This window comes from Nocardia sp. NPDC050793 (genome assembly GCF_040654065.1).
Lineage (GTDB): Bacteria > Actinomycetota > Actinomycetes > Mycobacteriales > Mycobacteriaceae > Nocardia.
Map to the genome: position 1 here is coordinate 1 of NZ_JBFAHG010000018.1, position 57,671 is coordinate 57,671.

Consider the following 57,671-nt stretch of genomic DNA (forward strand, 5'->3'; position numbering starts at 1 on the left):
CGCTTCCGAGCGGTCGAGACTCGCGACTTCGTCGCATGCGCTTCGACCGCTCGGAAGCGAGACGGCCGCGAACGGGCTCGTAAGACTCGCCCTGGGGGTGGTCGAGTAATGCGTGAAACGTGCGTTTGGGTTGGGGTTTAACCGTGCCCGTTCTGCTCGGACTGGAGGTTGGCCATGATCTCCGCGACCGATAGGCGGCGGGCGGAGTGGCCGGAGTCGGTGTCGGTGTCGTCGCGGCGGCGACGGCGGGCGCCCGCGGTGCCGACGGTGGGTCCGGGCTGCGGGGTTGGCAGCGGTCCGATGGTCGGGCGCGGGGCGGAGTCGCCGTCCATCGGGGGGAGGCGCGGGGGGACGGACGGTTCGGCGGATGCTTCTTCGTGCTCGGCCGGGTCGGTGAAGGCGTCGGACCAGCCGCCAGGGGCGCTCGTCGGCTCGGGGGCGTCGGCGCGGTCGCCGGTTGGGTCGTGCCGGTACCCGTTCTGGTGCTGGCCATTCGGGTACCGGGTGTTCGAGTACTGGCCGTTTCCGGCGTCCTCGTAGTCGGCGTACTCGTCGTCCGGGTAGTCGTCGTCGGGGTAGTCGCCTTCGAGGTAGTCCTCGGCCGAGACGACCGCGGTCTCGGCGGTGACCGGATCGTCGAACGGGCTGGCGAAGGCGGGCGGCTCCGGGTGGTCGGGTTCGAAGATCGGGGTGACCGCGCTGCGCGATTGCTGCTGCTGCGGGCTGGCCCATCCGTCGGCATTCGCCGAGCTATCGTTCGCCGAAGCGTCGTACGCGCTCGGCAACTCCTGAATCCGGGTGGCATCGGCACGCAGAGCGGGGCGATCCATCGGCAGATCGCCGTCGAAGAGGCGTTGCAGACTCTGCCGCAGCACCGTCAGCTCGGCCCGCAGCGCGGCCAGTTCGGTGGCATCGGCGCCCACTTCCTCCCGCACCCTGGCCTCGACCCCGAGCTCGAATTCGCGGCGCGCCGTGATCTCGCGCTCGAGCTGCAGTTCGTACACCGTCTGCAGGTCACGCACCTTCGCCTTGTCCACATCGGCGTCTTTGCGGTACTTGGTGGCGGCCAGTGCGCCGATCGCGGCCGCCCACAGAGCGGCGATCAGACCGATCCTGATGAACTGCAGGCTGTTGCTGAACACCAGGAAAACGCTGGCAATCAGACCGAGCAGAATCACAGCGCCGACGAACAGTTTTCCCGCTTGATCCCGCCGTTGACGGGAAGTGCTGCTACGGGAGGGTGAAACCATGCACGCCAGGGTAGCGGGGTTGGCGTGCCACGCCCAGAAACTGGTCCATCGCTTCCATTCGGAAGATTTGCTAAGTCGTTGCCGGTTCGTCCGGCGGCTCGTCGGGCGCCCGGCAGCAATACTCGAGCCACAGCGCCGCGGCGACCAGCGCGATACCCGCCAGCATGCCGACGATCGCGCCCGGCGAATCGGCCGCGGCCGCGCGCAGCGTGCCACGCTGTGGGAAGACCCACAGCAGGAATCCGAGCCAGACGCCCGCCGCGATCGAACCCACCTGCAGCGACGCCTTCGCCAACGCCACGGCGCGCGCGGCGGTGATCGGATGCAACTGGTGCCTGCCGTCCCCGATCTGGTGATCGTTGACCCTGGCGCGGATGACGAAGGCGAGCACCACCTCGATGGCGGCCACCGGATACAGCGAGGCGCCCGCGTAGACGGAGATCGGCGGGAAGTTCGCGTAGGCGACCCTGGTGGCGATCCACGCGACGACCGCGGCGATCAGCACGTTGGCCACCAGATCGAGCGCCCGGGTCGGCTTGAGCTTCACGACGCGGCTCCCCCCGCGGTTCGGTGCAGCGACAACTCGGTCCGGCGCACGCCGGCCCGCTCGTCGGCGTCGAGCGCGGCGAGCCATTCCCGGATCGGCCGGTCCACACCCTCGACGGTCAGCCGCGCCTCGGGTTCCACGTCCAGCCACGGGATCAGTACGAAGGCCCGGTTGTGCGCCTGCGGATGCGGCAGCGTCAGCTCCGGATCGGCGCTGACGCACGGCACCGGCCCCGAAGGACCCGGCTCGGCACACCACACCACGTCCACGTCGAGAGTGCGTGCGCCCCAACGCACCTCGCGCACCCGGCGCGCCGCCCGCTCGAAGGCCTGCCCGCCGCGCAGCCAGCCGAGACAGTCCAGCTCTGGATCGTCCACCAGCACAACGGCATTGAGGAAATCGTCCTGATCGACGCCGCCCCACGGCGCGGTCGAGTAGACCGGCGACACCGCGACGACGCGGTCCGCGAGCCCGTCCACCACACTGCGCAGATGCGCGAGGCGGTCCCCCATGTTCGAGCCGATCGACAGGACGGCGCGGCTCATTCGGCGCCCTCGCGGACGCGTGCGGTCACCACGCGGACATCGGCGAAGGTGTGCGGGATCGGGGCAGATGGCTTGTGCACCACCGCCTCCACCGCACGGATGCGCGGATCGGTCATCACGTCGTCGGCGATCTCGGCGACCACCGTCTCGATCAGATTGCGCGGCGGGCCCTGCACAATCCGCACCGCGCGTTCGGCCAGCGCCCCGTAATCCACGGTGGCGGCCAGGTCGTCGGAGGCGGCGGCGGCCGTGAAATCCACCCACACGGTGAGGTCGACGACGAACTCCTGCCCGTCGCGCCGCTCGTGCTCGAAGACCCCGTGGTGCCCGAAAGCGCGCAGCCCGCGTAGTTCGATCCGGTCGGGCCCCGAGGGCAGTGCGCGACGCTCCCCCGGTCGGCCCTCGTGGGTCACCGGTGCGGTGGGCGGATTCATCCGAGAGCTCCTCGCGAGATCGGCCGGGCGGCACGCTGCCAGGCGTCGGTGACGGCGATCGCGTCCAGAGAGGCGCGCACGTCGTGCACGCGAACTCCCCAGGCGCCGTGCAGAGCGGCAAGTGCCGAGACCGTGGCGGTGGCGACCTCCCTGCCGTCCGGCGGCCGCGGGCCGTCGGCGTCGGCCAGCAGGGCGCCGAGGAAACGTTTGCGTGAGGCGCCGATGAGTATCGGCAGGCCGTCGGCGACGAATTCGGGCAGCGCGCCGAGCAGAGCCCAGTTGTGGTCGGCGTTCTTGGCGAAACCGAGACCGGGATCGAGGATCAGCCGCGATCGGTCGACACCCGCGGCGACGGCCAGCTCGACCTGCGCGGTCAGCTCGGCGCGCACCTCGGCCACGACATCGTCGTAGTGATCAGCAGGACCGGTGTGCCGGTAGTCCGCGCCCGCCCGCCAGTGCATGAGGATCCACGGAACATCAGCGGCCGCAACGACTTTCACCATATCGGGATCGGCACGGCCACCGGAGACGTCGTTGACCACCGAGACGCCCGCGTTCAGCGCCGCCTCGGCCACACTCGCGCGCATGGTGTCCACGCTGGTCGGCACGCCTGCCGCCACCAGACCGCGAATGACCGGCGCGACCCTGGCCGCCTCGGTCTCCGGGTCGACGCGGTCCGCGCCCGGCCTGGTCGACTCGCCGCCCACGTCGATGATGTCGGCGCCGGCCCGGTACAGCTCGATGCCGTGCTCGATGGCCAGCCCGCGATCGAGATAGCGGCCGCCGTCGGAAAACGAATCGCTGGTGACGTTCACGACGCCCATCACCACGCAGCGGCGGCCGCCGCGCGCAATGACGTTCGTGCGACCGGACACCGCGGCCTCCCTCACCGGCGCAGGATCAGTTCGAGTGCCTCGGCGCGCGAGGCGGCGTTGGTCTGCAACAAGCCGCGCACCGCCGAGGTGGTGGTGCTCGCGCCCGGCTTGCGGATGCCGCGCATGGCCATGCACAGGTGCTCGGCCTCCACCACGACGATCGCGCCGCGCGGCTCGAGCTTGCGCATGACGGCGTCGGCGATCTGGCTGGTCAGCCGCTCCTGCACCTGCGGGCGCTTGGCGTAGAGGTCGACCAGCCTGGCCAGCTTGGACAGCCCGGTGACCCGGCCGTGCTCGCCGGGGATGTACCCGACGTGGGCGACGCCGTGGAAGGACACCAGGTGATGTTCGCAGGTGGAGTACATCGGAATGTCGCGCACCAGCACGAGCTCCTGGTGTCCCTCGTCGAACGTGGTGTTCAGTACCGCGTCCGGCTCCTGGTAGAGCCCGGCGAAGGTCTCCCGGTAGGCGCGGGCGACGCGGGCGGGCGTTTCGCTCAGGCCCGGACGGTCCGGATCCTCACCGATCGCGATCAGCAATTCCCGGACGGCGGCTTCGGCGCGCTGCTGGTCGAACGGCCGCCCGGTCTCCAGTGCGATCAGCTCGGGTCCGATCGGCGCAGGCACAGATCCGTAGCGCTCGATCTCGTCGCGACCGTCGAGCGCCGAGTCGACGGCATAGTGGTTGGCCGACAATCGAGGACACCTCCAAAATCTCGGGCGCCTGCAATCTCTCGGCACCCCAATGGTCGAGCGTAATCGGCGCCCGCTCAGCGCCGTCCGTTCGGTCCATCCCACTCGTGGTTCTCGCCCTCGCCGTGCTGGCTGGGACGACCCGGCTCCTCGTAGCCGTCGTGGCCGTAGCCTCCGTGCTCTTGGCCGGAAGCGCCCTGCTGCGGATTGCTCCACGGCTGGTAACCGCGCCGGGACTCGCCCGGCCCGCCCCAACCGCCGCCGTAACCCGGCTGCCCGGCGGGCTGCTGCGGTTCCTCCCGCGGCGGCCAGCCCGGCGCCGACCAACCGGCCGGAGCGCCGTAGTCCGGACGCGAGCCGTGCGTGCCGCCCTGGCGCGGGTACGCCTGGGTCGGCGCGTGCGGCGCGGCGTAGCCGCCGGTCACCGGCTGGCCCGGGTAGCCGTACTGCGGCTCGGGCTGGCGGCCGTCCTCCTGCGGATAACCGTTGGCGGGCACCGGCTCCCGCTGCGCGGCGGCGGCCAGCGACGGCTGCACCGGCTCCGGCGGCCAGGACTCGCCGCGTTCGGCGGCCAGCTCGCCCGGCGTCTTCACCGGCGGCTTGTCCGAGGGGACGCGCTCGCCGAAGTCGTTGAACGCGGTGATCCTCGGGCGCTTGTCCACCGCGGCGAGGAGCTCCTCGAGATCCTTGCGGTGCAGGGTCTCGCGCTCCAGCAGCGCGGTGGCCAGCTCATCGAGCACGTCGCGGTACTCGTTCAGGATCGCCCACGCCTCGGTGTGCGCGGCCTCGATGAGGTTGCGCACCTCCTCGTCGATCTCGCGAGCGACCTCGTGCGAGTAGTCCGAACCCATGCCCATGGACCGGCCGAGGAACGGGTCGCCCTGCTCCTGGCCGTAGCGGACCGCGCCGAGGCGCGCGCTCATGCCGTACTCGGTGACCATCGCGCGAGCGATCTTGGTGGCTTGGTCGATGTCGGAGGACGCGCCGGTGGTCGGCTCGTGGAACACCAGCTCCTCGGCGGCGCGGCCGCCCATCGCCATGACCAGGCGGGCGATCATCTCCGAGCGGGTCATCAGGCCCTTGTCGTCCTCGGGCACCGTCATGGCGTGGCCGCCGGTGCGGCCGCGGGCCAGGATGGTGACCTTGTAGACCGGCTCGATGTCGGGCATCGCCCAGGCGGCCAGCGTGTGGCCACCCTCGTGGTAGGCGGTGATCTTCTTCTCGTGCTCGCTGATGATGCGGCTCTTGCGGCGCGGGCCGCCGATCACGCGGTCGACGGATTCCTCCAGCGACTCACCGGTGATGACCGCGCCGTTCTCGCGCGCGGTGAGCAGCGCGGCCTCGTTGATGACGTTCGCCAGGTCCGCGCCGGACATGCCGACGGTCCGCTTGGCCAGACCGTCCAGATCGGCCTCGGTGGAGATCGGCTTACCCTGCGAGTGCACCCGCAGGATCGCGCGGCGACCGGCCAGGTCGGGGTTGCTCACCGGGATCTGCCGGTCGAAGCGGCCGGGGCGCAGCAGCGCGGGGTCGAGGATGTCGGGGCGGTTGGTCGCGGCGATCAGGATGATGCCGGTGCGGTCGCCGAAGCCGTCCATCTCGACGAGCAGCTGGTTCAGCGTCTGCTCGCGCTCGTCGTGACCGCCGCCGAGGCCTGCGCCGCGCTGGCGGCCGACCGCGTCGATCTCGTCGACGAAGATGATGCACGGGCTGTTCTGCTTGGCCTGCTCGAACAGGTCGCGCACGCGGGAGGCGCCGACACCGACGAACATTTCGACGAAGTCCGAGCCGGAGATGGTGAAGAAGGGCACACCCGCCTCGCCTGCGACGGCGCGCGCGAGCAGGGTCTTGCCGGTGCCGGGCGGGCCGTAGAGCAGCACGCCCTTGGGGATCTTCGCGCCCAGCGCCTGGTAGCGCACCGGGTTCTGCAGGAAGTCCTTGATCTCGTAGAGCTCTTCGACGGCTTCGTCGGCGCCCGCCACGTCGGCGAACGTGGTCTTGGGCATGTCCTTGGACAGTTGCTTGGCCTTGGATTTGCCGAAGCCCATCATGCCGCCGCGGCCGCCGCCCTGCATGCGGGCCATCACGAAGATGAACAGTCCGAGCAGGATCACCATCGGCAGCACGAACAACAGGATCTGGGTGAACCAGCTCTCCTGCTTGACCACGGTGTTGTAGGGCGCGCCCGACTTCTGCACGGCGTCGAAGATCTGCGCCGAGGTCTCGCTGCCGCCCGGGTACTTCGCGATGATCTTGTTCTGACCGGCGGTCGCGTCGTTGCCGTTGTTCAGCTCGATGCGCAGCTGCTGTTCGCGGTCGTCGATCTGAACGTTCTTGACGTTGCCCTTGTCGTCCAGCTGGCTCAACGCTACGGAGGTATCGACGCTCTTCCAGCCGCGTGTGTCATTGCCGAAATAGCTGAACGCATAGATCACGAGCAAGATGCCCGAGACTATGGCCAGGGTGCGGAACACTGTCTTGCGGTTCATAGAGCGTAGGCCGGGCGGCCAGTCCTTTCCGGTGTCTCCGGGTTCTGCCTAGCGAAACGTCGGGCGCGTCGTGTTGCATTCCGCCCGGTCCTACCCGATTCCAGGAGGGTTCGGATGCGGACAAGCCACGTTACCGCGTACGGTCTACTCGATACATCGCGCAGTTCGGCAGTTGGTGCAGTTCGACAGGTAAACGCTCGAAGGACGACGGTGGTTCCCGATTCCTCGCTCCGGTTTACCTCGAGTGGTCACAATCATGGCATGTTCGGCCTATCGTGAGCGACGACACAACATCGCGGCGCTAGCGACGGGCACGGAGGTGGACCCCTCGAATGCCCACGCAAGCGCCGCACGACACAACCGCAAACCACGACAGAACACCGCGGCGGAGCCGCACGAAGCAACACTGCGGCGTGAGCCGTACCGGACAACACAGCGGCGTGAGCCGTACCGGACAACACAGCGGCGCGAGCCGTACCGGACAACACAGCGGCGCGAGCCGCACGAAACAGCACAGCGGCGTGAACGACGGGCACGGAGGCGGCAGCTTGTGTAATCCCGAAGGGCAACGGGAAGGCCGCGCGATACAACCGCACGCAAAACCACACAGCGGCGTGAACGACGAGCGCGCGGCGCCGCAGGACAGCGACGACAGCGGCGCGCGAGCGACATATGGACCCGGCGGCTCGTACCACCACGAAGAGCCTCGGGAACGCCGCACCTCGGACCAGAGCGCAGGGGGTATGGACATAGTCGAGCTACGGACACCCACAGCGATTGTGCGCCACGGCCGCGGACGGCTGGTCGTTCTGCGACCGGGCAGCGATGGCGAGCGCGTCTTGGATGTGCCGGTCACCGACCTGCTCAAAGTACGGCTGAGCCGGCGCGCGGACGACGCCGTCGTCATCGAGATCTATCTCCGCTATCCCACGCCGGTGCTCACCGGGGTGCCCGCCGACCGCACCCCGCTTCCGGTGCTGGTCGCCGAGCACGACGTGCCGGCGGCGGCCGAGATCGTGGAGCGGATCAACGACCAGATCATGGCCGCCCAGCGGATCGACGTGGCGGCGCCCGACCTGAGCCCGCCCACGCCGACCTGGTCGAAGACCGGGCCCACCCGCGCGGACGTGGATCGTGCGGTGCGCAGGATGGCGCCGCGACGGGAGGCCAAGCCCGCGATCGCGGCGCTGCACCGCTACGTCACGGCCGACGAGTACGTCCTCGAGACCGCGGTCACCGTGGCGCACCCGCCCGCGGGTACCGGTCCCGGCCTGCTCGTCGCGACCACCGGACGGCTGCTGTTCATCTCGATCGGACCCGGTGACCGCTACGCGCACGAATTACCCATCCCGGCGGTGCTGTGGGCCCGATCCACCGAGGGCGTGCCCGCGACGCCCGGTGAGATCGGCGCGGTACGCGGCGAGACCGGCGTCGACGTGCACGACGGCAACATCACCCTGCACTTCACCGGCACCGATCGCGCCGATACCGAGCGGGTGGCGTGCGCGGTGAACTTCGCGGTGCGCCGCGACTCCGCCGACGGCGCCGCAGGACCCGCGGATCCCGGTGTGGCGCAGCTGTATTCGGAATGGGAACTGCTCGTCGAGCGGCATTCGCTCGGCATGGTCGACGACGGGCAGTTCCAGCGCTACGGCCGGGGAATCCTGCGTTCCCTGCCGGACTCCGTGGCGACTCCCTGACCGTTCAGGCCTGGTCCGGCCCCTTGTCGTTCAGCGCGATGCGGCGCCAGGGGCTGGTCGGGCGGGTCCACAGGCGGAGCAGTTCCATGCGCCGGTCGACGCCGCCGTTCTTGAGTTCGGCGAGGTCCTCGCAGGCCTGCCAGTAGGTCCAGCCTGCGAGGTAGGCGTCGCCGAACTGCCGCCAGTTGCGGTACTTGCGCTGGGCAAGCGGCAGCGCGCGCATGAGGTAGCCCCAGGCGACGTCGGCTTCCAGATAGCCCGCCGTGAACGCCATGCGCGCGACCGCGACGACGCGAGCCAGATCCCAGGCGTGAATGTCGCTGGGCAGCGGGCGGGCGAGGTGGTCGGTGAAGCCGATCTTGATGGCCTGGGACCAGATGTCGTAGTCGCGGACCAGCGCCTCGGGGTTGTCCATACCGCGGAACGAGCCGACCTGGCGCAGGAATGCGCGGTGCCGGTCGGCGCGCTCACCGAAGCGATCGCGTTCGCTTGCGTTGATCGAGGCCATGACGAGCGGGTGCACCATCGCGTAGAGGGGGGCGTGCATCCCGTCCAGCAACTGCTCCATGGAGGCCTGCGCCTCGGTGCCGTCGGTGATGCCCCATGCACCGGTGAGGGTGTCGATGGCCAGTTCCTTGCGATCGCCGAGCGGATGCTCCCGTTCGGGGCCGAGCAGCAGCGCGTCGTGGAAGGCGTCCCAGCGGGCGGAGTAGAAACCGCCGAGCGAGAGCGCGCGCAGCTCGTCGTCGGATATCGCGGCACCGGACCAGTGGTCCTCTTCCCGCTTGTCGAGCTCTTCGTACGGGAAGGTCGTCAGCGTTGGTATACCGCGGGAAGGCATGCCTCCGATTGTTCACCATGGATCCGCTCTCGACCCGTTAATCGAAGACGAGTCCGCATCTTCGCGAACGCCGTCGGCATCTTCGCAAGGGATTTCCGACGCGCCTGTTTCTTGCCCTGACGCAGCGGCGGCGGAGGGCTAATGTGCACGCATGTGTACGAGCATCACCGTCCTGCGTGGCCTGGAACCTGCCGCTACCGAGCAGGAAATCTATGCTGCCGCACTTCAGTACGTGCGCAAGGTCGGTGGGGTTTCCGGCCTCAGCAGCACGACAAAAGCGGCTGTTGACAAAGCGGTGGCGACCATCGCGGCGGCGACCACGACGCTGCTGGCGGAGCTACCGGACACCACGATCGCGCCGTCCACCGAACCACCGATGCGGCGGGCCGAGCTGGGCTACTAGGCCCAGTCTCGAAGTCCGGCCGGATGCATCCGTGTCTCGGATCGCCGCCTGGCAAGGCGGAGGAGGAGCCGATACCGGGGTTGTATCGGGCCTAGACCCCGTAGGCCTCCACGCAGGCGAGCGCGACCTCCAGCGGCAGGCCGCGCTGCTCGATCGGATGGCCGAGCAGTTCCTCGATCCGCTGGATTCGGTAGCGGACGGTGTTCTTGTGCACCCCGAGCAGTTTCGCCGTGGCCTCCGGGCTGCGGTGGCTGGCGAGGTAGGCGTGCAGCGTCCGGCGCAACCGGACGGCATTGGCGTCGGAGTCGGCGAGCTCGCGCAGCTCGCGATGGATCAGGCCGCGCATGGCGGCCTCGTCCGCTCCGGCGAGATAGGCGATCTCCACGTCGCGGTAGGCGGTGACGCGCGGCCCGTCGCCGTGAGCCAGCTCCGCGACGTGCCGCGCGGCGACCGCTTCCCGGTGGCTGGAGCGAAAACCTTCGGCCCGACCGGCGGGCACCCCGAAAGCGATCCGCACCGGCGCGGACACGTGGGCGGCGAGCAGTTTGCCAAGCCTGCCGGGAGCGGCGAGCCCTGCCGCGTGCGCCGCGTCGTCGAGACCGGCCCATGCCCACATCCCGCTGGCTCCGGAGGGCACGGTGAGCAGTAGCGCGGTGCCGAGTTCGGCGGCCACCCGCGCGGCGGCCCGGTCGAGCAGCCCGGTCGACTCGCTGTCGCCGCCGGGTTCGGAGTCGTCGGTCCACAGCACGAAGGCCAGGTGCTGCCTGCCGAGCCGGTAACCGAGCCGAATCGAGGCCTGGTCGGCGTCCATGTCCTCGCCGGACAGCAGCGCGTGGACGGTCTCGGTACGCCGGTTCAGCGCCGCGCGCAGCACCCGCTCGCGCTCCTCCATGTAGGTGTCGGTGAGGAGTTCCACCGACATGCTGACCCATTTGGTGGACCGGTCGAACAGCCGGAGCATGACGGCGCGCTCGATCTCCTGCGGCACGTCACGCTGCTCGATGGCGTCGGTCATGTAGTCGAGCACCGCCTCCATGCCCACGTGATAGGTGCGCAGCAGCAGTCGCAGATCGAAGCCGCGGCGGGCGATGGTGCGCGCGAAGGCGTGCGCCTCCTCCGGTAGCGCGAATTCGAAGGTGTCGCTGGTCAACCCGCTCAGCATGGTCCTGGCGTGCGCACGCGTGCTCGCCGCGAGGTCGCGGCTCATGTCCCGGTCGGCCAGTTCCGGCACGCGCGCGACGATCACGCCGTCGAGCCGGTCGACAACCTGTTCGAGCGTGTCGGTCCGCATCGTCTCGTAGACATAGTCGGCCAGCCAGTCGCGCACCACCGCACTGTTCGGCCCGACGCGGACACCCGGTCCCGAAGTGCCGGACACACCCTCGACGTTTTGTACTTTCGACACAATCGGACCCGTTCCGGTTGACAAAATGGGCCAAGAAAATCGCCCATCATTGTGTCACGATCATAGTTCAGTGAGCTGATTCACAGCGCCGGGTTCACCGCGCCGGTTACTCAGTGCCGGGCGACCGCGGCGCACACAACGTCAGTGGGAGAACAGCAGTGACCAATACCGAGTCCGCGCCGAGCCCGGCGAAGAAGACGTCCGCGCGCAAACCGGCCGCCAAGAAGGAAGCCCCGACCGTCATCGAGGTGCGCAATCCCGGAACCGGCCAGATCGTCGGCACGGTGCAGGCGCGGAGCGCCGAAGAGGTCGCGGCGAAGGTCCGCGAACTGCGGCTCTACCAGCCGGAGTGGGAGGCCATCGGCGCCGATGGCCGCAAGGAGTGGCTGCTGAAACTCCAGGACTGGCTGATCGACAACACCGAGCACCTCGCCGACGTGCTCCAGTCGGAGACCTCCAAGCCGCGCGCCGACGCACTGATCGATCCGTCCTTCGGCGCCGACCTCATCGGCTACTACGCGCGTCGCGCCGGCAAATTCCTCGCCGACGACCACCCGTCGCCGCACAGCCCGCTGGCCCGGGTCAAGAAGCTCACCACCGTCTACCGGCCGTACCCGGTGGTCGGCGTCATCACCCCGTGGAACTTCCCGCTGGCCATGCCGGTGATGGACGTGATCCCGGCGCTCGCCGCCGGCGCCGCGGTGATCCTCAAGCCGTCCGAGGTCACCCCGCTGTCCGCACTCGAATTGGCAAGGGGCTGGGCGGAAATCGGCGCGCCGCCGGTGTTCGCGGTGGTCACCGGCGCGGGCGAGACCGGAGCCGCGGTGGTCGGCAACGCCGATTACATCCAGTTCACCGGCTCCACCGCCACCGGCCGCAAGATCGCTGCGGCGTGCGTGGAGCGGATGATCCCGTACAGCCTCGAGCTCGGCGGCAAGGATCCGGCCATCGTGCTCGCCGACGCCGATCTCGATCGCGCCGCGCATGGCATCGCGTTCGGCGGCATGTTCAACGCGGGCCAGGTGTGCATCTCGGTGGAGCGCGTGTACGTCGAAGCGCCCGTCTACGACGAGTTCGTCGCCAAGCTCACCGCCAATGTGAAGGCGCTGCGCCAGGGCATCGACGGTCGCGAACTGAAGCACGACGTGGGCGCGCTGGCCAACGAGAACCAGGTGAACATCGTCCAGCGCCACGTCGATGAGGCGGTCGCCGCTGGCGCGAAGGTGCTCACCGGCGGCAAGCGCACCGGCCAGGGCACCTTCTTCGAGCCGACGGTGCTCGTCGACGTGGATCACAGCATGTCGTGCGTGGCCGAGGAGACCTTCGGCCCGACGTTGCCGGTGATGAAGGTCGCCGACGAGGCGGAGGCGATCCGGCTGGCCAACGATTCCGTCTACGGCCTGTCGGCCTCGGTGTGGACCGGCGACAAGGAGCGCGGCGAGCGCATCGCGCGCCAGCTCGACGCGGGCGCGGTGAACATCAACGACGTCTTCGCCAACCTGTTCAGCTACGCGCTGCCGATGGGCGGCTGGGGGCTGTCCGGCGTAGGCGCGCGCTGGGGCGGCGCCAACGGCGTGCGCAAGTACTGCCGCCAGCAGGCGATCACCAAGCCGATGCTGCCGACCCTGCAAAAGGAGCTGTTCTGGTACCCGTACCAGAACAGCAAGCTGCTCAGCGCGCTCGGCGCCATGCGTGCCGCGGGCGCACGCGGCCTGCGCCGCATCGACATCCCCGCACTGCTGAAGCTCAAGGGAGACAACAAGTGACCGACCCGGCGAAGATCCGAGGCAAAGTCGTCGTCATCACCGGCGGCGCCCGCGGCATCGGCCTGGCCACCGCCATCGCGTTGCAGGCGCTCGGCGCCAAGATCGCGATCGGCGACGTCGACGAGACCACCGTCAAGGAATCCGGCGTCGCCCGCGGCTTCGAGCTGTACGGCAAGCTCGACGTCACCGAGGCGAGCTCGTTCGAGTCCTTCCTCGACGAGGTCGAGCGCACCCTCGGCCCGATCGACGTGCTGATCAACAACGCGGGCATCATGCCGACCGGCAAGCTGGTCGACGAGCCGGACCAGATCACCCGCCGCATCCTGGACATCAACGTGTACGGCGTGATCCTCGGCTCCAAGCTGGCGCTGGCCAGGATGCTGCCGCGCCGCAGCGGGCACGTCATCAACATCGCCTCGCTCGCGGGCGAGACGCACATTCCCGGCCTGGCCACCTACAACGCCAGCAAGCACGCGGTGCTCGGCTTCACCGACACCCTCCGCGAGGAATACCGCGAATCGGGCGTGCGCTTCTCTTCGGTGCTGCCCACGCTGACCAACACCGAGCTCGGCTCCGGTGTGTCCGCGCCGAAGATGCTGCGGCCTGCCGAGCCGGAGGAGATCGCCGACGCGATCGTCGGGCTGATCGAGACGCCGCGGTCCAAGGTCAGGGTCACCGCGGTGGCCGGGATCATCTCCCAGGTCGTCGGCATGCTGCCGGAAGCCGTTGGGGACGGTATCGCGCGGGCGCTCGGCTCGAGCCACGCGTTCCTGGACGACGTGGACGCCGAGAAGCGCAAGGCCTACGAGGAGCGCGCCAGGGGCGCGTAGCCACCCCGGGCGGGTCGGAAGGCGCTGTGATCGCGGTTTGCCGTCGATCACAGCGCCTTCGGCGTGTGTGCCGGATGTCGCACCACACATAGGCCTGGTGGCAGCCGCCGTCAATCGTTCTATGCGACCAGCTGGTCAAATTGTGAGCAATATCACTCAATCCGGGCGTAACAAGATCCACCCGGTCAGCGACGGGTTTCTGTTCGGTCACTGAGTTCGCCGATCGCATGGCGCCGCCGACAGCGCAGATCACGGAGCTGTAACATAAGCGCTGGTCAAGTGACCAAAGAATGCGGGCGGCAGCAAAGCCGAGGCGGGTGCCGGAAATTCGCCGAGCCGGTGGTGCAGATGACTACGTCAGGCAATATGCTGTCCCTAACAAACCTGCCGACTGTTTCGGTGCCCGTATCCAAACTTTTCGGCCTGATAAGGCTGGAAATTGAGGACTGATTCTGATAGCAAGGGGCTATGGACCCGCATTTGCGCGACCTGCGGTATTTCGTCGCCGTCGCTGAGGAACTGCATTTCACCAACGCCGCTCAGCGGCTGCATATCGCCCAACCCACCCTGTCGCGTCAGATCCGTCAGCTGGAACGCCAGCTCGACGTGGTCCTGTTCGACCGCAACCAGCGCAGCGTCGCGCTGACCGTCGCAGGCAAGGAACTGCTCGAAGGCGCTCGCAAGATCCTCGAGCTCTGGGAGGTCACCAACGTCTCGCTGCAAGAGGCGGGCGAGGTGCTGCGCGTCGGTATCCAGTCCGCGCTCGGCCGCGGACTCCTCAACGACCTGGAGAGCGCCAGCGGCCACCGGCTGGCACTGCACGCCGCCTCCTGGACCGACCCGTCCAGCGGTCTTGCCGGCAGGCAAGCCGACCTGTCCCTGGTCTGGCTGCCGCTGCCCGATCCGAACCGGTACCGCTGGGAAGTCCTGCGCACCGAGCCGCGCTGGGTGCTGCTACCGGAGAACCACCCGCTGGCCGACCAGGAGACCATCGACTTCGCCGACCTGCTCGACGAGCCGTTCATCGCACTGCCCTCCGAGGCAGGCGCGGTGCGCGACTTCTGGCTCGGCAACGACGCGCGCAACGGCCGCCAGCCCAAGATCGGCGCCGAGGCGGCGACGCCGGAGGACAAGCTCGAGGCCGTGAGCCTCGGCCTCGGCGTCTGCCTGCTCGCCGAGAACAACGTGCCGATGTACCGCTGGCCTGGCCTCACCGCGCGTCCGCTGACCGGACTCGCCCCGTGCGAGCTCGCGGTCGCGTGGCGGGCCGACGACACCCGCCCGACCATCCTGGAATTCGCGACGCGCGCCGTCGAAGGTGGCTTCTCCACCCAGCAGCAGCAGCCGCTGGCCAGCTGACGTTTCCCGGCGCACCGTCAGCGCACGGTGCGCCGCCAGGGGTGCAGTTGTTCGAGTTGCGCGGAAAGGCGCAGCACGGTGGCTTCGCTGCCGGGCGGACCGGCCAGCTGCGCGGCGACCGGCGTGCCGGAGTAGGGGTGCGTGCCCATCGGCACGGAGGCGGCGGGCCAGCCGACCAGATTCCAGATCGGCGTGAACGGCGAGAAGCGGAAGCCGGTGAGCACGTTGGCGAGCCAGCCTCTGCGGTGCCAGGCGCGCGCTCGCGGGGGCGCGGCGGCCAGCGTGGGAGTGATCACCACGTCGTAGTCTTCGAAGAATTCGAGCAACCTGGCTTCGATGCGGTCGACCTGGGCCGCGCGCACCAGCCCGAGTCGCTGGACGATCCGGCCGATCGCCAGGTGACGGCGGGTACGCGGTTGCAGACGTTCGGGATGGGCGAGGGTGGCGGCCTCGGGCAGCGCCACCGTCAGCCAGCGGAGCAGCAGTGCGAGCACGGCGTCGCCGTAGGGCAGCGCGGTCGTCTCCACCCGGTGTCCCGCGGCCGCTGCGACGGCCGCGGCTTTGCGCGCGGCGGCGGCCCAGTGCGGGTCGACGCGGGCCAGCCGGGATGGCGGTGTGACGGCCAGCGCGATGCGTAGTCGGCCGGGCGGTTCCAAGTCGGCTAGGTCCGGACGGGCGGCCATGACCGAGAGGGCGAGCGCGGCGTCGCCGACGGTCGTCGCGAGCACGCCGTTCTCCACCATGCCGCCCCATGAGTCGACCCCGACCTCGGCGGGCACGGTGTGCCTGCCCGGCTTGATTCCGTAGACGCCGCAGCAGGCCGCGGGGATGCGCACCGAGCCGAGGCCGTCGTTGCCGTGCGCCACCGGAACGAATCCCGCCGCGACCGCCGCGGCCGCGCCGCCAGAGGATCCGCCCGGGCTGCGCGTGCTGTCCCACGGATTCCTGGTGATCCGACGCTGGTCGTCGGTAGTCGCCCAGAGACCGAGCTCCGGCATCGTGGTGAGGCCGACGACGACCGCGCCCGCGTCGCGCAGCCTGCGCACCACAGGGTGGTCGGCCGTGGCCTGCCCGGTGTCGGTCGCGGCCGAACCGCACAGCACCGTTTCGCCAGTCACCGGGATGTTGTGCTTGATCGCCACCGGCACGCCCGCCAGCGGCAGCACGTCCAGATCCCCGCGCCGCTCCAGCGCGATGGCCTCGGCGACGGCGCGCTCGGCCCGGACCACGCCGAACGCACCGGTCGTGACGTCCTCCGCGGCGATGAGCTCGATGGCCGCGTCGATAACCTCGGTCGGTGTCAGCGAGCCATCGCGCACGCTCGCGGCAATGACCGCAGCGGGACCCCGAGGAGTCTCCGCTTCCCCACCCGCATGCGGCCCCCCTCGCTCGCTCTCGCCCATGCGTACCTCCTGGGCGGACGGTTTTTCCGTGCTAGCGGTTTCGGTGATTGCAGCCAAGCCATCCGCTACCGCCGTAGCCTTGTTGTGCATGTGCTGATTCGCCCCCGTCGCATCGTTGTCGATATCGGGTGATCCGCTGTTGAGGCGCAAGTTATCATTCCCGATACCGCTCGGGGGACGATGACGTCGGGTGTGGCGGATTTTATCCGGTACAACCACCGATCGACAGTGCGGATTTCCCGATCATCCGCCACAGCTAGTAGGTCCGAGAATGAGTGCCGACTCCGATAGAAATTTCCGTCCGGACACGGCTTCCGACACCGAGGCCGGCGGCCAGCTGCTCAGATCCGAGCTCGTCGCGGTGGAGGCATTCGCCGCGGCGTGGGCCGCCGTGCTCGGCATCGCCCCTGATGAGGGGCCCGGACCGCTCCCCGAGATCAACGCGTTCCTACCCGACGCACATACCCTGCGCCGTCAGGCGCTGATCGAGCTGATACGGGTCGATATGCGGTACCGGTGGCTGCGCAAGGCCGCGGCCGGACCGCCTCGCCCGGAAACACCGCCGCCCACGCCGCGGCGCAAACGATTGGCCGAATACTGCGCCGAATTCCCCGAGCTCGAACCTCAGAACATACCGGCCGGTTTGGTGTATGAGGAATTCGTCGTCCGCCGTCAGAGCGGTGAGCGCGTCGACCCGCGGGAATGCCTGCGCGAATATCCGTCCCAAGCGGCCGAGTTAGCGGATCTGCTTAACGCCGACGACGTCGAACAGAGCACCCGCAGGGCCCCGCTCGATGACTCCTTGCGGACACAGCGCGACGACTCCGGCAGCGCCGACGACGCGACACGCGCCGCGCTCGACGACGTCACCCGCACCGCGCTCGCGGACACCGGGCCGGATCGCCCCGGCGCGCTGAACCAAACGACCGCATCCGCTCGTGGTAGAGAGGTGAACCCCACGGCGGAGGCGACCAGTACCGCCGATCTGACCGGAACCGCAACCGCGATCGGCACCACGATGGGTACCGGGCCGGGTCGTCTCGACCCCCTGGACCGCATCCAGGTCGGCCAGCGCGTCGACGACTTCGACCTGCTGACCGGTCTGGGCAGCGGCGCGTTCGCCCGGGTGTTCCTCGCCAGGCAGCGCTCCATGCAACGGCTCGTCGCGGTGAAGATCTCCGCCGACCGCGGCACCGAGCCGCAGACCTTGGCCCAGCTCGACCACGACTACATCGTGCGGGTCTTCGACCAGCGGCTGCTCGACGCGGGCGAAACGAGCGGAACCGCGCGGCGGTTGCGCCTGCTCTACATGCAGTTCCTGCCCGGCGGCACGCTGCTCGGAGTGTTGCGCTGGGTGCGCGCCACCCCGCCGGAGGAACGCAGTGGCCAGCTGCTGCTCGACGCGGTGGACGCGGCGATGGAGGAGAAGGGTGAGATCCGCCCGACCGATTCCAGCGTGCGCGCCGAGATCGCCGCACTGAGCTGGCCGGAGACCGTCGCCTGGCTGGGCCGCAGGCTGGCCGAGGCGCTGGACTACGCCTCCGCGCACGGCGTGCTGCACCGCGACGTGAAGCCGGCCAACGTGCTGCTCACCGCCGAGGCCGTGCCGAAACTCGCCGACTTCAACATCAGCTTCAGCCGCAATGTGGAGGGCACCAGCCCGGTCGCCTACTTCGGCGGCTCGCTGGCCTACATGTCGCCCGAACAGCTGGAGGCATGTCATCCCGGCCGCGAACGTTCCGCCGCCGATCTCGACACCCGCTCGGACATCTTCTCGCTCGGTGTGGTGCTGTGGGAACTGCTCACCGGCGGCAAGCCCTTCGACGACACCACCGCAGGCGCGGGCAGCCGCGGCGACGACACCACACTGGAAGCCATGCTGGAGCGACGCTGCCTCGGGGTGGACGCCGCGGCACTGGAGCGGGTACCGAAGAACTGTCCCGCCGCGCTGCGCCGCGTGCTGCTGACCTGCCTGCGGCCCGAGCGCGGCGAGCGCTGGTCCAATGGCGCGACGCTGGCCAAACAGCTCGACCTGTGCCTGGACGAACGCGCGCGAGACCTGGTCGACCCGAAACCGGGCAGCTGGCGGCAGCGGCTGCAGCCCTACATCATCCCGGTGCTGATCGTGGCGATCGCCCTGCCGAACATGCTGGCCTCGCTCTACAACATCCAGCACAACCAGAACCTCATCGTGGACCGAATGCCCGAGGACGCTCAGAGCACCTTCCTGATCATCACCAGTGTGGTGAACGCGGTGTTCTTCCCGATCGGGTTCTTCACCATCATCTACTCGGCGCGCTATGTGCTATCGGTGAGCAAGGGACTGCGCAAAGGCAAACGCTACGACCCGGACACATTGCGCCGCGCCAGAGCCGACACGCTGCGGCTCGGCGAGATAGCGGTGCTCATCCCGTTCCTGCTGTGGCTGCTCGCCGCGTTCACCTTCCCGCTCACGATGCAGCTGTCCACCGGCGGGATTCCCGCCCGCGCCGTGGTGCACTTCATGGCCTCGCTGGTGGTCTGCGGCGCGATCGCGGCGTCGTATCCCTTCTTCCTCGCGACCTTCTACCTGATCCGCAGCATCTATCCGATCTTCCTTCGGCACGGTGACATCAGCGCCGAGGACGCGGACCGGCTGCGCGGACTCGACCGGCGGGCCAACGGCTACTTGGCGATCGCCGCCTCGGTGCCGCTGCTCGCGGTGGCCGGGGTGACCTTCCTGCCACCCGGCGACATCCCGATGGTGATCTTCGCGGTGCGCGTGCTGTGCGCTGGCGCCATCGTCGCCTTCGTCGGGTCGTATCTGCTGTTCCGCGCCCTCGAGGCGGACCTGCGCGCGCTGGAGCGGGTGGTCGCCAGCAGCGAGACCGGCCCGCAGCAGGGTGCGCGACGCCACGCGCGCCGGTTCGACACTCGGCCGCGCGCCGCCGCGGAGCGGCCGTGACCATCGCCAACGTCGACCCGGTAGCCCGCTTCACCGCCGATTGGCAGCACTGCCTGAGCGGTGCGGGCGCGAATCCGCCGCGCCTGGCCGACTACGTGCCCGACGGTACCGAGGTGAGGGTCGCGGTGCTCGCCGATCTGGTCCGCATCGACCTGCGGCAGCGCTGGGCCGGCCGCGGCCCCGCGAAGCGCATCGCGGAGTACCGCAGCGAGTTTCCCGAGGTCGACGAGAGCCCGGAGCTGGTCGACCTGGTGTGCGAGGAATTCATCGCCCGACGCGGCCGAGGCCCGCTCCCGCTGGAAGAGTTCTTAGCCGAGTACCCCGAACTGGCCGACGCGGTGCGCGACCGGCTCACCGGCGACCACGGTCACCCGGCAGTGGTGCGCGTGGATCACGACCCCGCCGCACTCGCACCGGGACAGCGAATCGACGATTTCGACCTGCGGACCGAACTCGGCCGCGGACGCGCCGGACGGGTGTTCCTGGCCAGGCAGCTGTCCATGCAGCGGGTTGTCGCGGTGCGGGTCGCCACGGCGGGCGGCGTGGACCCGCAACCGATGGTCCAGCTCGATCACCCCCATATCGTCCGGGTCTTCGACGAGCGGGTGCTCACCTCCGGCGGCGAGATCAGCACCCTCGTCTACATGCAGTATCTGCCCGGCGGCACCGCGGCGGAGTTGCTGCGACGCCGCCGCGCGGCAGGCGCGGAGGCGGGCGGCGCGCTGCTGCTCGGCGCGCTGGACGCCGCGATCGAGGCGAAGGGCGAGATCCGACCCTCGGACTCCCTGGTGCGCGCCGAGCTGGCCACGCTCAGCTGGCCGGAGACGGTGGCTTGGATCGGCCGCCGCCTCGCCGACGCAGTGGGCTATGCCGATCGCCACGGTATAGCCCACCACGCCATCGACCCGGCCAACGTGCTGTTCACCAGCGAGGGCATCCCCAAGCTCGCCGACTTCGCGCCCGGCGACGGCACCGCCGCACCGCCCGATTCCCCTGCGGCGCTGCGTGATTGGCTGGCCTACCGCTCCCCGGAACAACTCGCCGCCGCGTTCGATCCCGACGCCCCCACTCCCGACACCCGCAGCGACCTCTACTCGCTCGGCATTCTGCTGTGGGAATTGCTGACCGGCACAAGACCTTTCGCCGACGAACAGGCCACCGTCGAGGCCGCCCTCCGCGCGCGACGAGCGGGTGTGCCGGCGGCGGCGCTGGCGCAGCTGCCCGCCGACTGCCCGCCCGCGCTGCGCCGCGTCCTGCTGACCTGTCTGGAGCCCGATCCTCGGCGGCGCTGGCCGAACGGCATGGTGCTGGCCGAGCAGCTGGATCTTTGCCTCGACCCACGAGCTCGCGACCTGGTCGACCCGCCCGAGCGCAGCTGGCGAGTCCGGCTGCGGGCCTGGCGGGTGGTGCTGGTCGGCCTGGCCATCGCGGTGCCGAACCTGCTGGCCTCGGCCTACAACATCGACCACAACAACATGCTGATGCACAGCAGGCAGTCCGCGCAGACGCAGCGGCAGTTCGAGATCTACTCGGTGATCGTCAACGGCTTCGGCTTCGCCGTCGGCACCGTACTGCTGGTCTACCTGGCCAGATACCTGATCACGGTGCCGTACGGGTTGCGCAGGGGCGTCCGCTACGACGAAGACGTGCTGCGCAAGGCGCGCGCCTCGGCCGTGCGACTCGGCGATCGGGCCGCGCTGATCATCTTCACGCTGTGGCTGCTCTCCGGCCTCGTCTATCCGCTCGCCCTGCGTGGCACCAGCGACCAGGTATCGGCCAGTGACTACACGCATTTCATGATCCTGCACACGGTCTCGGGCGTCATCGCGATGACGTATCCGTTCCTGCTGACGAACTTCTACATCGTCCGATGCGTGTATCCGATGTTCTTGGGTCAGGGCGGAATCGAACGAGCCGAGGCCGAGGATCTCCGCGCGCTGCGCCGCCGCAGCGGGTTGTATCTGCTGGTCGCCGCGTCGATTCCGCTCATCGCGGTCGCCGGGTCGACCCTGTTGAGCACCTCCGACCTCGCCAAGATCATCGTCACACTGCGGATAATGTGCATCGCGAGCATCGTCACCTTCGTCGCGGTCTACCTGCTGTTCCGCGCCATGGAACGGGATCTGGACGCGCTGGGGCGGGTGACGGCGCCGGGTCTGTAGCCACTCACCCAGGAGCGCGATGAAGCCACCGTTCGGCAGGCTGGTCAGCCTGTCGCATGTGCACGATCCGGCCACGACGCCGATCTTTCCCGGCGATCCGGAATTCCGCGCCGACGTCGTCGCCACCGTGGCCGACGACGGCTACTACCTGCGGTACATCCAGCAGGGTGAGCACACCGGAACCCATTGGGGCGCACCGATCCACTTCCATGCCGACGGGCTCGCCGCCGACGAACTGGAACCGGCCGACCTGCTGCTGCCCGCCGTGCGTGTCGACGTGCGGGAGCAGTGCGCGACGGACCGCGACTATGCCATCACGGTGGACGACCTGCGGCGGTGGGAGTCGCGGCACGGCCGCATCCCGGATGGTGCGGCCGTGATCGCGTGGACCGGATGGGACGCCAAATGGGGCGGCACCGAGTTCGTCGGCACCGGTGAATCGGCCGGTCGCCAGCCGGGTTTCGCGGTCGAGACGGTGGAATGGCTGCTGCGCACCGGGCGGCTCGGCAGACGCGGCGCGCTCGGCATCGACACCTTCGGTCCCGACCTGGGCGCCGACGACACCTACACCGTCTCCAAGCTGCTCTACCGCGAGCACCGGATCAGCCTGGAGTGCCTGGCGAACCTGGCGGAGCTGCCAGCGACGGGCGCGTGGATCCTGGTCGGCGGCCCGCTCTACCGTGGCGGATCGGGCTCGCCCGCAACCATTTTCGCGCTGCTGCCCTGAATCGCTCCGGGGCCTGCCACCTCAGGACCCGCCGTACACCTTCGGGTCGAGGGTGCCGATGTAGGGCAGGTCGCGGTAGCGCTCGGCGTAGTCGAGGCCGTAGCCGACGACGAACTCGTTCGGGATGTCGAAACCGACGTGGGCGACCTCGACGGGGGTGCGCAAGGCGTCGGGCTTGCGCAGCAGGGTGACCACCTCTAGCGAGGCCGGGTTGCGGGTCGACAGGTTGCGCTTGAGCCAGGACAAGGTCAGGCCGGAGTCGATGATGTCCTCGACGATCAGCACGTTGCGACCCGCGATGTCCTTGTCCAGGTCCTTCATGATCCGCACCACGCCCGAGGAGGAGGTGGACGAGCCGTAGGAGGAGACGGCCATGAATTCCATCTGGGTCGGGATGGGCAGCGCCTTGGCCAGATCGGTCATGAAGAAGATCGCGCCCTTGAGCACGCCAACCAGCAGCAAATCGCCTTCGGGTGCGTCGGCCGGATAGCGCTTGGCGATGAGCTCGGCCAGCTCCTGCGTCTTGGCGGCGATCTGTTCCTCGGTGATCAGCACCGACGCGATGTCGTCCCCGTACACGTCAGTTGATTTCCCTTCCTGTGCGCCGCTGGTTTCGATCGATCCCGCTCGGCATCAGTCACTCGCGCGGGCATCGGTCGTGTCCGCGCAATGTCAGCCTGCCATGTTCGCGCGCGGCAACCAACCTCGTGTCCGGTGACCCACCGCCGACGGCGACGCCGCCCTGCCCGCGCCATGCCGTCACCAGGGCGTCCACCGCCCGTAAATGCCTGTCGGTCAGGGCTTTCGCACCGCTGTCCAACAGCCAGGAACGGATCGCCCTGCGGCGCAGCGCGGCGGGTGCAGTGGCGAGGGTCTCGATGGACAGCGCCACCTCATCACCGGCGGTGCCGGGCTCGTCAGCGGCGACGCCGGGCACCCTGGCGGCCTCCAGCAACTCTTCGGCAAGCACGTCGAGCAGCGCGCCGTCCTCGCGCAACTGTTCGGCGGTGCGGGCCAGCGCGGGCGCGACGCCGCCGCCGAGCACGTCCTCGAGCAGAGGCAACACCTCCGTGCGCAGCCGGACCCTGGTGAACTCGGGCGAAAGGTTGTGCGGGTCCTCGTGCGGTGTGCGACCGAGGTCGGCGCACATCTGCCTGGTCGTGGCCCGCCGGACGCCGAGCAGGGGCCTGCCCCACGGTTCCGCGTAGGCCGCCATGCCCTGGATCGAGCGTCCTCCGGAACCGCGCGCGAGTCCGAGCAGCACGGTCTCGGCTTGGTCGTCGAGGGTGTGGCCGAGCAGGACAGGCAATCCAGCCCTTGCCGTGTCCAGTGCCTCGTATCTGGCCTTGCGGGCCGCCGCTTCCACTCCCCCCTCGGTCCCGACATCGACGGCGAACACGCGTGCCGAGCGGCACCCGAGCCCGAGCGCCGCGGCGACGGCCTCGGCGGCCACCTGCCCTGAGCCTGATTGCAGCCGATGGTCGACGATCAGCGCGTCGACCTCCCCGATCTCGACCACCGCCGCAGCCGTCAACGCGAGCGAGTCCGCCCCACCGGACAACCCGACCGCGACCGGCCCGCCGCCCGGCAGATACGCCGTCGCCCAAGCCCGCACCGCGCGCCTGACCTCCAACACCGCCGCGGTCTCGGGGAGTCTGCGCGGTCCCCCGCCCACGGCTGCGTCACGCGCCCCCGCACGGCCCTCGCCAGCCCCGGTCGCCTGGCCTCGCCCGGGCGTCGCTCCTACCGCACGGCCCATGCCGAGGACATTACCGATGCGCGGGCAGCTCCGATGCCATGCCCGCTGTGTCGGTCCTGGACGAACCCCTGATCACTGAAGCCACGCACGACATGCGGGCCTCCCGCCGATCGTGCTCAGCCCAGTACCCGCGCGATCCAGCGGTCCGGGTTCTCGATCTCGTCCGGCAGCGGCAGCGTCTCGGGATTCGTCCACACGACGTTGAACCGTTCCATGCCGACGCGGTCGACGACGTGATCGACGAATGCCTTGCCGCGGACGTACTGGGCGACCTTGGCGTCCACGCCGAGCAGGGCGCGCAGCAGGCGCTGCAGCGGATTGGTCGGGCGCTTGCGGCGCTTGTCGAAGGCCGCGCGAATCTGCTCGACCGACGGAATGACGCTGGGACCGACGGCATCCATCACGTGGTCGGCATGGCCCTCGAGCAGGGTGCCGAGCATGAGCAGCCGGTCGAGTGCCTCGCGTTGCGGCGGCGCCTGGGTGGCGCGCAGCAGGCCGACAACGCCGCGGGTGGCCGGATCGTCGGGCGCGGTGCCGCGGCGGCGGTCGCGCAGTTCGTCGACCAGGCGGGTCAGCATGTCGGTGAGCGGTTCGTCGCCCACCTGGGAGAGGACGTCGACATTGGTGCGCATGTAGCCGGCCAGCCACGGGGCGGAGGAGAACTGCACCCGGTGGGTCACCTCGTGCAGGCACACCCAGAAGCGGAAATCGCTCGGCGGGACGCCCAGCGCGCGCTCGACGGCCATGATGTTCGGCGCGACCAGCAGCAGCGTGCCGTTCGGTCCGGTGAACGGGTCGTACTGGCCGAGGATCGCCGTGGAGAGGAAGGCGAGCATGGCACCCGCCTGGACGCCCGCGGGCTTGCCCGCGAGCAGGCTGCGGCCATGCGGATCGCCGCCGGTGCCGGTGAGCTGGGCCATGGAGTCGGCGGCCGCGCCGATCCAGCCGGGCCGGTCGACGATGCGCGCAGCGGGCACGGGCTGGTCGTCGAGCAGTCCGCTCACGTCGCGGACCGGACGCTCGGCCCGCACGGACGCCTCGGCCAATTCGGCGACGACCTGTTCGGCCGAATACCGCGAGGTGCGCGGCCCTGGCGGAACCAGCGCCGATCCGGTGCGGGCGGCCAGCCGCCAGTCGACGGCGCCGGACAACCCGGAGCGACGCCGCTGCGCCTTGTCGTCCGATACCGAATCGGCGGAAGCGGATTCGCGAGTACTGTCAGCGCCTTCGAACATGGTCAACCACCCGTCACGAGCATCCACAGTTACGCAGCGTGCCTGCGATGGCATCCAACGCGGGCCTGCTCACCTCCGGCGGCCGATCGTTCGACATCAACGCGAAGGTCAGCACCCGGCCTTCTCGGTCGAGCACATATCCGACCAACGTGCTGGCCACCGAGAGAGTTCCGGTCTTGGCACGCACCCACCCCGCGCCGCCCCGGTTCTGGGTGACGTAGCGGCTGGCCAGCGAGCCCGTCGCACCCGCGACCGGCAGATCGTCGAGCATCGGCGCCAACGTGGCAGCGAGCTTCTCGCCGGCGGGACGCGCCTCGGTGCCCACGGGCGTGTCGCCGGCCGACTGGGCCGCGGTGGCGACGATCTCGCCGAGCAGGCGTGCGGGGATGCGGTCGTCCGTCGAGAGTCCGCTGGTGTCGTGCATCACCACCCCGGTCGTGTCGAAGCCTGCCTTCACCAGTGTGGCGGCCACGGCGGCGACCGCGCCCTCGAACGACGGTTCGTACCCGGTCGCCACGGCGATCTCCCGGCCGATGGTCTCGGCGAGCACGTTGTCGGAGTGGACCATCATGTCGCGCAACCGGTCGCGCAGCGGCGCGGACTGCACGCTCGCCACCTCGGCGGCGCCCGGCGCGGCCTTGCCCGCGCGCACCCGGCCGGGGTCGAGCCCGAGTTCGGCGGCCAGCCTGCGACCGGCGTCCAGGGCGGGGGTCGCGGTGCGCGGGGAGTACTCGACGAGGGGGTCCAGGCGGCCGCCGTCGATCATCACCGAATCGATCGGCGCGATGGAGCCGCCGGGGATGTCGGCGTCTTCCCAGCCCTTCGCCATGGTCGCGCCGACCAAGGCGGTGGTGTCGACGACGATGGTGTCCACCGCGCGCCCGGAGAAGCGAATCTGCGCGACCAAGTCCGCCAGACGGGGCCCGTTCGGGTAGTAGCCCTTGCCGTCGGCCTGCGCGGTGAGCGTCGGATCCCCGCCGCCGACCAGCACGAGTTCGCCGGGTGCGGCGCCGTCGACCACCTTGGTGGCGACCCGCTGGTCCTGAGGCAGCGCGAGCAGCGCGGCCGCGATGGTGAGAATCTTGGCGGTGGACGACGGAATCATCGGCGTGCCGGGATCCTGGCTCCACAGCGTGGTGCCGCTGTCGGCGTCGGTGACGATGCCGGCGAACACGCCGAGATCTGGATTGCCGAGCGCGGGCCCGAGCGCGGCGACGACCCCGGCCGGACTCGGCGCGGGAGCGTCGGATGGCGCGGCGGCCACCTGCGGGAACGGCTTGACCGGGACGGGTGGCGCGGCAATGGTCAGCCCGCCGTGCCGGAATTCCGGCGTCCACGGCCGGACGACGACCAGCGCGCCGGCGGCGGCGATCAGCAGCACCGCGAAGCCGGCCCCGAATCCCATCCACATCCTGCGGCGTCGCCGCGCGGCCAAGTCACCTATATTCCTTTTGTTCCCACCGAACACGTGCCCGTCGTCTCCCTGACTCGGCCGCCGCGCACCACTTTGGCGCATGCCCTTGAAACCTCGGCCCCACCGATCACACTATCCTCGTTTCGCTACCGTTCCCCCGAACAACCTGGCGAGTCGGCGGTCGTGCCCGCTCGAGCCACCGGATGCAGCACAGAAGGAGATGGCGTGGAGTTCGACGTCACTATCGAGATCCCCAAGGGTTCCCGCAACAAGTACGAGGTCGATCACGAGACCGGCCGGGTCCGCCTCGACCGCTTCCTCTACACCTCCATGGCCTACCCGGCCGACTACGGCTTCATCGAGAACTCGCTCGGCGAGGACGGCGACCCGCTGGACGCGCTGGTCCTGCTGCCCGACTCGGTGTTCCCCGGCGTGATCGTCGAGGCGCGTCCGGTCGCGATGTACAAGATGGAGGACGAGGCCGGCGGCGACGCCAAGGTGCTGTGCGTGCCCGCGGGCGATCCGCGCTGGGACCACATCCAGGACCTGGCCGACGTGCCGGAGTTCGAGCTCTCCGCGATCAAGCACTTCTTCGAGCGCTACAAGGACCTGGAGCCGGGCAAGTACGTGAAGGGTTCGGAGTGGGTCGGTCGCGCCGAGGCCGAGGCCGAGGTGGAGGCCTCCTTCAAGCGCCTGCAGGAGCAGGGCGGCCACTGAGCCACACGATTAAGGCGGGAGGTCCGTACGGACCTCCCGCCTTTTTCTTTGTCCCGCTCCCCCGAACGCAAAGGGGGACGCCCGGCCGATGCCGGACGTCCCCGGGAATCCGATCACGGTGCGACAGCGCCGTTTACGGGTGGTTTCGCGAGCCGTCAGTAGTAGATGTAGAGGTCCCAGCCGTCCCAGGCCTCGACGCACTCCCAGTAGTAGCCGCCGGTGCTGGGCGAGATGCCGTCGGCGCGGCAGGCTTCGAAGGTGGCGTAGGTGCCGATGTAGCTGGCGCCGTAGCCCGCGGCCTGGTAGGTCGGCGCGGCGTTCGCCGTGGCAGCCGTCGACACCCCGGCGACGGCTGCGGTGGCAAGAAGGCCAGCGGCGAGGAAGGACTTGATTCGCATTTCACTGCTCCTGGAAAGCGAGATTTGAAGTTGACTCTTCAAAGGTAGGCGGGAAAGCACCTGCGAACAGCCACCCCTAGGGTTCGATCACCCCAGCCCTCGGGCGATTCCACCTTCCCTACCCTTCGCGCGTTCTCTCCCGCTTCGCCGGACGCGTCCCGAGGTCGTCGCCAGCCGGTCGAGGTAGTGCTGGCACTACCTCGCGGATCCGGTGCGCACCACCGCGAATAGGGGTGCGTGCGTAATGGGCGGGGCGAGCTCGCGTTCCTAGGCTCGGAAAACACAAGGCGCACAAGCGTTGCGCCGCGCCCGTAAGAGAGGAACGCACAGCTCATGACCATTCTTCGACGCGTCGGCCTGCGCGCGGCCGCGGCCGGGACCTGTCTCGTCGCACTGTTCGGCGCTGCGGCGTGCGGCACCGACACCGCGCCTGCCGGCGCCGACCGCGTCGGGGCGATTCAGGAGGCGCTGGACGCCACGGTACGAGGCGGATTTCCCGGCGCACAGGCGGTGCTCACCACCGATGCGGGCGACCGCACGGTTACCGCGGGCGTCGGCGACATCGCGACGGGCGCGCCGTTCCCCGTCGACGCCCGCGTGCGAATCGGCAGCAACACAAAGACATTCGTCGCGACGGTTGTGCTGCAACTGGTCGCCGAGGGCAAGATCGAGCTCGACGCGCCCATCGAACGCTACCTGCCCGGCGTGGTGCACGGCAGCGGCAACGACGGGAACCGGATCACGGTGCGCCAGTTGCTTCAGCACACCAGCGGCCTGCCCGATTATCTGGCGGGCGGCGATCCCGAACTGCGTGCCGAGCGCGGCACCGCGCAGTTGGAGGTCGACACCGAAGCGGTGCGCTGGCAGCGATACACCCCGGCGGAGCTGGTACGCCTGGCGATGACCATGCCGCCGCGGCATGAACCCGGCACTCGCTCGGTGTACACCAACACCAACTACGTCCTGCTCGGCATGTTGATCCAGCAAACCACCGGACGCACCGCGTCCGCCGAGATCACCGCGCGGATCATCGAGCCACTTGGCTTGCGCGACACCTGGTTTCCCGCGGCGGGCGAGACCGGAATCAGCGGACCGCATCCCATCGGCTACCAAGAAATAGACGGTGAGCGCGTGGCTTTCACCGATCTCGACCCCTCATGGGCCGACGCCGCGGGCGCGATGATCGCCACCGGCTCCGACCTGAACCGCTTCTTCCGCGCGCTGGTGGACGGAAAACTGCTGCCCGCCGCGCAACTCGACGAGGTGCGCCGCACCGTGCCCTTCGACCGAATGCCGGAGGCGGGCTACGGATTGGGACTGATCCACCTGCCGAATTCCTGTGGTAAAGAGGTGTGGGGACACGGCGGCAGCATCCCGGGATTCGAGACCCGCACCGGCGTCACCGACGACGGACTCGCGGTGACCCTCACCGTGAACCAGCTGCCGACCAGTGAGGAGAACGCCGAGTTGGTGCAGCGGGCGTTCGACGCCGCCATATGTTCACAGTGATCCGCGCCCGGCGCCTCTTCCACCCCGCGCCGCTCCCGGCGCGGTCGAACGAAATCGGAGATTCCACAGTGTTTCCCACAAAGGCGATCGCGGCCGCGGCGGCCGTCCTCGCCGGATTCCTTATCGCCGCACCGGCATCGGCCGGCGCGGGGCCTGATCGCTTTTATGACCAGCGGCTGTCCTGGAAGTCCTGTGACGACCCGCGCCTCGACCCGCTGGGCGCGCAGTGCGCCGACGTCACCGTCCCACTGGATTACGCCGCGCCCCAGGGGAAAACCCTCACCGTCGTCATCTCGCGCATACCCGCCTCCGACCCGGCGCAACGACGCGGAGTCATGCTGTCGAACCCCGGCGGTCCCGGCGGCGCGGGCCTGGACACCATGGTCGACGTCCGCGAAGCGATGACCGAGGACGTGCGCGCCCGCTACGACCTCATCGGTATGGATCCGCGCGGCGTCGGCCGCTCCTCCCCGGTGAATTGCGGCTGGCCGCGCGGCTTCGGCCTGCAATCGGCGGGCCTGGACGCCGCGAGCTACGCGGAATCCGTTGCGCAACAGGCCGAACTCGCGGCGCGGTGCGTGGCGACCGAGGGCGAGCGGCTGCGCCACATCACCACCCGCAACACCGCGCGCGACATGGATGTCGTCCGCGCCGTCCTCGGCGAGGACCGGATCAGCTACTTCGGCACCTCCTACGGCACCTACCTCGGCGCGGTCTACACCCAGATGTTCCCCGAACGCGCCGACCGCATCGTGCTGGACAGCGCGGTAGACCCGCAGCGCTACGGCTCGGGCATGATCCAGGACATGGGCCCGGCCAACGAGGCGGCCTTCGACCTATGGGCCGACTGGGCCGCGGTCCACGACAGCGAATACCGCTTCGGCGCCGACCGCGCCGCCGTCCGTGCCACCGTGCTCGACCTGGTCCGCCGCGCGAACGAGCGGCCCGTCCGGCTCGGCGAGTTCGAGCTGGACGACCACAGTATTCCGATGGTGCTGTTCATCGGCCTGGACGATCCGCGCCAGTACGAGCAGGTGGCGAACCAGTTGCGCCGTCTCCTCGACGCGGCCGCGGGTGCGCTGGTGGAGCCGACCCGGGAACTCGCCGCCGTCCTCGCCTTCATGCTCGCCGCGCGGCCGAGCGACGACTCCGCGCAGATGGCGATCATGTGCGGTGATGTGGAAGCCCCGCGCGACCCGGGCTGGTACTGGCGCAATATCGAGGCGAGCAGGGCGAGTGAGCCGTTGTTCGGCGCGTTCGCGGACAACATCACGCCCTGCGCGTTCTGGCCGTCGCCGATCGAAAGCCCCACCTCCATCGGTAATTCCGTGCCGAGCCTGATCGTGCAGTCCACCGGCGACACTCGCACCACCTACGGCGGGGCGCTCGCCATGCACCGCGCGCTGACCGGCTCCCGCATGGTCACCCTGCGGGACGTGCCGATCCACTCGATCTTCGGGCGGTATCCGAACGCCTGCGTCTACGCCGCGGTCAACGGCTACTTCCGCGATGGCACGCTGCCCGCGAGCGACCTCACCTGTCAGGACGATCCGGGGTGGGCATTGAGGTAGGCGAGCACGGCAAGCACCCTGCGGTGCCCGGCCTCGTCGGCGGACAGGCCGAGCTTCGCGAAGATGTTCCGAATATGTTTGTGCACAGCGCCTTCGGTGACGACGAGCCGTTCGGCGATAGCCGGGTTGGCGTGGCCCTCGGCCATCAGCGCGAGCACCTCCCGCTCCCGCGCGGTGAGCGCGGAGAGCGGGTCGTCGGCCCGGCGCCGTACCAGCAGCTGCGAGATCACCTCGGGGTCCATCGCGGTGCCGCCCTCGGCGACGCGTCGCAGCGATTCCAGGAACCGGTCCACTTTGCCGACCCGCTCCTTGAGCAGATATCCGATGCCGCCCGCGCCGTCGCCGAGCAGTTCGGAGGCGTAGCTGTCCTCTACGTAGCTCGAGAGCACCAGCACCGGCAGCCCCGGATGGATCGCGCGGGCGCGCACCGCAGCGCGCAGACCGTCGTCGGTGAAGGTGGGCGGGAGCCGGACGTCGACCACCACCGCGTCGGGCCGGTCGGCGGCGACAGCGGCCAGGAAGTCCTCGGCGTTGTCGACGGCCGCGGCCACCTCGATGCCCGCGGTCTTCAGCAACAACGCCAGACCCTCGCGAAGGAGGGCGTCGTCCTCGGCGATCACGACCCGCACGGCAACTCCACGCGCACCACAGTAGGCCCACCGGGCGGACTGTCCAGCGTCATCCTGCCGTCGAGCGCCTCGGCCCTGCGCCGGATGCCCGCGAGTCCGCCGCCCTCGGTCGGTTCGGCTCCACCGATCCCGTCGTCGCAGATCTCGACTACCAGCAGCGCGGCCGTGCCGCCCATGGTGACCGAAAGATGTTCGGCCCTGGAATGTTTGGTGGCGTTGGTGATGGCCTCGGCGATCACGAAGTAGGCCGCCGCCTCCACCGCCATCGGGCGGCGGCCGCTGGGTTCCACCTCGACGACGCACGGGATCGGGCTGCGCGCGGCCAGCGCCGAGACCGCGCTGGCCAGGCCGCGGTCGGAGAGCACCGGCGGGTAGACGCTGCGCACCACGTCGCGCAGTTCGGCGAGCGCCGCGGCGGCGGTGTCCTGCGCGGTCCGCACCATGCCCGCGGCGGCCTCGGGGTCTCGATCGCGCAGCTGCTCGACCAGACCGAGCTGCATGATCACCGCCGCGATCCTGGCCTGCGCGCCGTCGTGCAGGTCCCGTTCGATGCGGCGCAGCTCGGCCCCGTGCGCGTCGAGCGCGGCGGCCCTCGTCGCGGTCAGCTCGGCGACCCGGTGGGCGAGGACCGCACCCTCGTCGGGGGCGAGCAAAGCTCTGGCCGCACGGGCCTGCGCCTCGGCGAGCACCGGGATGCGCAGCGCCAGCGCGCCGACCGGAATCGCGATCAGCAGGCTCAGCACCGCCGTCGTCCATGAGTCGACCGCGAAGCCGTAATTGGTGATGGCGCCTTCGGGCAGCAGGCGCCAATACGCCGGAATCAGCGCCTGATTCACCGCGTTCAGCGGCAGCACGACCGCGAGCGCGGCCAGCGGGAACCCGGTCATCGCGTGCAGCGCCAGCCAGCCGAGGTCGCGCCGGTTGGCCGGATCGGCGACGAGCGTGGCGAGCCGCTCCCGCAGACCACCGGTGATCGGCCGGTAGACCTGCTCGATCGGTGTACCGAGTCGGGCCGCCGCCCTTCGCCTTTCGAAAGCAGCCAGCGGCCGCAGCACCCGCACCGCCTCGGGCAGCGCGGGTATCCCCACCCCGATCAGGCTCAGCACCGCCACGACGAACAGCCCCATCGCCCCGAACAGCGCGAACAGGCCGGTGACGCCGCCGACCACCAGGTAGCCGACGGCCGCGGGCAATCGCCGCAGCCGTTCCTGGAACCGGCGCCACCAACCGTCGTTCATGAATCGGGGCCGTCGCCGCCGCGCCGCGCGCCCTCGGGCCGCGCGCTCTGCTCCAGCGGCGGCTCCACGACCGCGCCGCCCGGCAGCGGCAGGCCGGTCTGCTCGACCACGCGCGCCTCGACCGCCACCGCCGATTCGGCCTTGTCGTTCGCCGCCTGGATGCCGCCGACCGCGCGCAGCGGCACCTCCTTCCAGAACAACACCAGCACCAGCGCGATCAGCGCGAGGCCGGTGACCGCGAGGAACACCGTCGACATGGAGTCGGCGAAGCCCACCTGGAAGGGCCTGGCCAGCTCCGGGCTCAGCTGCTGGACGATCGAGCTGTCCCGCAGCACCTCCCCCGCCGCCGAAGTGTCCTGGGCGAGTAGGCCTTTCGCCAGCGCCGCGTCGGCGGGGTCGGTGCTCTGCGCACCGGCGAGCACCGCCTGCGCGAACTTCGGGTCGCCTGCGGCGGCGTGCAGTTCGTCGCTGATCTTCGGCGTCAGCTGCGCGAACAAGATGGAGAGGAACACCGCGACGCCGAGCGTGCCGCCGATCTGCCGGAAGAAGGTGGCGGCCGCCGTGGAGACGCCCATGTCCTTGGGCGGCAGCGCGTTCTGCAACGCGAGGGTCAGCGGCTGCATGAGGTTGCCGAGGCCGAAGCCGGTGCAGGCCATGTAGAGCATGGCCAGCCACATCGGGGTGTCCGCGTCGAGGAAGTGCAGCAGGAACAGGCCTAGGGTGAGCGTGCTCGCCCCGATGATCGGGAAGATCCGGTAGCGCCCGGTCCGCGAGATCAACTGGCCGGAGACGATGGAGCCGAGCATCATTCCCAGCACCATCGGCAGCATCTGCAGACCGGCCAGCGTCGGGGTCGCGCCGCGCACCACCTGGAGGTACTGCGGCAGCAGCGAGATACCGCCGAACATGGCCGCGCCGACCACGAACGAGATGACGACGCCCAGCGCGAAGGTCCGGTTGGCGAAGATCCGCAGCGGAATCAGCGCGGCGTCCTTCAGTCCTTTCTCGACCACAACGAATCCGGCGATGCCGAGCGCCCCGATCACGTAGCAGGTGAGCGAAGGGCCGCTGCCCCAACCCCATTCGCGCCCCTGTTCGGCGACGATGAGCAGCGGCACCAGGCCGACGGCCAGCACCAGCACGCCCAGCCAGTCGACCCGGTCGGTCGAGTGCGGCCGCTTCGGCAGGCGCAGCACCCGCGACACCACCGCCAGCGCGAAGAGGCCCAACGGCACGTTGACCAGGAACACCCAGCGCCAGCCGCTGACACCGAGAATCGTGTCCTCGCCCGCGAGCACGCCGCCGAGCACCGGGCCGATCACGCTGGACGTGCCGAACACCGCGAGGAAGTACCCCTGGTAGCGGGCGCGCTCGCGGGGGCTGACGATATCGCCGAGGATGGCCAAGGCCAGCGACATCAAACCGCCCGCGCCCATGCCCTGGACCGCGCGGAAGGCGGCCAGCTGGTACATCGACTGCGCGAGCGTGCACAGCAGCGAACCGACCACGAAGATGCTGATGGCCGCCATGAAGAAGGGCTTGCGGCCGAACATGTCGGACAACTTGCCGTACAGCGGCGTGGTGAGGGTGGCGGTGATCAGGTAGGCGGTGGTGGCCCATGCCTGCAGCGAATAGCCGTCGAGGTCGTCGGCGATGGTGCGGATCGCGGTCGAGACGATGGTCTGGTCCAGCGAGGCGAGCAGCATGCCGAGCATGAGCCCGCTGAGAATGGTGAGGATCTGCCGGTGACTGAAACCAGTGGGCGAAGCCACGGCGGTCGGCGCTGTCACGAATCGCTCCCCGTCCCACCGGCCTTCGCGCCCGCGTGCGGGAGGCTCGCGACCATCGCGGACCTCGCGCGTTCGAAATCGTCGACGAACTGGGACAGCAGGCCCGCGAACAGCACCCGATTCTCCGGCGTCCATTCGGCCATCACACGGGTGAGGTTGTCGTGGCGGCGCCTGCGAATCTGCTCGGCGACCTCGCGGCCGCGCTCGGTCACCTCGAGCACCGTGGCGCGTCCGTCGGCCGGGTCGGCCGTCCTGCGCACCAGCTCCCGCTCGACCAGCTGGGCGACCTGACGGCTGACCGTCGACGCGTCCGAGTACACCGCCTCGGCCAGCGCGCCCGAGCGCATCGGGCCGTCGCAGAGCAGCCGGAACAGCACCGCGAACACGGCCGGGTCGACACCGTCCTTGGTACGGATCTGCAGGGCGGTCCGATCCCGGATGCGTTGGAGCCGGGTGAGTTGCACCGCGATGGTGTCGATCGACAGGTCGTCCGTGTCCACGCACCGCCACCTTTACTTGCGTCAATCAATTAGTTGTTCATCGCAAGTATGTCGGTGCGTGGACGGTCGGGGCAAACGAAATGTCGGAACCGCTTCAGCGACCCTTGAACTGCGGAGCGCGCTTCTCGAAGACGGCCTGGATGGCCTCGGTCAGATCCTCGGAAGGCAGGAAGGCCGCGTTCCACGCCGACACGTAGCGCAGACCCTCGGCCACCTCCGAGGCGCGCTTCTGGTCGAGCACGTCCTTCACGCCCTGCACCACCAGCGGCGGGTTGGTGGCGATCTCGCGCGCCATGGCGTGCGCCGCGTCCAGCACCGCCTCCTGGTCCTGGTACACGTCGTTGACCAGGCCGATCTTCTCGGCGCGCGCGGCGTCGATGTCCTTGCCGGTGTAGGCCAGTTCGCGCAGGTGCCCCTCGCCGATGATGCCGGGCAGCCGGTGCAGCGAACCGATGTCGGCGACGATCGCGACCTTGGCCTCACGCAGGCTGAACTTGGCGTCCGCGCTGGCCAGGCGGATGTCGACGGCCGCGATCAGGTCGAGGCCACCGCCGATGCACCAGCCGGAGATCGCCGCGATGACCGGCTTGGTGCACTCGGCCACAGCGGTGACCGAAGCCTGCATCAGCCGGATCTCCTTCAGGAAGTCGGTGCGCGGGGCGGCCAGCGCCTTGTCGGCCATCAGCGGACCGAAGGTGCCCGCCATGGCGGGCAGGTCCAGTCCGTAGGAGAAGTGCTTGCCCGAGCCGGTGAGCACAACGGCGCGCACCTCCGGATCCGCGTCGAGCCCGCGGAAGATCTCGGGAAGTTCCCGCCAGAAATCCGGGCCCATCGCATTGCCCTTGCCGGGACCGGTCAGCGTCACCTGCGCGACGTGGTCCTTGGTCTCGACGGTGAAAGCCTGCCAATCAGTCATTTGTACAGCGTATACGCTCCGCACCCGGCCGGTCCGGCGGATCCGCGGCGGCAGCGGAACGGGACAGGGCGCGGTCCGTCAGCGGCTCGGCGCGGTCTGTTAATCCTGTGCAAAACATCTGCATCGCACTGGTTCCCACCTCTGGAGGAGGCGGATCATTGTCCCGTCAGCAAACCAACGCACCGGGTTGGGAGGCAATCATGCTGATGCATCACGGAATCGGCCTCGACCGCTTCAACACCCTGTCGCACGGTCGCGCCGTACACGCCATGTTCGAATGCTGCGGCAACGTCACCTGGGCGGTCACCCTCGCGGACGCGCGGCCTTATCCGGATCGGGACGCGCTGCTGGCCAAGGCCGACGTCGAGCTGCTCGCGCTCTCCCCCGCCGATCTGGATCGGGCGCTGGACGCCGTTGTCCACGAAGGGATTTCGTGCGGTGATCCACGATGCGTCAGCGAGCTGGCGCGGATCACGAGGGAGCGGATCACCACGATGCTCGGACCGGCCGAGGGCTATCCGGAGTACTGAGCGACACGCCCGTCCCGCGTACCGCCCGCAATCGTTCGCCGGGCCGAGCCGGGCGAACTCCGCCGAGAATTCGCGCATGGCCGGAACGGACGCGCCGGTCCGCCTACTCTGGATTCATGAGCAGGGCCCAGCTACCTCCGGTCGCCTGCCGAGTCGCGGACACACTGATCGCGCGCGGCCATCACGGCGTCATCCTCAGCCAGCCGACACCCACCCCCACCGCCGCCGACGCGGCGCGCGCCCTCGGAGTCGAGGTGGGCGCGATCATCAAATCGCTGGTGTTCCTGCTCGATGACGACCCGGTGCTGTTGCTGGTCTCCGGCGCGCACCAGGTGGATCTGGCGCAGACCGGCGCGCGGCTGGAAGGCACGCTCACCCGCGCGCCCGCCGACCTGGTGCGCGAGGTGACCGGTCAGCCGCTCGGCGGCGTCGCGCCGGTCGGACATCCCACCAACCTACCGACCTGGGTCGACAACGCGCTGGCCAGACACCCGGAGGTGTGGGCGGCGGGCGGACATCCGAACACGCTGTTCCGCACGTCCTTCCGCGAGCTGGTCCGGATCACGGCCGGGCTGCCCATCGATGTGGACTGAATCTCACATCCTCTCGCGACCTGCGGATTTCCGGGGCGAACGGCAATCGAACAACAATTGCCCGGCCCGGCGCACGCGGATCGGGCGTAGCTTCGTCATGTGACCGAAGCACCGCCCCCGCATACCGGCATCCGGATTCCCGACGATCTGAGCGGAATCACCGCCGAGCAGTACCGCGCGTCCATGCGCCACTATCCGGCGGGCGTCACCGTGGTCACGCTCTGCTCCCCGAAGGGGCCGGTCGGCTTCACCGCCACCTCGTTCGCCTCGCTTTCGCTGGAACCGCCGCTGGTGTCGTTCAACATCGCGCACATCTCGTCCAGCATGGCCGCGATGCTCGACGCCGACTCCGTGGTCATCCACTTCCTCGGCGAACACCAGCAGCACATCGCCAAGCGCTTCGCCCGCACCGCCGAGGAACGCTTCACCGACCGCTCCCTGTGGACAACCCTGGACACCGGCGAACCCGTCCTGCACGGCACCCCGATCTGGATCCGCGCCGTGGTCCAGCAGCTCATCCCCATCGGCGACCACACCTTCGTCGTCGGCCTGGCCACTCGCGTCCACGACAACACCGACGAAAAGCCCGCCGCCGCACCCCTGCTCTACTACAACGGCCGCTACCACCGCCCGTCCTCCTTGGAGGACTGAGCGACTCAAGCGCCGTCCAGCTCCTTGAACGCGACGTCCATGGGGAACGGGCCCGTGAGTCGCAGTGCGTCTTGGTGCGTTTCGGCGAGCCGATAAGTGCGACTCGCCCAGTCCAGCCGATACTCCTGAACGATCTTCACGCGCCCGTCGGCGTCGAGGTGAACCACCAGGTAGAGGGGAATCCCCTCGTGCGCGTACTCGGCCCGCTTGTCGACGGTGTCGGTGTACTCCGAGCCCGGCGACACGACCTCGACGACCAGCAGTGCATCGGCAGTGGTGAGCTTGCGGTCCTCCTCGACGCACCGGTGCAGCACCACATCGGGCCTGCGGAAGGAGAACCCCGGGCTGCCCGGCCTGCCGTTGACGTAGTGCATCTCGAAATCTGTGACGACACCGGTGCACGGCTCGGCCGGACGCGCCTGCTCCAAAGCATTGGCCAGCCGCCGGGCCACATTGTTGTGCTGGAAACTGCCACTGCGGCAGAAGATGACGTGACCGTCGACGACTTCGATCTGCCGCTGCACGTCCTCCGGCAGCGTGTCGTAGTCCGCCTCCGTGATGAGCAACGCACCCGGATCGGTTGCCCACGCAGGCAGAATGCTCATCGGTCCACCTCGGATCGGGAAACGGTCTCGCCGATACTATCCCGCCGAGACCGCTCCGAACGGGCCGCGACGCCCAGCGCCCTAGGCGATCAGGCAGGGGGCGGCGCCGGTGGCGGGGTCGGCGGTGAAGGCCCGGGTTTCGGGGGTGGGGTTCCAGAGGCCGTCGGTCTGGGCGTAGTTCCAGGAGGGGCCGTGGTGGACGAGGGTGGCCACGGCGGCGACGAGGCGGTCGACGTCGGCGGAGGTGGTGGCGACTCCGATGCTGGCGCGCAGCGCGCCGTCGAGGCCGAGGCGGGCGAGCAGCGGGTGCGCGCAGAAGCGGCCGTCACGGACGCCGATGGCGTGTTCCGCCGAGAGGTAGGCGGCGACGTGACCGGGTGCGAAGCCGGCGACGGTGAAGGCCACGATGCCGACCGAGTCGGGGCTGTCGGACCAGATGCGCAGCGTCTCGACGCCGGGGATGGCGCACAGTCCGTCGCGCAGGCGGTCGGCGAGCAGGCGCTCGTGGGCGATCAACGCATCGGGGTCGATCGCGGCGAGCGCGTCGCAGGCGGCGGCGAGCGCGGCCACGCCGAGCACGTTGGGCGAACCCGCCTCATGGCGTTGCGGCGCGGGCGCCCATTCGGTTTCCTCGGCGCTCACCGAGCGAACCGCGCCGCCGCCGGCAAGATAGGGCTCGGCCCGGTCGAGCCAGTCGCGGCGGCCGACGAGCACGCCCGCGCCGAACGGTGCGTACAGCTTGTGACCCGAGAACGCGAGGTAGTCGATCCCCTTCTCACGCAGGCTGATTCGCCGGTGCGGCGCGAGCTGGGCCGCGTCGACCAGAATGCGCGCGCCGCACTGGTGCGCGATCTCGGCGAGCCGCTCCAGCGGCAGCACCTCGCCGGTGACGTTCGAGGCCCCGGTGACCGCGAGCAGCGCGGCGGGCTTGCTGCACAGCTCGGCCACCAGCAACCGGATGGTCTCGGCGACGGTATCGGCGGCGCGCACCACGCGGCGACGACCGTTGCGCGTCCATGGCAGGAAATTGGCGTGATGCTCGATGTCGAGCACCACCGTGTCGCCGGGGACACACGCGGCGAGCAGGTTCAGCGAGTCGGTGGTGTTGCGGGTGAACACCACCACCTGATCGTCGGCGGCATCGAGGAAACGGGCGACCGAACCGCGCGCGGCCTCGTAGCACTCGGTGGAGATGCGCGAGGCATAGCCCGCACCGCGATGCACGCTGGCGTAGTACGGCAGCAGCCGCTGAATCCGGTCGATGACCTCCGCCAGCGCGGGCGCGCTCGCGGCGTAGTCGAAGTTCGCGTAAGTGCGGGTTCCGCCCTGGACGAGCGGCACGGGCAGATCGTCACCCGATACCCGGGCGAGGGCAGCACAGGTCTGGTCCACGACAGCAATCATCACGCAATCCCATCGGCTCAGGGACTCGCAACCGGAGATTCGGCGAGTCCGCGCTTGCCGCGTCCGAACGGACGGCGGCCAGGTCGTCACCCGGAGCACCCCACCGCGGAGGAGGGTTGCCGACCAGCTAGCCGGGGCTTGACGCTGGCACTCATGACCTGTCCCGAGACTGACAGACCGCCCGCCGCTCTGTCAACCGCCGGATTCCGCGGCCCGAAAGCCGGTTGCGCCGCGAGGTGAACTGCGTTCCACTCGACGGGTGACGTCCTCCCTGCTGATCGGCTTCATCGGCCTGTGCGTCCTGCTGTCACTCACGCCGGGGCCGGATTCGTTTCTGGTACTGCGCTTTTCGATCGTGGACGCCCGCCCCGGCATCGCCGCGGCGGTGGGTTCGGCGCTCGGCGGCCTGGTGTGGGCGGTAATGGTGGCCGCGGGTGTCGCCGCGCTGTTGGAGCAGTCCGCGACGGCGTATCGCGCGCTGAAGGTCGTCGGCGGAATCTACTTGGTGTACTTGGGCATTCGCTCGCTGGTTGAGTTGCGCAAGCGACGGACGCACTCCGATGCCGTGCTCGATTCCGGCACGCGGGCAGGCGACGCGAAAGCCGGTGCGCCCACGGTTCGCTCGGCGTTCACGGCCGGCGTCGTCTCGTGTCTTTTCAATCCCAAGGTCGGTCTGTTCTACCTGGCCGTGCTGCCGCAGTTCATGACCGAAGTCACGTTCCTGAACACCCTCGCGCTCGGTGCGGTCGAATGCACCGTCGCCGCCGTCGAAATGATCCTGCTCGCCTTGCTCGCCTCCCGCGCGGTGGCGTTCTTGCGCAGCCCGAAAGTCCGCGATCGGCTCGAGCAAGCCAGCGCAGGGATCCTCACCGCGCTCGGTCTCGGGACCGCGGCGTCGGCGGCCTGACAACGCGCCGATCGAAGTCACACCGCACGCCGCTGCCACGCCAGGAGATTCACCGATACCGCGGGTACCGTGGTCGGTTGGTCACCGTGGCGTTTGCCAATCGGTAACCCTTCTGTGAAACAACGGTCGGGAAACGCAAGGCAGGGCTATGAGAGGTGGGTCGGACGTGATGCTCCAGCCGCAGGTAGAAACCGCGGTGGGCGAGAGCCCGACGACCGGGCAAGCGCTGTCCGACCCCCTGCTGCGCGGCGCGGCGGCACCCCCGCCACGGACTCTCGTCGACATCCTGACGGCGACCGCGCGGGCCCATCCCGACGCGCACGCACTCGATGACGGCGAGATCCTCATCACGTATCGCGAACTGCTCGCCGCGATCGAGGCCCGCGCCGCCGAGCTGGTCGCGGCGGGCGTGCGGGCGGGCGACCGGGTCGGCGTCCGAATGCCGTCGGGCAGCAGCGATCTCTACGTCACGATTCTGGCCGTGCTGTGGGCGGGCGCGGCGTACGTCCCCGTCGACGCCGACGATCCCGACGAGCGGGCCCGGCTGGTCTTCGGCGAGGCGAAAGTCAGCGCCGTCGCCACCGCCGACGGCATTCACCCCCGCACCGAAACATCCACCACCGCAAGCCGATCCGCGCCGCCCGGCCCCGAAGACGACGCGTGGATCATCTTCACATCCGGCTCCACCGGTACCCCGAAGGGCGTCGCGATCACCCACCGCAGCGCCGCCGCCTTCGTCGACGCCGAAGCGCGACTTTTCCTGCGGGACGCGCCGATCGGTCCCGGCGACCGGGTGCTAGCCGGTCTTTCGGTCGCCTTCGACGCCTCCTGCGAGGAGATGTGGCTGGCCTGGCGGCACGGCGCGTGCCTGGTGCCTGCACCGCGCGCGCTGGTGCGCACCGGCGCCGATCTCGGCCCCTGGCTGGTTCGCCGCGAGATCAGCATCGTCTCGACGGTGCCGACGCTGGCCGCCACCTGGCCCGCCGAGGCGCTGGAACCGGTCCGGCTGCTGATCTTCGGCGGCGAGGCGGTGCCGCCGGAGCTCGCCGAACGCCTTGCGGGCAGCGGGGATTCGACGCGCGAGGTGTGGAACACCTACGGCCCCACCGAGGCGACCGTCGTGGCGTGCGCGGCCCTGCTCACCGGCGAGCCGCCGATCCGCATCGGCCTGCCCTTGGACGGCTGGGATCTGGCCGTGGTCGACGCCAAGGGCAACCCCGTCGAAGAGGGCGAATCCGGCGAACTCGTCATCGGCGGCGTCGGTCTCGGCCGCTATCTCGATCCGGCCAAGGACGCCGAGAAATACGCGCCGCTCGCCACCCTCGGCTGGGAACGCGCCTATCGCAGCGGCGATCTGGTCCGCAACGAGAGCGCCGGGCTCGTCTTCCTCGGCCGCGCCGACGACCAGATCAAGCTCGGCGGCCGCCGCATCGAACTCGGTGAGATCGACAACGCGCTCCAGCATCTGCCCGGCGTCACCGGCGCCGCCGCCGCGATCCGAACCACCAAGGCGGGCAACAAGATCCTGGTCGGCTATCTCACCGGACCGGACGCCGATTTCGATGTGCACGCCGCCCGCGAGCTGCTCGCCGACCAGCTACCGGCACCGCTGGTGCCGCGCCTCGCGGTAGTCGGGGAACTGCCGACCCGCACGTCGGGCAAGGTCGATCGCGACGCGCTCCCGTGGCCGCTGCCCAAAGCCGAGTCCACCGACTCCGACGGCGACGGTCTCTCCCCCACCGCGCGCTGGGTCGCCGGACTGTGGGACGCCATCCTCGGCGCCGAGGCCACCGGCCCCGACACCGATTTCTTCGACCTCGGCGGCGGCTCCCTCGCCGCCGCCCAGCTGGTCACCGCGCTGCGCGAGCGGTATCCGCGCATCGCCGTCGCCGATCTCTACGACCACCCACGCCTGGGCGCGCTGGCCGAGCTGCTCGACGCCAGCGCCCCTGCCGCCGCGGTCGAGGAACGCACGGTGCGCCCCACCCCGCGCATCGCGCAGTGGGTGCAGGTGCTCGCCACGGTGCCGCTGACCACTCTGACCGGATTGCAGTGGCTGACCTGGTTGGCCATCGTCGGCAATATCGCGGCGTGGTCGGGATCGCTGCCCTGGCTGCCCCGGCTGTCCTGGTGGTGGGCGCTGATCGCGTTCCTGCTGTTCATCACCCCGCCCGGCCGGATGGCGCTGTGCGTGGCGGGATCGCGCGTCCTGCTGCACGGCATCGTGCCCGGCAGCTATCCGCGCGGCGGCTCGGTGCACCTGCGGCTGTGGGCGGCGGTGCGGCTGTCCGAGGCGAGCGGCGCCGAGAACCTGTCCGGCGCACCGTGGATGGTGCCCTTCGCGCGGGCGCTCGGTGCGCGCATCGGCAACGGCGTCGACCTGCACACGCTGCCGCCGGTGACCGGGATGCTCGAACTCGGCGACGGGTGCAGCGTGGAACCCGAGGTCGACCTCTCCGGCTACTGGATCGACGGCGATCTCGTGCACATCGGTCCGATCGTCATCGGGCCCGGCGCGGTGATCGGCGCACGCTCGATCCTGTTGCCCGGCACGAAAATCGGCAAGAACGCCGAGGTCGCGCCCGGGTCGGCGGTATCCGGCAAAGTCAAGGCCGAACAGGAATGGGCGGGCTCCCCCGCGGTCAAGGTCGGCCGCGCGCGGCACCGCTGGCCCTCGCACACGCCGGCGCGCGCACCGCACTGGGTCGCCATCTTCGGCATCACCTCGATTGCGCTCGCATCCCTCCCGATCCTCGGCCTCGGCGCGGGCGGCGTGTTCCTGGCCTGGTGGGTGCGGGATACCGCCACGCTCACCGACGGTTTGGTGCGCGCCTTCGCGATGCTGCCGGTGGCCGTGCTGGTCACGCTCGGCGTGTACGCCGCGGCGACCATCGTTCTGGTTCGCCTGTTGGCCATCGGGCTGACCGAGGGCTACCACCCGGTGCGCAGCCGCGTCGGCTGGCAGGCCTGGGCCACCGAACGGTTGCTCGACTCGGCCCGCACCTTCCTGTTCCCGCTCTACGCCAGCCTGTTGACGCCGCTCTGGCTGCGGCTGCTCGGCGCGAAGGTCGGCAAGCACGTCGAGGCGTCGACCGTGCTGCTGCTGCCGAAGTTCACCACGGTCGCCGACGGCGCCTTCCTCGCCGACGACACCATGATCGCGAGCTACGAACTCGGCGGCGGCTGGCTGCGCATCGGCGAGGCCAAGGTCGGCAAGCGCGCCTTCCTCGGCAACTCGGGCATGACCGCGCCGGGCCGAAGGGTGCCGAAGAACGGACTTGTCGCCGTGCTCTCGGCCGCGCCGTCCAAAGCCAAGGCGGGCTCCTCGTGGCTCGGAAGTCCGCCGGTGCGGCTGCGCCGCGCCTCCGAAACCGCCGACACCCGCCGCACCTTCGATCCGTCGCGACGGCTGCGCGTCGCCAGGGCCATCGTGGAGACTTGCAGGCTGATCCCGGTGCTGGTCACCTTCGCCATCGGGCTCGGCGTGCTCTTCGCGCTGGCCTGGCTGGCGCAGCGGATCGGTCATCTGCCCACCGCCCTTCTCAGCGGCATCGTGCTGTTGGTCGCGGGCGCGGTGGCCTGCGGCAGCGCCGTGGCCGCGAAGTGGTTGCTGGTCGGTCGGATCCGGGCCGAGGAGCACCCGCTGTGGAGCTCGTTCGTGTGGCGCAACGAGGTCTCGGACACGTTCGTGGAGATGGTCGCCGCGCCGTGGTTCGCCCGCGCCGCGACCGGAACGCCGGTGCTGAATCTCTGGCTTCGCGCACTCGGCGCGCGCATCGGTCGCGGGGTATGGTGCGAGTCCTACTGGTTACCTGAGGCGGATTTGGTGACACTCGGCGACGGCGCCACGGTGGAGCGTGGCTGCGTGGTGCAGACCCATCTGTTCCACGATCGAATCATGGCAATGGACACCGTCACCCTCGGCGCGGGCGCCACCCTCGGGCCGCACTGCGTCGCCCTTCCTGCCGCCGGACTCGGCGCGGGCGCGACGGTCGGCCCCGCCTCGCTCGTCATGCGCGGCGACACGGTGCCGCCGTCGACCAGGTGGTGGGGCAACCCGATCGCACCGTGGACCCAGCGCACCGACGACCCCGGTGAGGAGGGCTGAATGGGGGACAAGTTCTACACGGACCCCATCGACGACTACCTGCCGCAGAACGGTAACCGGGGCTATCGGGTCTCGCGATACGAGCTGGACCTCGTCTACAAGGTGGCGAGCAACCGGCTGACCGGCCGCGCGGAGATCACCGCGGTCACCACCACGGTGCAGCCGCGCTTCGGTCTCGATCTCTCGCAGGCGCTGACGGTCTCGAAGGTGTTCGTGAACGGCGCCAAGTCCGCGAGATACACGCACCAGCACGGCAAGCTCGTCGTCACCCCGCAGCAGCGGATTCCGGCGGGCGGTGTGCTCTCGGTGGTCGTCCAGTACGCGGGCGTGCCGAAGCCGGTGCGCGGGCCGTGGGGCGAGGTCGGCTGGGAAGAGCTGTCCGAGGGCGCGCTGGTGGCCAGCCAGCCCAACGGCGCCGCGTCCTGGTTTCCCTGCGACGACCACCCGAGTTCCAAGGCCAGCTACCGCATTTCGATCACCACCGACAGCCCGTACTACGCGCTCGCCAACGGCACCCTGGTGCGCAAACAAACCAAGGCCAGCCAGACCACCTGGGTGTACGAACAGCCGGAGCCGATGTCGAGCTACCTGGCCACCATCCAGATCGGGCCGTACCGGAAGTACCGTGTCGGCGCGGCGCACGAACCGGTGCCGATGCACGCGGTCGTGCCGCCCCGGCTGCGCGCGGAGTTCGAACACGACTTCGCGCGGCAATCGCGGATGATGGAGGTCTTCAGCGAACGGTTCGGCCCCTACCCGTTCGGCGGGTACACGGTGGTGATCACCGACGACGACCTGGAGATCCCGATCGAAGCCCAGGGCATCTCGGTGTTCGGCGCCAATCACTGCGACGGCCGTCGCGGCTCCGAACGGCTGGTCGCGCACGAACTGGCGCACCAGTGGTTCGGCAACAGCCTGACCTTGCGGCAGTGGCGCGACATCTGGCTGCACGAAGGCTTCGCCTGTTACGCGGAGTGGATCTGGTCGGAGGCATCGGGTGGGCCCTCCGCCGATCAACTCGCCCGCGCCGCCCGGCACAACCTGGCCAGACAACCGCAGGACATCGTCATCGGTGACCCAGGACCAACGCGCATGTTCGACGACCGGGTGTACAAGCGCGGCGCGCTCACCCTGCACGCGCTACGCCTCGAACTCGGCGAGCCCGGCTTCGCCGACCTGCTGCACGAATGGGTGCGGCGCTACCGGCATTCCTCGGTCACCACCGAGGAGTTCACCGATCTGGCCGGGCACTACAGCCTGGTGCCGCTGCGCCCGCTGTGGGACAGCTGGCTGCGCGGCGAACCGCTGCCCCAGTTGCCGCCCTTCGGTGGCCAGGCCAGCGCGCGCTGAGCTCAGAACACGAGGTAGCGGGCGGCGAGCTCCTCGACGAGCGGGTCGTCCTCGGCCACGCTGTCCAGGGCGTCCAGGTCGCTCGCCACCGAAATCTGCCTCGGGTCGTCGTGTTCGTTGTCCGGAGCGTCCTCGGCCAGCTGGCGCAGCAGCTTCGCACGCACCCGGGTCTTGAGTGAATCGGTCATATCGAGAGCTTGCCCGCTCGCGGGCGAGGGAATCGTGCGTGCTCAGACCGGGACGGCGGATGTCGGTCCGCCATTAGGTCCGGTGGTTCCGCTCAGACCGGGGCCAGCCAGCTGCCCCACGGCGTATTGCGCAGCACCGAGTACACGACGAACAGTGCGAGCACCGTCCACATGAGCGGACGCGGCAGGTCGGGGACGCGCGGACCTTCGCCCCGCCACGCGCGCACCGCCCAGTCGCCGACGAACACGGCCAAGGCGAGCAGCAGCGGAATGGCGAGCAGGTTGCTGTGCAGCGAGTCCAGGATCCGGCCGTCGGTGAGGTTGTGCACGGCGCGCATGCCGCCGCACCCCGGGCAGTACAACCCGGTCAGGCCGTAGAGCGGGCAGATGCCGTACGAACCCTCCACGTGCGGGTCGCGGAAGTGCAACAGGACCACCGCTCCGATACCGGCTCCCGCGGCGAGCGCGGGCAGGCCGAGCGCCCGCCACCCCGTGCGCCGCACCCGCTGCTGCGGCGGGAAGGGTGGCTGGGCGGCGAGGTGCGTGGTCTCCACGAGAACCAACGGTAGCCGGGGCGCGCGGCTTCCCGCTACCGGCAACGTGCGGCGCCGAAAGCCGGTGCCACGCCGTGCCGCAACCGGCGACTCCGAGCGTGGCAACACGGCGGCACGGCGGCACGGCGGCACGGCGGCACGGCGGCACGGCGGCACGGCGGCACGGCGGCACGGCGGCACGGCGGCACGGAAGCCAGGGTTGATCGGGTCAATCCGGCTGCGCCAGGCGCAGGACGTTGCCCGAGGGATCGGTCAGGTCGAAGCCGGGACCGCCCGGGCCGTCCTCGGGGCGGCCGGGCTTGGCGTACCGATAGTCCTTGGCGGCGAGTTCGGCGTGTAGAGCATGGATGTCGCCCACCGCGATCCACACCACCGAGCCGGGCGTGCCGTCACCGTGATGTTCGCTGAGATGCAGCGTGGCTTCCGACCGGGACACCTGGGCGTACAGCGGGAAGTCGTCGCCGAACCGGTGCTCCCAGTCGACGATGAAACCCAAATAGTCGCAATAGAATTCGTACGCCTTCGCGGTGTCGAACATGCGCAGCACGGGAATCGGCGGTGCGAACCGGACGTCCTCGGAGGTCATCGGGCGATCATCGCACCGCGCACCGACAGCAAGCGGCGAAACATGGGGCTACGCGAGCACCGCCGGATCGACGAAGGACGAGTCGCGTGGCGCGGCCGTGCTGCGCGAGGAGCCGCCTCTCGGGCTGATAACGATCGGATACCGCCGATAGCAGCGCGCGTCCAAGTGGCGATGTACCGGATGTGACCATTCGAGCCCTGTGCACTCCGGAGAGACTTCGCTCGCGCGCGATGTTTCTCTCCTCGGGCAGAGTTCACCGGACCGAATATTGGGTATCCACAGATATGCGCCAGGATTTCCGCCATGGAGCGCTTGCACTTGCAAGCACTTTTGCTTGCACCGTACTGTGGCGGACGACACAAAGGAGTGCACAATGCTGGTGACGTCGATGAAGACACTGGCGGGGATACGCGGCGCCGAACCGCTCACCGCGGCTTTCCGGGCCGGACTGCGATCCCGTATGTTCGCGACAGCTTCGCTGAACAAGCCGACCGCGCCCTGCGAAACGATCCCGGTCACCACCGTCGACGGCGCTCAGCTCCGAGTGCACGCGTACGGTCCCGCCGACGGCGATGTCATCGTGCTCATCCACGGGTGGAGCTGCTGCATCGAGTACTGGAACCCGCAGATCAACGCGCTCGCCGACCGCTACCGCGTGATCGCCTACGATCAGCGCGGCCATGGCGAGAGCACGCTCGGCCGCACCGCGCCGAGCGGCGAAACCCTCGCCGACGACCTGGCCACCGTCCTCGACGCCACCTTGCCGCGCGGCAAACGCGCCACCTTGGTCGGCCACAGCATGGGCGGCATCACCCTGCAGGCTTGGGCCGCCCGTTACCCGGAGCAGGTGCCCGCACGCGCCAATGCCGTGGTTCTCGCGAACACCGCGTCCCGCGAGATCAGGCACGAGACCGATCTGCTTCCGCTGCTGAACAAGCCGCTGATGCTGGCCCGCCGTCCGGTCACCGTGTTCGGCGCCGGCGTGCGCATGCCGCTGGTGTTCGCCGAGACGCTGCTGAACGCGCCGGTGCCGCTGCCGGGCGGCCCGCTGGTGACCTCGATCATCAAGGCCAGGTTGATGACGAACAAGGCGACCGCCGACGAGGTCGCGTTCGCGCTCGGCATCGTCCGCTCCTGCCGGCCGCTGACCCGCGGCCTGCACGCCGCGGCCCTGGCCGTGCTCGACCTGAACGACGCCGCCAAGCACCTGACGGTTCCCACCACCGTCATCGCGGGCGAGCACGACCGTCTGCTGCCCGCCCGCATGAACCGCCCCATCGTCGACGCTCTCACCGCAGCGGGCTCGCTGGCCGATTATCAGATCTGGTCCACCGGCCACCTCGGCAACATCGAGGCCGCCGACCGCTTCAACGCCGAAATCGACAGAATCGCTCAGGGCGCGGGCGACCACCGCGCCACAGCGGTCTGACCCAAAGGGTTCTCCCGGGCCGGTCAACGGCGCCCGGCCCGGGAGCACCACCCGGTCACGCCTGCTTGTAGCGCAGGCAACTGCGGACGAAGTCCTGGACGGGCGCGTTGTCGTCATCGATCGGATTCCACGCGACACCGACCTGGCTGGGGGCGATGCCGACCACCTGCCGGTAGACCACGCCGGGCCGCTGGTAGAAGCGGGCAGTGGACTCCGGCGCCAGGGCCACGCCGTATCCGTTCGCGATCGCCTCGAGCCAATCGTCCGGATGCTGGGTGACCGCGCCGATGCGCGGCGGAATGCCTTCCCGCTCGTCGACGGCCAGCCAGTAGTCGCGCCACCGCCCGGTCGCCTGCGGTGCGGCGACGAAGGGCTCGTCGAGCAGCTCGCGGAAGGGGATCTCGTCGCGATCGGCCAGCCGGTGGGTACTCGGCAGCACGACGCAGCGAGGCTCGGTGAGCAGCACCTCGACCCGCCACGACTCCTGGCCGGGAATCGGCAGCCGCAGCAGCGCCACGTCCACGCTGCCCTCGGCCAATCCCGCGGTGGGGTCGGACCATGGGCTCTGGCGCATGTCGACCCGCCAGCCCGGTCTGCGTTCACCGAACGCGGCGATGATCTCCCTGGTGGCCTCGTTGGCGGCGCTGGCGAGGAACCCGACGCGCAGGACTCGGGTCTGCCGCGCGGCCGCGGCATTGGTCTCGGACAGCGCGCGATTCCAGTCGCCGAGCAAGGCGGGCACCCGCCGTGCCAGGGCGCGCCCGGCCTCGGTCAGCGCCATCCCCGCGCGCGAACGGGTGAAAAGCCGCGCCCCCAACAGGGTTTCGAGCTGCTTGATCTGCTTCGTGAGCGCCGGTTGCGACACGTAAAGCCGTTCGGCCGCACGGGTGAGGTTTCCTTCCTCGGCGACGGCGGCGAAGTAGCGCAGCAACCGAGTATCGACATCCATGCCGCCAGGTTATGGACACAGGTATTGGTGCGACAACGACCGCCGAATCGAGACTGGGTGAACAAGGTCGTCTCAGCCAGGAAGGTTCCATCGTGTTCGCCGTCTACATCACCCTGACCTGCCTCACCGCCTTCGCCGCGGCGACCGGAGCTTGGATGGATTTCGTGCGCCACCCCATTCCGGTCGCGGCGTCGAAGCAGGTGCAGGTGCCGGAGTCGTGGATCCTTCCGCTGGGCATACTGCTCGGCGCCGGAGCGCTCGGACTGGTCGGGGGATTCGTCATCCCCCCGGTCGGCATCGCCGCCGCGACGGGTTTGGTGCTCTACTTCGTCGGCGCGATCATCGCGCACCTGCGGGTCCGCGACTACCAGCTCGGCATGGCCGCGACCGCCTTCGCACTGACCGCAGCCACCCTCGCCGCCACCCTGGCGTACCGCTTCGGATGACCAACGCCAGCTTCAGGCCTCGCTCGGCGCGAACTGTGCCGTGACTACAGCATCGGCACCGGGACGGCCGTGGTGAGACCACCGTCGACCACCAGGTCCTGTCCGTTGATGTAGGACGCCTCACCGGAGGCAAGGAACGCCACCGCGGCCGCCACCTCCTCGGCGGAACCGATACGGCCCGCGGCGACGTTCGTGGCGATGGCGCGTTGGGCGGCATCGGTCGTCTCGGCGCGGAAGGCGGGGGTGTCTGTGTAGCCGGGGCTCACGGAATTGACCCGGATGCGCCGGGGCGCCAGTTCGGCGGCGAGAGTGCGGGTCAGGTTGTGGACGGCGGCCTTGGTGGCCGAGTAGAGGGCGGCCGCCGGGACACCGCGATGCAGGGCGAACGAGGCGTTGATGACGATCGACGCGCCGTCGGACAGCAGCGGGAGCGTCTTCTGGACGGTGAAGAACGCCGCCTTGAAATTGCTGCCGACCACGCGGTCGAATTCGGACTCGGTGACCGCGTCGATGGTCTGGAAGGCGCCGATGCCCGCATTGGCGAACACCACGTCGAGGCGACCGTACCGGTCGCGGACGGCGGCCGTCAGCGCGTCGATATCGGCGAGATCCGCTGCGTCACCGGGCATTCCGAACGCACGGTCGCCGAGTTCTCCGACGGCGGCGTCGAGCCTGACCTTGTCGCGCCCGGTGACGACGACACGGGCGCCCTCCGCGATCAAGCGGTGCGCGGTGGCCAGCCCCATGCCGCTGGAACCACCGGTGATGAGCGCGATCTTGCCGTCGAATCGGGGGTTTTCGTATGTCATGCGTTCAGCGTGCCGACCGGCGCGAGAGGCGAACAGTGCGCATTTATGGTGGGCGTGGCACCACCACCTTTCAGGCGGAGTCGGCCAGGCGCAGGCAGGACAACCGATCGAGGCGGGTCGCGGTATCGGTACCGGGTTGCGGGTTGTAGAGCACCAGCGACCAGCCGGGATGATCGGCGACGGTCAGTGTCGTCGCGTCGAAGAACAGGTCACCGGCCTCCGGATGCCGCAGCGCGTTCACCGCCTGGACGGGAACGCCCACCTCGTGCCGCTCCCACAGCTCGGCGAACTCGGAGCTCGCCGACGCGAGATCTTCCACGACCCTGCGGAATTCGGGATCGCCTGGGAACAGCGCGGCATCGGCACGGTAGGCGGCGACCACCGCGGGAGCCTCGGCCGCCCACCGCTCGTCCATCGCGAGATAGCGGGGATTGGTGAAGTAGGTGATCAGACAGTTGTGCGCGGTTCCGTCGAAGCCGAACACCGCGCGCGCCATGTCGTTGTACGCCAGCACATTCCAGTACCTGTCCCGCACCAGCGCGGGCCGCCGCCCCCACGCGTCGAGCAACTGCCGCACCTCGGGCGTCACCTCTGGTCCCGAAACATCAAGGGCGGGAGGCGGGTTGAGACCGGCCAGCAGATACAGGTGCGCCCGTTCCGGTCGGCTCAACCGCAGCACGTCGGCGATCGACTCGAGCACCTCGGTCGACACGGTGATATCACGCCCCTGCTCGAGCCACGTGTACCACGAGACCCCCACCCCGGCCAGCACCGCGACCTCCTCGCGCCGCAGCCCTGGCGTCCGTCGCCGCCCCGTCACCGGCATGCCGACGTCCGCGGGCCCGAGCCGCGCGCGTCGCGTGCGCAGGAAGTGACGGAGTTCCTCACGGGGATGCTGCGGGGATTCATTGGCCACGAGCCACGGTAGCAACGTCACGCGCCGGTCGCCGGGCCGTCGGCCGGAGGTGGGGCGACTCGATCAGTCGGTCGTGCAGCAGCACTGATCCGGAGCCGTACTGGGCATCTGACTGATTCAGCCGTTGACCTGGATCTTTCGTGGAGCCGCCTGGGGGAATCGAACCCCCGACCTTTTCATTACGAGTGAAGCGCTCTACCGACTGAGCTAAGGCGGCGTGCCTTTCGGCGACGCGAGTCTATCGTCTCCGCGCCTGGATCGCGAAAACGGGTGGTCGCGAGGGGTGCGGTCAGGCGGATTGGGCAGCCATAATAGCCGCGACCATGGCCGCGAGGGCGAAACGGGGCTTGACGTTGAGGTCGAGGGCTTCGCGGCAGGCGAGCACGGCCTCGATGGAGCGCAGCAGGCCTTCGGGGCGGACGCGGTCGGCGAGGTCGTGGATCTGGTCGGACATGTCCGGATGGGTGAGGGTGACGCCCGAGCTGGCGCGCGCGGCGCCGAAGCGGACGGCGAGCGCGTCGCGGTACACCCCCGCCACGTCGATCAGCGCGCGATCGAGAGCGTCGCGACCGGTGCGGGTCGCGCGGGACTTCTGCCGACGCTCCAAATCCTTCAGCACGCCCGCGGACCCGCGAGTTGCGCTCGCCGCGCCCTTTCCGGTCCCGCCCGCGCCGAGCGCGGTGGCCAGCTCCTCGCGTTCGCGTTCGTCGCGGGCCGCGCTCATCTGCTTGGCCTCGTCGTCGGCGGCCTTCACCAGTTCGTCGGCGGCGGCGTAGGCCGCGCCCGGTCGCGCGACGGCCGACACCAAGGCCAGCGCGCGCTGCCTGCGCGCCCTCGCCTCTTCGTCGGTGGCGAGCCGCCTTGCCCGCCCGACGTGGCCGCCGCTGACCGAGGCCGCCCAGTTCGCGGTCTTCTCGTCGAGCTCGTCGCGCTCCTTCAACACCCGGGCGATGGCGGGGACCGAGGGCGACACCAGGTGCACGTGCCTACAGCGCGAGCGCAGCGTCACCGAGATGTCCTCCGGGTCGACCGAGGGCGCGCACAGCAGGAACACCGTGCGATCCGGCGGCTCCTCGACCACCTTGAGCAGCACGTTTCCCGCCGCCTCCGTCAAACGGTCGGCGTCCTCGATGACCACCACCTGCCAGCGCCCGGTACTCGGGCGACGGGAGGCGATCTGCACGATCTCGCGCATTTCCTTGGTGCTGATGCTCAGCCCTTCGGGCACCACCCGCCGCACGTCGCCGTGCGTGCCCGCCATGGTGGTGGTACAGGCGTGACACTTGCCGCAGCCGGGTGTGCCCGCATCGGTGCACTGCAAGGCCGCCGCGAAACACAGTGCCGCAATGGATCGGCCGGATCCCGGTGGTCCGGTGAACAACCAGGAGTGCGTCATCGCGCCATCGACCACCCCCGCGCGGGCCGCGATCGCGGCAGCCGTCAGCTCGGACTCGACCGCATCCTGGCCGACCAACCGATCGAAGACTCCCGCCACGGCATACACCCTAACCGTCCGATCCGACACGTTCCCCCGGCCGGTCACGGCCTGTCCCCGCGCGACACGCGGCATCGATCGCGAAGTCGTTGACCGAGCTCACTGCACTGGCGGATCCTCGTTGCGGAGGTGGAATCATCGTGAGAATCCTGTTGATCGCCGGGGACGCCGCAGAAGACCTCGAGGTCTTCTACCCCTACCAGCGCCTGCTCGAAGAGGGGCACGAGGTGGACATCGCGGCGCCGACCGTGAAGAAGCTCCAATTCGTCGTCCACGACTTCGCGGACGGTTTCGACACCTACACCGAGAAGCTCGGCCACAGCTGGCCCGCTGACCTCGCGCTGGCGGACGTCACGCCGGAGAACTACGGCGCGCTCGTGGTGCCCGGCGGTCGCGCGCCCGAATACCTGCGCAACAACCTGGACTGCAAGCGCGTCGTCCAGCATTTCGCCGAGGAACGCAAGCCGATCGCGGCCCTCTGCCACGGCCCGCTGATTCTCGCCGCGGCGGGCGTGCTCACCGGCCGCTCATGCAGCGCCTACCCCGCCCTCGCCCCCGACATCGAGGCCGCGGGCGGCAAGTTCGTGGACAGCGAGGCGCACGTGGAGGACAACATCGTCACCGGCCGCGCCTGGCCGGACCATCCCGCCTGGATGCGCGAATTCCTCCGGCTGCTGCGCGAATAAGGCGTACCTCCGCCTTCACTCCGGCCATGCGCGGGGTCTGAGGACGGACTACGTCCGGCTGTGCCCACTGCGCGACCTTCGCCTTCGCTCCGGCGCCCAGGAGGCCCTGGAGTAGGTGCTGTTCTGCCTGTCCAGCTCTTCGCGCGCACGATCGGCCATGGTCGGTCCTTCCCGGATACGGGCCGGACCGACCGAGGCCGACCCACCGGGAACCCGCGCTCAGGACTTCTCGGCGGCCGTCTTCTTGGCCGCGGTCTTCTTCGCGGTGGTGGTCGTCTTCTTGGCCGCGGCCTTCTTGGCGGTGGTCTTCTTGGCCGCGGTCTTCTTCGCCGCCTTCTTCACCGGGCCACGGGCGCGCCGGTCGGCCAGCAGCTCCGAGGCGCGCTCGTCGGTGATGGTCTCGACCTCATCGCCCTTGCGCAGGCTGGCGTTGGTCTCGCCGTCGGTGACGTACGGACCGAACCGGCCGTCCTTGATCACCATCGGCTTGCCGGTGGCCGCGTCGTTGCCCAGCTCGCGCAGCGGCGCCGCGCTCGCGGCCTGCCTGCCGCGGCGCTTCGGCTCGGCATAGATCTTCAGCGCCTCGTCCAGCGTGACGGTGAAGATCTGGTCCTCCGACGCCAGCGACCGCGAATCGGTGCCCTTCTTCAGGTACGGGCCGTACCGGCCGTTCTGCGCCGTGATCTCTTCACCGGATGCCGGATCGGAGCCGACTACCCGCGGCAGCGACAGCAGCTTCAGCGCATCGTCGAGGGTGATCGTCGCCAGATCCATGGACTTGAACAGCGAACCGGTGCGCGGCTTGGGCGCGGCCGCCTTCTTCGCGGTCTTCTTGGCCGGCGGCTCTTCGGCGGCGGGCTCGGGCAGGACCTCGGTGACGTACGGGCCGAAACGTCCTTCCTTGGCGACGATTTCGTTCCCGGTCTCCGGGTCGACGCCCAGGCTGCGCCCTTCCTGCGGCGTCGAGAACAGCTTCTCGGCGGCTTCTGGGGTCAGCTCGTCGGGCGGCAGATCGTCGGGCAGGTTCGCCCGCTGGGAAATCGGATCACCATCGGGGTCATCGGGATTGACGACCATCCGCTCCAGGTACGGCCCGAAACGGCCGACCCGGACCACGACGTCGCGGCCCTCGGCGTCGGTGAAGAGCTTGATCGAGTTGACCTCGCGGGCGTCGATGTCGTCGAGCTGCTCGCCGACCATCTTCTTCAACCCGCCGGACCGCGCGACCGAACCCTCGACGCCGTGATCGCCGCCGAAGTAGAAGCTGGACAACCAGTTTCCGCGCTGCTCCCGGCCGCCGGCGATGGCGTCGAGATCGTCCTCCATGGCGGCGGTGAAGTCGAAGTCGACCAACCTGCCGAAGTAGGCCTCCAGCAGCCCGACCACCGCGAACGCAACCCACGACGGCACCAGCGCGCTGCCGCGCTTGTACACGTATCCGCGGTCCAGGATCGTCTTGATGATCGAGGAGTACGTCGAGGGGCGGCCGATGCCGAGTTCTTCGAGCGTCTTGATCAGCGAAGCCTCGGTGTAGCGCGCGGGCGGATTCGTGGTGTGCCCATCGGGATTCAGCTCGACCGCGGTGACACCCTGGCCTTCTTCCAGTGCGGGGAGCCGGGATTCGGCATCGTCGGACTGGCCGCCCGCCTCCTCGTCCACACTCTCCACGTATGCCTTGAGGAAGCCGGGGAAGGTGATCGTGCGGCCCGACGCGGAGAACACGCACTCCTCGCCGGTGCCCGCGACACCGGTGATGCGCAGCGTCAGCGTGGTGCCGCGCGCGTCGGCCATCTGCGAGGCGACGGTGCGCTGCCAGATCAGCTCGTAGAGCCGGAACTCGTCGTTGTCGAGCCGCGCGTGCAGCTGGCCCGGCGTGGCGAAGGTGTCGCCTGCGGGGCGGATCGCCTCGTGCGCCTCCTGCGCGTTCTTCACCTTGCGGGTGTACTGGCGCGGCGTGGGGTGCACGTACTCCGCGCCGTAGAGCTGGGTCGCCTGCGAGCGGGCCGCGGCGATCGCCGACTCCGACAGCGTGGTCGAGTCGGTACGCATATAGGTGATGTAGCCGTTCTCGTACAGCCGCTGCGCCACCCGCATGGTCCGCTCGGAGGTGAAACGCAGCTTGCGGCCCGCCTCCTGCTGGAGCGTGGACGTCATGAACGGCGCGTACGGCTTGCGACTGTACGGCTTGGCCTCCGCCGAGGACACCACCAGATCCGCGCCGTCGAGCGCCTCCGCCAACCGCCGCGCGTAGCCCTCGTCCAGGACGATCACACCGTTGGTGGACTTGAGTTGACCGTCGGGCCCGAAATCTCGACCGGTCGCGACCCGCGCGCCATCGACGTTCACCAGCCGCGCGCCGAAGGTTCGCGGATTCGAGGCGTCGACCGCCTCGCCGGTACCCGCGTCCAGCTTGGCCGCGATATCCCAGTACTCCGCGGAACGGAACTGCATCCGCTCCCGCTCGCGCCGGACGATCACGCGGGTCGCCACGGACTGCACCCGGCCCGCCGACAAGCGCGGCATGACCTTCTTCCACAGCACCGGGCTGACCTCATAGCCGTACAACCGGTCCAGAATGCGCCTGGTCTCCTGCGCGTCGACCAGATCCGGGTCGAGCTCACGGGTGTCGGCGGCCGCGGCCTGGATGGCGGGCTCGGTGATCTCGTGGAACACCATCCGGCGGACCGGCACCTTCGGCTTCAGCGTCTCCAGCAGATGCCAGGCGATCGCCTCGCCCTCGCGGTCGGGGTCGGTGGCCAGATACAGCTCGTCGGCGTCCTTCAGCAGGCTCTTGAGCTCGGTGACCTTGGCCTTCTTGTCCGGGCTCACCACATAGATGGGCTCGAAATCGTTGTCGACGTCCACGCCGAGGCGCGCCCACGGCTGCCCTTTGTACTTGGCGGGCACGTCCGCCGCACCGCGCGGGAGGTCCCTGATGTGGCCGACGGAGGCTTCCACCGTGTAGTTGCGACCCAGGTAGGGCGCGATCTTGCGGGCCTTGGTCGGGGACTCGACGATCACGAGACGACGCAGGGGACGGCCCTGGTCGGCTGCACCGCGGTCTCGTGTTGCCACCGGCGAAAACACCTTTCCTTCTCGACCCGCGCGGCGCGCTGGTGCGCGTTTGTGCACGGTTTGGGGCAAGCGGCGGCGACGCTGACATCGCTACCAGTCACGTTTATACCTTGACGCTGGTTGTGGTCGAGGCTTGCGACCCGAACCACTGAGCGTACGTGATCACTGCCGATCAGTATGCCCTGTTGTTTGCCGCGCTGGTGCGCGTGCATTCGACTCGTGCCACTCGTCCCCAAGCAATCGGGACGCCCGGCTGTTGGATGCTTTCTCCGTTTTATACGGAGTGAGGGGGCGGCCGGATGTGTGGTCGGGCGCCAATCCCTATGGACGTCAAGAGGCTTC

50 protein-coding genes, 1 tRNA gene and 1 riboswitch are annotated in these 57,671 nt (G+C 69.5%); of the genes, 20 read left to right on the top strand and 31 right to left on the bottom strand.

Features of this window, described 5'->3' with window-relative positions; all coding sequences use genetic code 11:
- Positions 1–137: 137 nt before the first annotated feature.
- The 7 genes from AB0H50_RS34230 to ftsH all read right to left on the bottom strand — a co-directional run bounded on the left by AB0H50_RS34230 (position 138) and on the right by ftsH (position 6,832).
- The gene (locus AB0H50_RS34230) at positions 138–1,250 is read right to left on the bottom strand and encodes a DUF6779 domain-containing protein (protein ID WP_357461083.1); all 1,113 of its coding nucleotides are present in this window, start codon (positions 1,248–1,250) and stop codon (positions 138–140) included.
- Positions 1,251–1,320: 70 nt separating this feature from the next.
- A complete protein-coding gene (locus tag AB0H50_RS34235) occupies positions 1,321–1,797 on the bottom strand; it encodes a DUF3180 domain-containing protein (protein ID WP_357461086.1) in 477 nt (158 codons plus the stop codon).
- The gene (gene folK, locus AB0H50_RS34240) at positions 1,794–2,342 is read right to left on the bottom strand and encodes a 2-amino-4-hydroxy-6-hydroxymethyldihydropteridine diphosphokinase (protein WP_357461088.1); all 549 of its coding nucleotides are present in this window, start codon (positions 2,340–2,342) and stop codon (positions 1,794–1,796) included. The genes AB0H50_RS34235 and folK overlap by 4 nt, the downstream gene beginning before the upstream one ends.
- On the bottom strand, positions 2,339–2,776 hold the full coding sequence (gene folB / locus AB0H50_RS34245) for a dihydroneopterin aldolase (protein WP_357461091.1): 438 nt from the start codon (positions 2,774–2,776) through the stop codon (positions 2,339–2,341). The genes folK and folB overlap by 4 nt, the downstream gene beginning before the upstream one ends.
- On the bottom strand, positions 2,773–3,600 hold the full coding sequence (gene folP, locus AB0H50_RS34250; RefSeq protein WP_357461218.1) for a dihydropteroate synthase: 828 nt from the start codon (positions 3,598–3,600) through the stop codon (positions 2,773–2,775). Before folP ends, folB begins: the two co-directional genes overlap by 4 nt.
- Before the next feature lie 62 nt (positions 3,601–3,662).
- On the bottom strand, positions 3,663–4,277 hold the full coding sequence (folE, locus tag AB0H50_RS34255) for a GTP cyclohydrolase I FolE (protein WP_357461220.1): 615 nt from the start codon (positions 4,275–4,277) through the stop codon (positions 3,663–3,665).
- Between the two features lie 143 nt (positions 4,278–4,420).
- A complete protein-coding gene (gene ftsH / locus AB0H50_RS34260; protein ID WP_357461094.1) occupies positions 4,421–6,832 on the bottom strand; it encodes an ATP-dependent zinc metalloprotease FtsH in 2,412 nt (803 codons plus the stop codon).
- A 614-nt stretch (positions 6,833–7,446) separates the two neighbouring features.
- On the opposite strand from ftsH, the gene AB0H50_RS34265 reads away from it, so the two are divergent.
- Positions 7,447–8,532, top strand: coding sequence for a hypothetical protein (locus AB0H50_RS34265; protein ID WP_357461096.1), 1,086 nt, complete (start codon positions 7,447–7,449; stop codon positions 8,530–8,532).
- A 4-nt stretch (positions 8,533–8,536) separates the two neighbouring features.
- Here AB0H50_RS34265 and AB0H50_RS34270 read toward each other — a convergent pair whose 3' ends face one another.
- On the bottom strand, positions 8,537–9,373 hold the full coding sequence (locus AB0H50_RS34270) for a DUF1266 domain-containing protein (RefSeq protein WP_357461099.1): 837 nt from the start codon (positions 9,371–9,373) through the stop codon (positions 8,537–8,539).
- A gap of 151 nt (positions 9,374–9,524) precedes the next feature.
- Here AB0H50_RS34270 and AB0H50_RS34275 point away from each other — a divergent pair, with 151 nt between their 5' ends.
- The gene (locus AB0H50_RS34275; protein ID WP_357461102.1) at positions 9,525–9,776 is read left to right on the top strand and encodes a DUF2277 domain-containing protein; all 252 of its coding nucleotides are present in this window, start codon (positions 9,525–9,527) and stop codon (positions 9,774–9,776) included.
- Positions 9,777–9,867: 91 nt separating this feature from the next.
- Here the strand turns inward: AB0H50_RS34275 and AB0H50_RS34280 are convergent, their stop codons facing one another.
- Entirely contained in the window at positions 9,868–11,154 is a 1,287-nt protein-coding gene (locus tag AB0H50_RS34280) for a helix-turn-helix domain-containing protein (RefSeq protein ID WP_357461103.1), read from the bottom strand.
- Positions 11,155–11,339: 185 nt separating this feature from the next.
- Between AB0H50_RS34280 and AB0H50_RS34285 the strand changes: the two genes are divergently transcribed.
- The 3 genes from AB0H50_RS34285 (at position 11,340) to AB0H50_RS34295 (ending at position 15,136) form a co-directional block, all read left to right on the top strand.
- Positions 11,340–12,947 carry an aldehyde dehydrogenase family protein gene (locus AB0H50_RS34285; protein ID WP_357461105.1) on the top strand — a complete coding sequence of 536 codons (1,608 nt, stop codon included), beginning with the start codon at positions 11,340–11,342 and terminating at the stop codon, positions 12,945–12,947.
- Entirely contained in the window at positions 12,944–13,777 is an 834-nt protein-coding gene (locus tag AB0H50_RS34290; protein WP_357461107.1) for an SDR family oxidoreductase, read from the top strand. Before AB0H50_RS34285 ends, AB0H50_RS34290 begins: the two co-directional genes overlap by 4 nt.
- A 468-nt stretch (positions 13,778–14,245) precedes the next feature.
- A complete protein-coding gene (locus AB0H50_RS34295) occupies positions 14,246–15,136 on the top strand; it encodes a LysR substrate-binding domain-containing protein (RefSeq protein WP_357461109.1) in 891 nt (296 codons plus the stop codon).
- Between the two features lie 17 nt (positions 15,137–15,153).
- On the opposite strand, the gene AB0H50_RS34300 is transcribed toward AB0H50_RS34295, so the two are convergent.
- Positions 15,154–16,539 (bottom strand): amidase family protein, encoded by a 1,386-nt coding sequence (locus AB0H50_RS34300; protein WP_357461112.1) that lies wholly within the window; start codon positions 16,537–16,539, stop codon positions 15,154–15,156.
- Positions 16,540–16,810: 271 nt separating this feature from the next.
- Here AB0H50_RS34300 and AB0H50_RS34305 point away from each other — a divergent pair, with 271 nt between their 5' ends.
- From AB0H50_RS34305 to AB0H50_RS34315, 3 genes are read left to right on the top strand one after another with little or no spacing between them, the layout of a single operon-like run.
- Entirely contained in the window at positions 16,811–19,483 is a 2,673-nt protein-coding gene (locus AB0H50_RS34305; protein ID WP_357461115.1) for a serine/threonine-protein kinase, read from the top strand.
- Positions 19,480–21,645 carry a protein kinase gene (locus AB0H50_RS34310; protein WP_357461117.1) on the top strand — a complete coding sequence of 722 codons (2,166 nt, stop codon included), beginning with the start codon at positions 19,480–19,482 and terminating at the stop codon, positions 21,643–21,645. The genes AB0H50_RS34305 and AB0H50_RS34310 overlap by 4 nt, the downstream gene beginning before the upstream one ends.
- Positions 21,646–21,664: 19 nt before the next feature.
- Positions 21,665–22,372, top strand: a complete 708-nt coding sequence (locus AB0H50_RS34315; protein ID WP_357461120.1) for a cyclase family protein — start codon at positions 21,665–21,667, stop codon at positions 22,370–22,372.
- Positions 22,373–22,393: 21 nt separating this feature from the next.
- Here the strand turns inward: AB0H50_RS34315 and hpt are convergent, their stop codons facing one another.
- From hpt to dacB, 4 genes are all read right to left on the bottom strand, one after another.
- Positions 22,394–22,951: a hypoxanthine phosphoribosyltransferase gene (hpt, locus tag AB0H50_RS34320; protein WP_068055388.1), complete on the bottom strand. Its 558-nt coding sequence runs from the start codon at positions 22,949–22,951 to the stop codon at positions 22,394–22,396.
- Between the two features lie 58 nt (positions 22,952–23,009).
- A complete protein-coding gene (tilS, locus tag AB0H50_RS34325; protein ID WP_357461122.1) occupies positions 23,010–24,008 on the bottom strand; it encodes a tRNA lysidine(34) synthetase TilS in 999 nt (332 codons plus the stop codon).
- Between the two features lie 239 nt (positions 24,009–24,247).
- Entirely contained in the window at positions 24,248–25,366 is a 1,119-nt protein-coding gene (locus AB0H50_RS34330) for a zinc-dependent metalloprotease (protein ID WP_357461124.1), read from the bottom strand.
- A 13-nt stretch (positions 25,367–25,379) separates the two neighbouring features.
- Complete coding sequence (gene dacB / locus AB0H50_RS34335; RefSeq protein ID WP_357461223.1) at positions 25,380–26,777, bottom strand: D-alanyl-D-alanine carboxypeptidase/D-alanyl-D-alanine-endopeptidase; 1,398 nt, start codon at positions 26,775–26,777, stop codon at positions 25,380–25,382.
- 228 nt (positions 26,778–27,005) lie between these two features.
- On the opposite strand from dacB, the gene AB0H50_RS34340 reads away from it, so the two are divergent.
- A complete protein-coding gene (locus AB0H50_RS34340; protein WP_357461126.1) occupies positions 27,006–27,497 on the top strand; it encodes an inorganic diphosphatase in 492 nt (163 codons plus the stop codon).
- Positions 27,498–27,652: 155 nt separating this feature from the next.
- Here AB0H50_RS34340 and AB0H50_RS34345 read toward each other — a convergent pair whose 3' ends face one another.
- Positions 27,653–27,895: a hypothetical protein gene (locus tag AB0H50_RS34345; protein ID WP_357461129.1), complete on the bottom strand. Its 243-nt coding sequence runs from the start codon at positions 27,893–27,895 to the stop codon at positions 27,653–27,655.
- A gap of 333 nt (positions 27,896–28,228) precedes the next feature.
- Between AB0H50_RS34345 and AB0H50_RS34350 the strand changes: the two genes are divergently transcribed.
- Positions 28,229–29,404 (top strand): serine hydrolase domain-containing protein, encoded by a 1,176-nt coding sequence (locus AB0H50_RS34350; RefSeq protein ID WP_357461131.1) that lies wholly within the window; start codon positions 28,229–28,231, stop codon positions 29,402–29,404.
- A gap of 68 nt (positions 29,405–29,472) precedes the next feature.
- Entirely contained in the window at positions 29,473–30,975 is a 1,503-nt protein-coding gene (locus AB0H50_RS34355; RefSeq protein ID WP_357461133.1) for an alpha/beta hydrolase, read from the top strand.
- Here AB0H50_RS34355 and AB0H50_RS34360 read toward each other — a convergent pair.
- From AB0H50_RS34360 to AB0H50_RS34380, 5 genes are all read right to left on the bottom strand, one after another.
- The gene (locus AB0H50_RS34360; RefSeq protein ID WP_357461135.1) at positions 30,945–31,604 is read right to left on the bottom strand and encodes a response regulator transcription factor; all 660 of its coding nucleotides are present in this window, start codon (positions 31,602–31,604) and stop codon (positions 30,945–30,947) included. The genes AB0H50_RS34355 and AB0H50_RS34360 overlap by 31 nt on opposite strands.
- Complete coding sequence (locus AB0H50_RS34365; protein WP_357461136.1) at positions 31,592–32,842, bottom strand: sensor domain-containing protein; 1,251 nt, start codon at positions 32,840–32,842, stop codon at positions 31,592–31,594. The genes AB0H50_RS34360 and AB0H50_RS34365 overlap by 13 nt, the downstream gene beginning before the upstream one ends.
- Positions 32,839–34,632, bottom strand: coding sequence for an MDR family MFS transporter (locus AB0H50_RS34370; protein WP_357461138.1), 1,794 nt, complete (start codon positions 34,630–34,632; stop codon positions 32,839–32,841). Before AB0H50_RS34370 ends, AB0H50_RS34365 begins: the two co-directional genes overlap by 4 nt.
- The gene (locus AB0H50_RS34375) at positions 34,629–35,132 is read right to left on the bottom strand and encodes a MarR family transcriptional regulator (protein WP_357461141.1); all 504 of its coding nucleotides are present in this window, start codon (positions 35,130–35,132) and stop codon (positions 34,629–34,631) included. The genes AB0H50_RS34370 and AB0H50_RS34375 overlap by 4 nt, the downstream gene beginning before the upstream one ends.
- Before the next feature lie 94 nt (positions 35,133–35,226).
- Positions 35,227–36,048 carry a crotonase/enoyl-CoA hydratase family protein gene (locus AB0H50_RS34380; protein WP_357461144.1) on the bottom strand — a complete coding sequence of 274 codons (822 nt, stop codon included), beginning with the start codon at positions 36,046–36,048 and terminating at the stop codon, positions 35,227–35,229.
- A gap of 200 nt (positions 36,049–36,248) precedes the next feature.
- Between AB0H50_RS34380 and AB0H50_RS34385 the strand changes: the two genes are divergently transcribed.
- From AB0H50_RS34385 to AB0H50_RS34395, 3 genes are all read left to right on the top strand, one after another.
- Positions 36,249–36,578, top strand: coding sequence for a 2-oxo-4-hydroxy-4-carboxy-5-ureidoimidazoline decarboxylase (locus tag AB0H50_RS34385; RefSeq protein WP_357461147.1), 330 nt, complete (start codon positions 36,249–36,251; stop codon positions 36,576–36,578).
- A 116-nt stretch (positions 36,579–36,694) separates the two neighbouring features.
- A complete protein-coding gene (locus tag AB0H50_RS34390; RefSeq protein ID WP_357461149.1) occupies positions 36,695–37,171 on the top strand; it encodes a YbaK/EbsC family protein in 477 nt (158 codons plus the stop codon).
- 183 nt (positions 37,172–37,354) lie between these two features.
- Positions 37,355–37,822: a flavin reductase family protein gene (locus tag AB0H50_RS34395; RefSeq protein ID WP_357461225.1), complete on the top strand. Its 468-nt coding sequence runs from the start codon at positions 37,355–37,357 to the stop codon at positions 37,820–37,822.
- A 5-nt stretch (positions 37,823–37,827) separates the two neighbouring features.
- Here AB0H50_RS34395 and AB0H50_RS34400 read toward each other — a convergent pair whose 3' ends face one another.
- Positions 37,828–38,427: a Uma2 family endonuclease gene (locus AB0H50_RS34400; RefSeq protein ID WP_357461152.1), complete on the bottom strand. Its 600-nt coding sequence runs from the start codon at positions 38,425–38,427 to the stop codon at positions 37,828–37,830.
- An 81-nt stretch (positions 38,428–38,508) separates the two neighbouring features.
- Positions 38,509–39,831, bottom strand: coding sequence for an aminotransferase class V-fold PLP-dependent enzyme (locus tag AB0H50_RS34405; RefSeq protein WP_357461155.1), 1,323 nt, complete (start codon positions 39,829–39,831; stop codon positions 38,509–38,511).
- A gap of 45 nt (positions 39,832–39,876) precedes the next feature.
- Positions 39,877–39,990, bottom strand: a riboswitch (SAM riboswitch).
- 100 nt (positions 39,991–40,090) lie between these two features.
- Here AB0H50_RS34405 and AB0H50_RS34410 point away from each other — a divergent pair.
- From AB0H50_RS34410 to AB0H50_RS34420, 3 genes are all read left to right on the top strand, one after another.
- Positions 40,091–40,738 carry a LysE family translocator gene (locus AB0H50_RS34410; RefSeq protein ID WP_357461157.1) on the top strand — a complete coding sequence of 216 codons (648 nt, stop codon included), beginning with the start codon at positions 40,091–40,093 and terminating at the stop codon, positions 40,736–40,738.
- 148 nt (positions 40,739–40,886) lie between these two features.
- The gene (locus tag AB0H50_RS34415) at positions 40,887–44,846 is read left to right on the top strand and encodes a Pls/PosA family non-ribosomal peptide synthetase (RefSeq protein WP_357461160.1); all 3,960 of its coding nucleotides are present in this window, start codon (positions 40,887–40,889) and stop codon (positions 44,844–44,846) included.
- Positions 44,847–46,196, top strand: coding sequence for a M1 family metallopeptidase (locus AB0H50_RS34420; protein ID WP_357461162.1), 1,350 nt, complete (start codon positions 44,847–44,849; stop codon positions 46,194–46,196).
- Between the two features lie 2 nt (positions 46,197–46,198).
- On the opposite strand, the gene AB0H50_RS34425 is transcribed toward AB0H50_RS34420, so the two are convergent.
- The 3 genes from AB0H50_RS34425 to AB0H50_RS34435 all read right to left on the bottom strand — a co-directional run bounded on the left by AB0H50_RS34425 (position 46,199) and on the right by AB0H50_RS34435 (position 47,524).
- Positions 46,199–46,384 carry a hypothetical protein gene (locus tag AB0H50_RS34425; RefSeq protein WP_357461164.1) on the bottom strand — a complete coding sequence of 62 codons (186 nt, stop codon included), beginning with the start codon at positions 46,382–46,384 and terminating at the stop codon, positions 46,199–46,201.
- 92 nt (positions 46,385–46,476) lie between these two features.
- Positions 46,477–46,938 (bottom strand): DUF2752 domain-containing protein, encoded by a 462-nt coding sequence (locus tag AB0H50_RS34430; protein WP_357461167.1) that lies wholly within the window; start codon positions 46,936–46,938, stop codon positions 46,477–46,479.
- 208 nt (positions 46,939–47,146) lie between these two features.
- Entirely contained in the window at positions 47,147–47,524 is a 378-nt protein-coding gene (locus AB0H50_RS34435; protein ID WP_357461169.1) for a glyoxalase superfamily protein, read from the bottom strand.
- Between the two features lie 373 nt (positions 47,525–47,897).
- Here AB0H50_RS34435 and AB0H50_RS34440 point away from each other — a divergent pair, with 373 nt between their 5' ends.
- Entirely contained in the window at positions 47,898–48,953 is a 1,056-nt protein-coding gene (locus AB0H50_RS34440) for an alpha/beta hydrolase (protein ID WP_357461171.1), read from the top strand.
- A gap of 55 nt (positions 48,954–49,008) precedes the next feature.
- Here AB0H50_RS34440 and AB0H50_RS34445 read toward each other — a convergent pair whose 3' ends face one another.
- Positions 49,009–49,902, bottom strand: a complete 894-nt coding sequence (locus tag AB0H50_RS34445; protein WP_357461173.1) for a LysR family transcriptional regulator — start codon at positions 49,900–49,902, stop codon at positions 49,009–49,011.
- A 92-nt stretch (positions 49,903–49,994) separates the two neighbouring features.
- Between AB0H50_RS34445 and AB0H50_RS34450 the strand changes: the two genes are divergently transcribed.
- Positions 49,995–50,348: a DoxX family protein gene (locus AB0H50_RS34450; protein ID WP_357461176.1), complete on the top strand. Its 354-nt coding sequence runs from the start codon at positions 49,995–49,997 to the stop codon at positions 50,346–50,348.
- A 44-nt stretch (positions 50,349–50,392) separates the two neighbouring features.
- Here AB0H50_RS34450 and AB0H50_RS34455 read toward each other — a convergent pair whose 3' ends face one another.
- The 4 genes from AB0H50_RS34455 to AB0H50_RS34470 all read right to left on the bottom strand — a co-directional run bounded on the left by AB0H50_RS34455 (position 50,393) and on the right by AB0H50_RS34470 (position 53,568).
- Positions 50,393–51,157, bottom strand: a complete 765-nt coding sequence (locus AB0H50_RS34455) for a glucose 1-dehydrogenase (protein WP_357461179.1) — start codon at positions 51,155–51,157, stop codon at positions 50,393–50,395.
- A gap of 70 nt (positions 51,158–51,227) precedes the next feature.
- Positions 51,228–52,073, bottom strand: coding sequence for a helix-turn-helix transcriptional regulator (locus tag AB0H50_RS34460; protein ID WP_357461180.1), 846 nt, complete (start codon positions 52,071–52,073; stop codon positions 51,228–51,230).
- A gap of 141 nt (positions 52,074–52,214) precedes the next feature.
- Positions 52,215–52,290, bottom strand: a tRNA-Thr gene (locus AB0H50_RS34465).
- Positions 52,291–52,362: 72 nt separating this feature from the next.
- Entirely contained in the window at positions 52,363–53,568 is a 1,206-nt protein-coding gene (locus AB0H50_RS34470; protein ID WP_357461183.1) for a DNA polymerase III subunit delta', read from the bottom strand.
- Positions 53,569–53,708: 140 nt separating this feature from the next.
- Here AB0H50_RS34470 and AB0H50_RS34475 point away from each other — a divergent pair, with 140 nt between their 5' ends.
- Positions 53,709–54,254, top strand: coding sequence for a DJ-1/PfpI family protein (locus tag AB0H50_RS34475; RefSeq protein WP_357461186.1), 546 nt, complete (start codon positions 53,709–53,711; stop codon positions 54,252–54,254).
- Positions 54,255–54,473: 219 nt separating this feature from the next.
- Here the strand turns inward: AB0H50_RS34475 and topA are convergent, their stop codons facing one another.
- Complete coding sequence (gene topA, locus AB0H50_RS34480; protein ID WP_357461227.1) at positions 54,474–57,275, bottom strand: type I DNA topoisomerase; 2,802 nt, start codon at positions 57,273–57,275, stop codon at positions 54,474–54,476.
- Positions 57,276–57,671 lie beyond the last annotated feature (396 nt).

Coding starts and splice junctions, on each gene's coding strand:
- AB0H50_RS34230 (WP_357461083.1), bottom strand. CDS start 1,250: ATGGTTTCACCCTCCCGTAGCAGCACTTCCCGTCAACGGCGGGATCAA.
- folK (WP_357461088.1), bottom strand. CDS start 2,342: ATGAGCCGCGCCGTCCTGTCGATCGGCTCGAACATGGGGGACCGCCTC.
- folB (WP_357461091.1), bottom strand. CDS start 2,776: ATGAATCCGCCCACCGCACCGGTGACCCACGAGGGCCGACCGGGGGAG.
- folP (WP_357461218.1), bottom strand. CDS start 3,600: ATGGGCGTCGTGAACGTCACCAGCGATTCGTTTTCCGACGGCGGCCGC.
- ftsH (WP_357461094.1), bottom strand. CDS start 6,832: ATGAACCGCAAGACAGTGTTCCGCACCCTGGCCATAGTCTCGGGCATC.
- AB0H50_RS34270 (WP_357461099.1), bottom strand. CDS start 9,373: ATGCCTTCCCGCGGTATACCAACGCTGACGACCTTCCCGTACGAAGAG.
- AB0H50_RS34275 (WP_357461102.1), top strand. CDS start 9,525: ATGTGTACGAGCATCACCGTCCTGCGTGGCCTGGAACCTGCCGCTACC.
- AB0H50_RS34295 (WP_357461109.1), top strand. CDS start 14,246: ATGGACCCGCATTTGCGCGACCTGCGGTATTTCGTCGCCGTCGCTGAG.
- AB0H50_RS34300 (WP_357461112.1), bottom strand. CDS start 16,539: ATGGGCGAGAGCGAGCGAGGGGGGCCGCATGCGGGTGGGGAAGCGGAG.
- AB0H50_RS34305 (WP_357461115.1), top strand. CDS start 16,811: ATGAGTGCCGACTCCGATAGAAATTTCCGTCCGGACACGGCTTCCGAC.
- AB0H50_RS34315 (WP_357461120.1), top strand. CDS start 21,665: ATGAAGCCACCGTTCGGCAGGCTGGTCAGCCTGTCGCATGTGCACGAT.
- AB0H50_RS34330 (WP_357461124.1), bottom strand. CDS start 25,366: ATGTTCGAAGGCGCTGACAGTACTCGCGAATCCGCTTCCGCCGATTCG.
- dacB (WP_357461223.1), bottom strand. CDS start 26,777: ATGTGGATGGGATTCGGGGCCGGCTTCGCGGTGCTGCTGATCGCCGCC.
- AB0H50_RS34345 (WP_357461129.1), bottom strand. CDS start 27,895: ATGCGAATCAAGTCCTTCCTCGCCGCTGGCCTTCTTGCCACCGCAGCC.
- AB0H50_RS34350 (WP_357461131.1), top strand. CDS start 28,229: ATGACCATTCTTCGACGCGTCGGCCTGCGCGCGGCCGCGGCCGGGACC.
- AB0H50_RS34365 (WP_357461136.1), bottom strand. CDS start 32,842: ATGAACGACGGTTGGTGGCGCCGGTTCCAGGAACGGCTGCGGCGATTG.
- AB0H50_RS34380 (WP_357461144.1), bottom strand. CDS start 36,048: ATGACTGATTGGCAGGCTTTCACCGTCGAGACCAAGGACCACGTCGCG.
- AB0H50_RS34385 (WP_357461147.1), top strand. CDS start 36,249: ATGCTGATGCATCACGGAATCGGCCTCGACCGCTTCAACACCCTGTCG.
- AB0H50_RS34390 (WP_357461149.1), top strand. CDS start 36,695: ATGAGCAGGGCCCAGCTACCTCCGGTCGCCTGCCGAGTCGCGGACACA.
- AB0H50_RS34395 (WP_357461225.1), top strand. CDS start 37,355: ATGCGCCACTATCCGGCGGGCGTCACCGTGGTCACGCTCTGCTCCCCG.
- AB0H50_RS34400 (WP_357461152.1), bottom strand. CDS start 38,427: ATGAGCATTCTGCCTGCGTGGGCAACCGATCCGGGTGCGTTGCTCATC.
- AB0H50_RS34405 (WP_357461155.1), bottom strand. CDS start 39,831: ATGATTGCTGTCGTGGACCAGACCTGTGCTGCCCTCGCCCGGGTATCG.
- AB0H50_RS34415 (WP_357461160.1), top strand. CDS start 40,887: ATGAGAGGTGGGTCGGACGTGATGCTCCAGCCGCAGGTAGAAACCGCG.
- AB0H50_RS34420 (WP_357461162.1), top strand. CDS start 44,847: ATGGGGGACAAGTTCTACACGGACCCCATCGACGACTACCTGCCGCAG.
- AB0H50_RS34425 (WP_357461164.1), bottom strand. CDS start 46,384: ATGACCGATTCACTCAAGACCCGGGTGCGTGCGAAGCTGCTGCGCCAG.
- AB0H50_RS34435 (WP_357461169.1), bottom strand. CDS start 47,524: ATGACCTCCGAGGACGTCCGGTTCGCACCGCCGATTCCCGTGCTGCGC.
- AB0H50_RS34440 (WP_357461171.1), top strand. CDS start 47,898: ATGCTGGTGACGTCGATGAAGACACTGGCGGGGATACGCGGCGCCGAA.
- AB0H50_RS34445 (WP_357461173.1), bottom strand. CDS start 49,902: ATGGATGTCGATACTCGGTTGCTGCGCTACTTCGCCGCCGTCGCCGAG.
- AB0H50_RS34455 (WP_357461179.1), bottom strand. CDS start 51,157: ATGACATACGAAAACCCCCGATTCGACGGCAAGATCGCGCTCATCACC.